The 55665-nt window shown below is 72.3% G+C and carries 57 protein-coding genes and 2 pseudogenes (1 of these 59 only partly in view); 44 read left to right on the top strand and 15 right to left on the bottom strand.

The annotated features are described in order from the left end of the window. Both ACFQ11_RS17300 and ACFQ11_RS17295 read left to right on the top strand, forming a co-directional pair. Positions 1-1921 carry the 3' portion of a protein kinase domain-containing protein gene (locus tag ACFQ11_RS17300; RefSeq protein WP_378299674.1) on the top strand. The gene continues 1598 nt to the left of window position 1, outside the view, so only the last 1921 of its 3519 coding nucleotides appear in the window; the start codon falls outside the window, past its left edge; it ends in the stop codon at positions 1919-1921. Between the two features lie 240 nt (positions 1922-2161). Then, positions 2162-2695, top strand: a complete 534-nt coding sequence (locus ACFQ11_RS17295) for a PadR family transcriptional regulator (RefSeq protein WP_378299672.1) — start codon at positions 2162-2164, stop codon at positions 2693-2695. 242 nt (positions 2696-2937) lie between these two features. Here ACFQ11_RS17295 and ACFQ11_RS17290 read toward each other — a convergent pair whose 3' ends face one another. Beyond that, a complete protein-coding gene (locus ACFQ11_RS17290; RefSeq protein ID WP_378299670.1) occupies positions 2938-3276 on the bottom strand; it encodes a thioredoxin family protein in 339 nt (112 codons plus the stop codon). Further along, entirely contained in the window at positions 3273-3938 is a 666-nt protein-coding gene (locus tag ACFQ11_RS17285; protein WP_378299668.1) for a class I SAM-dependent methyltransferase, read from the bottom strand. The genes ACFQ11_RS17290 and ACFQ11_RS17285 overlap by 4 nt, the downstream gene beginning before the upstream one ends. Positions 3939-3957: 19 nt before the next feature. Here ACFQ11_RS17285 and ACFQ11_RS17280 point away from each other — a divergent pair, with 19 nt between their 5' ends. Genes ACFQ11_RS17280 through ACFQ11_RS17270 form a run of 3 tightly spaced genes read left to right on the top strand, consistent with a single transcriptional unit; the run spans position 3958 to position 5296 of the window. Beyond that, the gene (locus tag ACFQ11_RS17280; protein WP_378299665.1) at positions 3958-4089 is read left to right on the top strand and encodes a hypothetical protein; all 132 of its coding nucleotides are present in this window, start codon (positions 3958-3960) and stop codon (positions 4087-4089) included. Positions 4090-4144: 55 nt separating this feature from the next. Next, positions 4145-4918 (top strand): MerR family transcriptional regulator, encoded by a 774-nt coding sequence (locus ACFQ11_RS17275; protein WP_378299663.1) that lies wholly within the window; start codon positions 4145-4147, stop codon positions 4916-4918. 42 nt (positions 4919-4960) lie between these two features. Continuing rightward, positions 4961-5296, top strand: coding sequence for a YnfA family protein (locus tag ACFQ11_RS17270; protein WP_378299661.1), 336 nt, complete (start codon positions 4961-4963; stop codon positions 5294-5296). A 148-nt stretch (positions 5297-5444) separates the two neighbouring features. Here the strand turns inward: ACFQ11_RS17270 and ACFQ11_RS17265 are convergent, their stop codons facing one another. After that, positions 5445-6143, bottom strand: coding sequence for an ArsR/SmtB family transcription factor (locus tag ACFQ11_RS17265; RefSeq protein WP_378299659.1), 699 nt, complete (start codon positions 6141-6143; stop codon positions 5445-5447). An 80-nt stretch (positions 6144-6223) separates the two neighbouring features. On the opposite strand from ACFQ11_RS17265, the gene ACFQ11_RS17260 reads away from it, so the two are divergent. The 18 genes and pseudogenes from ACFQ11_RS17260 (at position 6224) to ACFQ11_RS17175 (ending at position 22811) form a co-directional block, all read left to right on the top strand. After that, entirely contained in the window at positions 6224-7603 is a 1380-nt protein-coding gene (locus ACFQ11_RS17260; RefSeq protein WP_378299657.1) for an MBL fold metallo-hydrolase, read from the top strand. Next, entirely contained in the window at positions 7600-8862 is a 1263-nt protein-coding gene (locus tag ACFQ11_RS17255) for an MFS transporter (protein WP_378299655.1), read from the top strand. Before ACFQ11_RS17260 ends, ACFQ11_RS17255 begins: the two co-directional genes overlap by 4 nt. A gap of 316 nt (positions 8863-9178) precedes the next feature. Further along, the gene (locus tag ACFQ11_RS17250) at positions 9179-9799 is read left to right on the top strand and encodes a hypothetical protein (RefSeq protein ID WP_378299653.1); all 621 of its coding nucleotides are present in this window, start codon (positions 9179-9181) and stop codon (positions 9797-9799) included. Between the two features lie 463 nt (positions 9800-10262). After that, positions 10263-10763 carry a copper chaperone PCu(A)C gene (locus tag ACFQ11_RS17245; RefSeq protein WP_378299651.1) on the top strand — a complete coding sequence of 167 codons (501 nt, stop codon included), beginning with the start codon at positions 10263-10265 and terminating at the stop codon, positions 10761-10763. A 2-nt stretch (positions 10764-10765) separates the two neighbouring features. Further along, positions 10766-11947, top strand: coding sequence for a Dyp-type peroxidase (locus ACFQ11_RS17240; RefSeq protein ID WP_378299649.1), 1182 nt, complete (start codon positions 10766-10768; stop codon positions 11945-11947). 16 nt (positions 11948-11963) lie between these two features. Next, a pseudogene (locus tag ACFQ11_RS17235) lies at positions 11964-12176 on the top strand (hypothetical protein); the annotation flags it as partial. Between the two features lie 186 nt (positions 12177-12362). Continuing rightward, positions 12363-12971, top strand: a complete 609-nt coding sequence (locus tag ACFQ11_RS17230) for a GNAT family N-acetyltransferase (RefSeq protein ID WP_378299692.1) — start codon at positions 12363-12365, stop codon at positions 12969-12971. Between the two features lie 380 nt (positions 12972-13351). Beyond that, positions 13352-13612: a hypothetical protein gene (locus ACFQ11_RS17225; RefSeq protein ID WP_378299647.1), complete on the top strand. Its 261-nt coding sequence runs from the start codon at positions 13352-13354 to the stop codon at positions 13610-13612. Next, the gene (locus ACFQ11_RS17220; protein ID WP_378299645.1) at positions 13605-14594 is read left to right on the top strand and encodes a polyprenyl synthetase family protein; all 990 of its coding nucleotides are present in this window, start codon (positions 13605-13607) and stop codon (positions 14592-14594) included. Before ACFQ11_RS17225 ends, ACFQ11_RS17220 begins: the two co-directional genes overlap by 8 nt. Further along, positions 14587-15744 (top strand): oxygenase MpaB family protein, encoded by a 1158-nt coding sequence (locus ACFQ11_RS17215; RefSeq protein ID WP_378299643.1) that lies wholly within the window; start codon positions 14587-14589, stop codon positions 15742-15744. Before ACFQ11_RS17220 ends, ACFQ11_RS17215 begins: the two co-directional genes overlap by 8 nt. A gap of 172 nt (positions 15745-15916) precedes the next feature. Beyond that, positions 15917-16447: a hypothetical protein gene (locus ACFQ11_RS17210; protein WP_378299641.1), complete on the top strand. Its 531-nt coding sequence runs from the start codon at positions 15917-15919 to the stop codon at positions 16445-16447. 163 nt (positions 16448-16610) lie between these two features. Beyond that, the gene (locus tag ACFQ11_RS17205; protein ID WP_378299639.1) at positions 16611-16943 is read left to right on the top strand and encodes a DUF3040 domain-containing protein; all 333 of its coding nucleotides are present in this window, start codon (positions 16611-16613) and stop codon (positions 16941-16943) included. Between the two features lie 40 nt (positions 16944-16983). Beyond that, positions 16984-18672: an aa3-type cytochrome oxidase subunit I gene (gene ctaD / locus ACFQ11_RS17200; protein ID WP_378299637.1), complete on the top strand. Its 1689-nt coding sequence runs from the start codon at positions 16984-16986 to the stop codon at positions 18670-18672. A 429-nt stretch (positions 18673-19101) separates the two neighbouring features. Beyond that, positions 19102-19697: pseudogene (locus ACFQ11_RS17195) on the top strand (hemerythrin domain-containing protein). A gap of 121 nt (positions 19698-19818) precedes the next feature. Continuing rightward, entirely contained in the window at positions 19819-20208 is a 390-nt protein-coding gene (locus ACFQ11_RS17190) for a four-helix bundle copper-binding protein (protein ID WP_378299691.1), read from the top strand. A 341-nt stretch (positions 20209-20549) separates the two neighbouring features. Continuing rightward, complete coding sequence (locus ACFQ11_RS17185; protein WP_378299635.1) at positions 20550-21614, top strand: FAD/NAD(P)-binding protein; 1065 nt, start codon at positions 20550-20552, stop codon at positions 21612-21614. Further along, positions 21611-21910 (top strand): hypothetical protein, encoded by a 300-nt coding sequence (locus ACFQ11_RS17180; RefSeq protein ID WP_378299633.1) that lies wholly within the window; start codon positions 21611-21613, stop codon positions 21908-21910. The genes ACFQ11_RS17185 and ACFQ11_RS17180 overlap by 4 nt, the downstream gene beginning before the upstream one ends. Positions 21911-22205: 295 nt before the next feature. Then, positions 22206-22811 carry a pyridoxamine 5'-phosphate oxidase family protein gene (locus ACFQ11_RS17175; RefSeq protein WP_378299631.1) on the top strand — a complete coding sequence of 202 codons (606 nt, stop codon included), beginning with the start codon at positions 22206-22208 and terminating at the stop codon, positions 22809-22811. 156 nt (positions 22812-22967) lie between these two features. Here the strand turns inward: ACFQ11_RS17175 and ACFQ11_RS17170 are convergent, their stop codons facing one another. Next, positions 22968-23534 (bottom strand): NADPH-dependent FMN reductase, encoded by a 567-nt coding sequence (locus tag ACFQ11_RS17170; protein ID WP_378299629.1) that lies wholly within the window; start codon positions 23532-23534, stop codon positions 22968-22970. A gap of 54 nt (positions 23535-23588) precedes the next feature. Next, entirely contained in the window at positions 23589-24026 is a 438-nt protein-coding gene (locus ACFQ11_RS17165) for a carboxymuconolactone decarboxylase family protein (protein ID WP_378299627.1), read from the bottom strand. 635 nt (positions 24027-24661) lie between these two features. Here ACFQ11_RS17165 and ACFQ11_RS17160 point away from each other — a divergent pair. From ACFQ11_RS17160 to ACFQ11_RS17135, 6 genes are all read left to right on the top strand, one after another. After that, positions 24662-24961 (top strand): MDR/zinc-dependent alcohol dehydrogenase-like family protein, encoded by a 300-nt coding sequence (locus ACFQ11_RS17160; protein ID WP_378299625.1) that lies wholly within the window; start codon positions 24662-24664, stop codon positions 24959-24961. A 94-nt stretch (positions 24962-25055) separates the two neighbouring features. Then, on the top strand, positions 25056-25583 hold the full coding sequence (locus tag ACFQ11_RS17155) for a GAF domain-containing protein (protein ID WP_378299689.1): 528 nt from the start codon (positions 25056-25058) through the stop codon (positions 25581-25583). After that, on the top strand, positions 25583-26275 hold the full coding sequence (locus ACFQ11_RS17150) for an ANTAR domain-containing protein (protein WP_378299623.1): 693 nt from the start codon (positions 25583-25585) through the stop codon (positions 26273-26275). The genes ACFQ11_RS17155 and ACFQ11_RS17150 overlap by 1 nt, the downstream gene beginning before the upstream one ends. A gap of 202 nt (positions 26276-26477) precedes the next feature. Next, the gene (locus tag ACFQ11_RS17145; RefSeq protein WP_378299621.1) at positions 26478-26954 is read left to right on the top strand and encodes an STAS domain-containing protein; all 477 of its coding nucleotides are present in this window, start codon (positions 26478-26480) and stop codon (positions 26952-26954) included. Further along, entirely contained in the window at positions 26951-27442 is a 492-nt protein-coding gene (locus ACFQ11_RS17140) for a hypothetical protein (protein WP_378299619.1), read from the top strand. The genes ACFQ11_RS17145 and ACFQ11_RS17140 overlap by 4 nt, the downstream gene beginning before the upstream one ends. Before the next feature lie 283 nt (positions 27443-27725). After that, positions 27726-27920, top strand: coding sequence for a hypothetical protein (locus ACFQ11_RS17135; RefSeq protein WP_378299617.1), 195 nt, complete (start codon positions 27726-27728; stop codon positions 27918-27920). A gap of 131 nt (positions 27921-28051) precedes the next feature. Here ACFQ11_RS17135 and ACFQ11_RS17130 read toward each other — a convergent pair whose 3' ends face one another. From ACFQ11_RS17130 to ACFQ11_RS17115, 4 genes are all read right to left on the bottom strand, one after another. Further along, positions 28052-28519 (bottom strand): hypothetical protein, encoded by a 468-nt coding sequence (locus ACFQ11_RS17130; RefSeq protein ID WP_378299615.1) that lies wholly within the window; start codon positions 28517-28519, stop codon positions 28052-28054. A 334-nt stretch (positions 28520-28853) separates the two neighbouring features. Further along, a complete protein-coding gene (locus ACFQ11_RS17125; protein WP_378299613.1) occupies positions 28854-30878 on the bottom strand; it encodes a CocE/NonD family hydrolase in 2025 nt (674 codons plus the stop codon). A gap of 45 nt (positions 30879-30923) precedes the next feature. Continuing rightward, complete coding sequence (locus ACFQ11_RS17120) at positions 30924-32219, bottom strand: ATP-grasp domain-containing protein (RefSeq protein ID WP_378299611.1); 1296 nt, start codon at positions 32217-32219, stop codon at positions 30924-30926. 159 nt (positions 32220-32378) lie between these two features. Further along, a complete protein-coding gene (locus ACFQ11_RS17115; protein ID WP_378299609.1) occupies positions 32379-33194 on the bottom strand; it encodes a VOC family protein in 816 nt (271 codons plus the stop codon). A 344-nt stretch (positions 33195-33538) separates the two neighbouring features. Between ACFQ11_RS17115 and ACFQ11_RS17110 the strand changes: the two genes are divergently transcribed. Continuing rightward, positions 33539-34147 carry a GNAT family N-acetyltransferase gene (locus ACFQ11_RS17110; protein WP_378299607.1) on the top strand — a complete coding sequence of 203 codons (609 nt, stop codon included), beginning with the start codon at positions 33539-33541 and terminating at the stop codon, positions 34145-34147. An 83-nt stretch (positions 34148-34230) separates the two neighbouring features. Here the strand turns inward: ACFQ11_RS17110 and ACFQ11_RS17105 are convergent, their stop codons facing one another. Then, positions 34231-34545, bottom strand: a complete 315-nt coding sequence (locus ACFQ11_RS17105; protein ID WP_378299605.1) for a helix-hairpin-helix domain-containing protein — start codon at positions 34543-34545, stop codon at positions 34231-34233. A 419-nt stretch (positions 34546-34964) separates the two neighbouring features. Between ACFQ11_RS17105 and ACFQ11_RS17100 the strand changes: the two genes are divergently transcribed. Then, the gene (locus ACFQ11_RS17100) at positions 34965-36275 is read left to right on the top strand and encodes a DUF2254 family protein (protein ID WP_378299603.1); all 1311 of its coding nucleotides are present in this window, start codon (positions 34965-34967) and stop codon (positions 36273-36275) included. Positions 36276-36409: 134 nt separating this feature from the next. On the opposite strand, the gene ACFQ11_RS17095 is transcribed toward ACFQ11_RS17100, so the two are convergent. After that, positions 36410-37009 carry a TetR/AcrR family transcriptional regulator gene (locus ACFQ11_RS17095; protein WP_378299601.1) on the bottom strand — a complete coding sequence of 200 codons (600 nt, stop codon included), beginning with the start codon at positions 37007-37009 and terminating at the stop codon, positions 36410-36412. A 70-nt stretch (positions 37010-37079) separates the two neighbouring features. Here ACFQ11_RS17095 and ACFQ11_RS17090 point away from each other — a divergent pair, with 70 nt between their 5' ends. After that, positions 37080-37973 (top strand): NADP-dependent oxidoreductase, encoded by an 894-nt coding sequence (locus tag ACFQ11_RS17090; RefSeq protein WP_378299599.1) that lies wholly within the window; start codon positions 37080-37082, stop codon positions 37971-37973. 187 nt (positions 37974-38160) lie between these two features. Here ACFQ11_RS17090 and ACFQ11_RS17085 read toward each other — a convergent pair whose 3' ends face one another. Beyond that, positions 38161-39069 carry a phytanoyl-CoA dioxygenase family protein gene (locus ACFQ11_RS17085; protein ID WP_378299597.1) on the bottom strand — a complete coding sequence of 303 codons (909 nt, stop codon included), beginning with the start codon at positions 39067-39069 and terminating at the stop codon, positions 38161-38163. 117 nt (positions 39070-39186) lie between these two features. Between ACFQ11_RS17085 and ACFQ11_RS17080 the strand changes: the two genes are divergently transcribed. The 12 genes from ACFQ11_RS17080 (at position 39187) to ACFQ11_RS17025 (ending at position 51331) form a co-directional block, all read left to right on the top strand. Next, entirely contained in the window at positions 39187-39885 is a 699-nt protein-coding gene (locus tag ACFQ11_RS17080; RefSeq protein WP_378299595.1) for a response regulator transcription factor, read from the top strand. Further along, on the top strand, positions 39872-41599 hold the full coding sequence (locus tag ACFQ11_RS17075) for a sensor histidine kinase (protein ID WP_378299593.1): 1728 nt from the start codon (positions 39872-39874) through the stop codon (positions 41597-41599). Before ACFQ11_RS17080 ends, ACFQ11_RS17075 begins: the two co-directional genes overlap by 14 nt. Positions 41600-41693: 94 nt before the next feature. Beyond that, positions 41694-42419 (top strand): class I SAM-dependent DNA methyltransferase, encoded by a 726-nt coding sequence (locus tag ACFQ11_RS17070; RefSeq protein WP_378299591.1) that lies wholly within the window; start codon positions 41694-41696, stop codon positions 42417-42419. 130 nt (positions 42420-42549) lie between these two features. Further along, on the top strand, positions 42550-43146 hold the full coding sequence (locus ACFQ11_RS17065; RefSeq protein ID WP_378299589.1) for a hypothetical protein: 597 nt from the start codon (positions 42550-42552) through the stop codon (positions 43144-43146). Positions 43147-43356: 210 nt separating this feature from the next. Further along, positions 43357-43890 (top strand): 2,4'-dihydroxyacetophenone dioxygenase family protein, encoded by a 534-nt coding sequence (locus ACFQ11_RS17060; RefSeq protein WP_378299587.1) that lies wholly within the window; start codon positions 43357-43359, stop codon positions 43888-43890. Then, positions 43887-45155, top strand: coding sequence for an MFS transporter (locus ACFQ11_RS17055; RefSeq protein WP_378299585.1), 1269 nt, complete (start codon positions 43887-43889; stop codon positions 45153-45155). Before ACFQ11_RS17060 ends, ACFQ11_RS17055 begins: the two co-directional genes overlap by 4 nt. Then, positions 45152-46180 (top strand): 2,3-butanediol dehydrogenase, encoded by a 1029-nt coding sequence (locus ACFQ11_RS17050; RefSeq protein WP_378299583.1) that lies wholly within the window; start codon positions 45152-45154, stop codon positions 46178-46180. The genes ACFQ11_RS17055 and ACFQ11_RS17050 overlap by 4 nt, the downstream gene beginning before the upstream one ends. 121 nt (positions 46181-46301) lie before the next feature. Next, the gene (locus ACFQ11_RS17045; RefSeq protein ID WP_378299581.1) at positions 46302-47261 is read left to right on the top strand and encodes a helix-turn-helix domain-containing protein; all 960 of its coding nucleotides are present in this window, start codon (positions 46302-46304) and stop codon (positions 47259-47261) included. A gap of 39 nt (positions 47262-47300) precedes the next feature. Then, positions 47301-48569, top strand: a complete 1269-nt coding sequence (locus ACFQ11_RS17040; protein WP_378299579.1) for a cytochrome P450 — start codon at positions 47301-47303, stop codon at positions 48567-48569. 68 nt (positions 48570-48637) lie between these two features. Continuing rightward, positions 48638-49411, top strand: coding sequence for an acetate uptake transporter family protein (locus tag ACFQ11_RS17035; RefSeq protein WP_378299577.1), 774 nt, complete (start codon positions 48638-48640; stop codon positions 49409-49411). Positions 49412-49532: 121 nt separating this feature from the next. Beyond that, positions 49533-49733 (top strand): hypothetical protein, encoded by a 201-nt coding sequence (locus tag ACFQ11_RS17030; protein ID WP_378299575.1) that lies wholly within the window; start codon positions 49533-49535, stop codon positions 49731-49733. 125 nt (positions 49734-49858) lie between these two features. Then, positions 49859-51331, top strand: coding sequence for an arylsulfotransferase family protein (locus ACFQ11_RS17025; protein WP_378299573.1), 1473 nt, complete (start codon positions 49859-49861; stop codon positions 51329-51331). Between the two features lie 61 nt (positions 51332-51392). Here ACFQ11_RS17025 and ACFQ11_RS17020 read toward each other — a convergent pair whose 3' ends face one another. The 3 genes from ACFQ11_RS17020 to ACFQ11_RS17010 all read right to left on the bottom strand — a co-directional run bounded on the left by ACFQ11_RS17020 (position 51393) and on the right by ACFQ11_RS17010 (position 55105). Further along, positions 51393-51818: an RNA-binding S4 domain-containing protein gene (locus ACFQ11_RS17020; protein ID WP_378299571.1), complete on the bottom strand. Its 426-nt coding sequence runs from the start codon at positions 51816-51818 to the stop codon at positions 51393-51395. Positions 51819-51940: 122 nt separating this feature from the next. After that, the gene (locus ACFQ11_RS17015; RefSeq protein ID WP_378299569.1) at positions 51941-53860 is read right to left on the bottom strand and encodes a glycoside hydrolase family 3 protein; all 1920 of its coding nucleotides are present in this window, start codon (positions 53858-53860) and stop codon (positions 51941-51943) included. Positions 53861-54076: 216 nt separating this feature from the next. Then, the gene (locus ACFQ11_RS17010) at positions 54077-55105 is read right to left on the bottom strand and encodes a DUF2382 domain-containing protein (RefSeq protein WP_378299566.1); all 1029 of its coding nucleotides are present in this window, start codon (positions 55103-55105) and stop codon (positions 54077-54079) included. Positions 55106-55665: the final 560 nt, after the last annotated feature.

The raw sequence follows: 55665 nt of genomic DNA, 5'->3' as shown, positions 1-55665 counted from the left end.
GTGGGAACAAGACGTCGTCGACCTCACCGACTTCGATGTGACGGCCGCGGACCTGGACGGTGCCGGCCGGACGCTCGTCGCCGCGGGCGACAACCGCGTGGAGGTGTGGAACGTCGACACTCGGAAGCGGACCGGCGTCTACACCGCCCCCGCCGCCGTCCGGCTCATCGTCGTTTCCGCCGACGGCGGGACCGCCGCGATCAGCACCGCGGACGGACGCACACGCCTGCTCGACACCGCGCGCGCCCGGCTCCGCGACGCACACTCCTACCCCAGCGATCGCGGCGACCACCTCCCGCGCGTGGTCCTCAGCCCACGAGGCACGTACCTGGTGATCGAACGGATGGACCGCGACGAAACACCCACGGCCACAGTCTGGGACACCCGCACGGCACGGAAAATCGCCACGGCGTCCGGTGCCGACTTCCCCGCGTGGTCGACGTCGTTCTCCCCGAACGAACGGATCATGTCGCTGCCCGGGACGGACGGACGTCCGTTCGACTGGTTCGACACCCGGACGAACAAGCGGATCGACGTCCCCGAGTTCGGCTCCGGGGCCAGGGCGCCGGTCGTCTTCAGCCCGGACGGGAAGCACGCCGCCGTGAAGCTCGACGGCGGCAGGTTCAGCATCTTCGACTTCGACGCCGGCTACGCGACCACGTACCGGGGACTCTCAGAGGTCTCGTTCTACGAACTCCACTTTAGCCACGACGGCCGGTACATCGCCGAAGGGCCCAACATCTGGGATATGCCGCTCATGCCCCACGAACCCGTCATGCGTTACTCGGTCACCCTGGGCGAATGCTCCTCCGAGACCTCGTTCCGTTTCACTCCGGACGGTTCCGAACTGCGATGCCTCGGCTCGGACGGCGCCGTCCGCTCCCTGGACGTCGCCCCGTTCACGCAACCGGCCAAGCCGACGAGCGAAGCCGTGTACGTGAGCGCCACGGTGAGCCGCGACCGGTCGACCGTCGCAATCGGCTCGGGGAACGACTTCGAGTTCTGGACCGGCCGGACCAGGCGCTCGGCCGTCCGGGTGTCCGCCTCGGGGACGGAGGCGCTCACGCTCAGCCCCGACGGGCGGCTCTTCGCATTGATCTCCGACAGGTCCCGAATCGACATCTGGGACACCAGCAAAGGGTCCCCCGTGGGAAGCCTGCCCACCGCGTACGACAGGGCGAAGGGCAGCGGCACAGTGCAGCGGTTGGCGTTCTCCCCAGACGGTCGGTCACTGGCCGCCCAGGTAAGAATGCCGGACGGCGTGAACGTCCTCACCTTCTGGGACGTGGCGACCGGACGCCGCCTCCACGAGACCCGCATGAACACCGCCTACGACGCCGAAGACGGCGGCGCGGTCGTCTTCCACCCCGACGGGAGGTCGGTCTACGCAGGTCCAGGCATCGGCCGGGTCGCATTTCCGTCTGGCCGCATCCTCACGAAGGCGCCCGCGACGCTACGGGTGGACGACATCGGCGACGATGGCCGGACGCTCTACAGCTACCCGCACGGGGCTAGGCCGTTCATCAGGATTCTCGACGCCCGCACCCTCGCACCGGCGGGCGAGGAACTGCGCACCGGCCCCGTCTCGGGCGGGACGAACCGGCTCACCGCCGTCTCCCCCGACGGCCGCCTTTTCGCGACCGGACACCGCAGCTCGACCGGGACCCAGATCAAGGTGTGGGATCGCGACGGCCGGAAGCAGCTCGGCCTCCCGCTCACCGGACCGATCGACGACCTCATCGCGCTCTGGTTCACCCCGGACGGGTCGGCGCTGGTCAGCGTGGACAAGCAGGGCCGCTTCCACACTCACGCGGTCGCCCCCGGCCGGCTGGCGCGCGAGCTGTGCGAGGAGTCGGGCCCGCTGACCGAACGCGAATGGAAGGAGCACATCCCCCACGCCCCCTATCGCGAGACCTGCTGACATCGACGGGCCAAGTCCATGCCCCGCAGCCGGGCCGGTGCATATCGTCGAGCAGCCGCTGCTTGACGATGTGGCACCGAGCGAGGAAAGGACGCCCACCCCCGCAGCGGTGGAGTCGGCGACCCTGGCCGCGGCCGGCCAGCGGATCCAGGAGCTGGAGCACGAAGTCCGGTCGGCGGCTTCTGCTTGACGTCCTCGACGGCCAACCGCTATTCGTTGGCTAGCCGTTAGGGGTGGTCCATGCAGGACGCGATGCTGGCGATGCTCGCGAAGGAACCGTCGCACGGGTACCTCCTGCGCGAGCGGCTCCGCAAGGCCCTCGGGCCGCTCGGGGAGTCGATGAACGCGGGGCAGGTCTACGTGACCCTGGCCCGGCTGGAGAAGGCGGGTCTGGTCGCGTCCGAACGCGCCGAAGGGCTGCCGGACCGGCCGGACCGCAAGGTGTACGCGCTGACACCGGCCGGGCAGCGGCGGGTGGCCGCGTGGCTGAGCGAGGTGAGCTGGCCGAAGCCGAACCTGACGGAGTTCCACCTCAAGCTCGCCGCCGCGGCCGCGGGCCGGCTCGCCGATCCGGTGGAGTTGGTGGACGCGCAGCGCCGCGAGCTGCTGCGGCGGCTCGGCGAGGCGCAGCGCGCGCTGCTGGCGGAGCCGGACGGCTCGACCGCCGGCCTGCTGCTGGAGGGCATCGTGCTGCGGCTGCAGGCCGACCTGCGTTGGTTGGAGGCCTGTGAGCGGGTCTGGTCGAAGGCCGCCGACGAATCCGAGGGCACATGAACGAGTTCGGCGCGGTGCCGCAGGCCCGCAGACTGTGCAAGTAGCACGGAAGGGACTGGTCCGGGCGGTCGAAGTTCGCCCGGGTATGTCCCTGTCCGCTCCGCCCCACTGCATCCTCCTGCTGGCTCGGCGGCTCGCCGCGGGGACAAAGCGAGCATTCGTCTGAGCGCCCGGCATGGTGTCGGTATCGAAGCGCCCTTGCGGGGACAGCAGCGCGCGAACGACCAGCATCGCAGTCGCCGCTACATCGCGAGCGGTCCCCGCTGGAGGGAGTTCAGCAGCTCGGCCTTGGTGCTGATCTCGGTGATGCGCTGGGTCGCTCGTCCTTCGGTGAAGAGGATCAGGGTGGGCAGAGCCATGATCTGGTAGCGGTGGGCGAGGTCGGGGGCGTCGTCGAGTCTCACGGTGGCCACACGCAGGCGGCCGGTGTGCTCGGCGGCGATTTCCCCGAGGATCGGCATGAGCGCTTGGCATGGTCGGCAGCCAGTGGCCCAGAACTCGACCAGGAGAGGCTCGGGCGCGGCGGTCAGGTGCCGGTCGAAGTCGGCGGTGCCGAGCGTGGTGAGGACGGCGGAGGTCATGCTTCTCCTTGGAGGGCGGGGCGGTCGGCGGTGCCGAGGATGTGCGGGGCGAACGGGAGGGTCGGCCGCGTTTCGGGCCAGTTGACTTTCCGCGATCGGACGTTGGTGAATCCGGCGCGGTGGACGGCGGCGGCGGTGTCGGTGGCGAGGTGGCAGCCGCCGTTGAGCCGTGGCCAGACGGTGGCGTCCAGGACGCGCTGGGCGCGGCGCAGTCCGGGGTGGTCGGCGCGGACGTGCTCGAAGAAGTGCAGTCGTCCGCCGGGGCGGAGCACGCGGAACATCTCGGCGAGGGCGGTGTCGCGGTCGTGGACCGAGCACAGCATCAGGCAGGCGACCACGGCGTCGGCGTCGCGGTCGGGTGCGGCCAGGTGTTCGGCGACGCCGTCGGTGACGGTGACCGGGACCCGGGCGGCGCGGGCGGCGGTCTCGGCCAGACGTCGCAGGTGCGGTTCGGGTTCGACGGCGATCACTTCGGTGACCTCGGGCGGGTAGTGGGGGAAGTTCGCGCCGGTGCCGGCGCCGACCTCCAGGACCCGTCCGGCGACGCCGGCCAGCAGGGCCCGGCGGTGTTCGGTGACGCCGCCGACGTCCATGGCCGGGGCGACGCGGGCGTAGAAGCGGGCGAATCCGGACGACCGGCGCGCCACGCTCGTCACGCTCACCGACAAGGGCACCGCGACCATGGGCGGCCTGCGCGGCGAGTACGACGAGGGCGCCGCTCGGTTGTTCGACGGGGTCACGGCGTCCGACCTGGAGGGGTTCGTCGCCACGGTCGATCACCTGCTGGTGCGGCTCGGTCAGGAGACATGCTGACCCTGGACGGTGACGGCTTGACTTTCGAGTCGGGTCGAAGGTTTACCGTCGGCCCATGAGCACGATGCGGATTTCCCAGCTCGCCGAACGCACGGGCGTTCCGGCCACGACCCTGCGGTTCTACGAAACCGCCGGTCTGCTGCCCGCCGACCGCTCCCCGGCCGGATACCGGCTCTATGGCGAGGACGCCGTGGAACGCCTGGCGTTCATCGACGCGGCCAAGCACCTCGGGCTGCCGCTGGAAGAGATCACTGAGCTGCTGGCGGTATGGGAGTCGGGCGCATGCGCCGAGGTGAAGGCCGATCTGCGGCCCCGCGTCGCCGCCCGCATCGCCGACGCCGAGGCGCGCGCGGCCGAGCTGGCCGCCTTCACCGCCACCCTGCACCGGGCGCTGCGGCACCTGGACTCCCTGCCCGACCGGCCCGGCCCGTGCGATCCCGAGTGCGGGTTCCTCACCCCCGGCACCAAGGCTCCCCGTCCCGTCGGCATCGCTCTCCTGCCCCATCGGCAAGCCGCCGAGGCCCAGGCCGAACGCTGGCGGAATGCCCCGGTCGCCTGCTCGCTGGACGGCGATGGCCTCGGCGAGCGCGTCGCCCAATGGCGGCGGCTCATCGACGGTGCGGGGCGGCAGGAGATCGAGGACGGGGTCCGGCTCACCCTGCCCGCCGCCCGGGCCGCCGACATCGCGGCGCTGGCCGCCGCCGAGCAGCGATGCTGCCCGTTCTTCGGGTTCCGCCTTCTTCTCGACGGCCCTGAGCTGCATCTGGAAGTACATGCGTCGGAGGACGGCGCCGCCATGCTCGTCGAGCTGTTCGGCCCGGAAACCTGAGTTCCCGCCCCGATATCCGCCCCACTGTCGAAAGATGCCGCCGTGCTCGTCGCCCGTTCCATCGCCTTGTTCGTGGTCGCCGCCCTGTTCGAGATCGGAGGGGCGTGGCTGGTCTGGCAAGGCGTGCGCGAACACCGCGGTTGGCTATGGGTGGGCGCCGGGGTGATCGCGCTCGGCCTGTACGGGTTCGTGGCGACGCTGCAGCCCGACGCCGACTTCGGCCGCATCCTGGCCGCCTACGGTGGCGTGTTCGTCGCCGGTTCCCTGGCCTGGGGCATGGCGGCCGACGGTTTCCGGCCCGACCGCTGGGACGTCATCGGGGCCCTGGTGTGCCTGGCCGGAGTCGCCGTCATCATGTACGTGCCACGCGGCGACTGATGTCCGCCCGCCACTCCAGCCGCGCGGACGCCCCTGAGCCATGTGCCCGCTGTGACCCGACGTTGTGGCCGCTTGAGGGGTTGCCGAACCAGTTCATCGCCTCGGCGACGCGGGGATCGACGGGCGTGGTGGCGTTGCATGGGCGGGGTCACGTCGGCTCGCCGGCGTGGACGGGCAGGTCGGCCAGGCGCCATTCGAGCATGCCGTCGCTGAGCCGGACCGCGCGGCGGCCACCGCCGGTCAGCACCCGCACCGCGTCGTAGGCCAGCACGCAGTACTCACCGCGGCAGTACACGACGATCTCTTCGTGGTCGGGCAGTTCGCTGATCCGCTCGGCCAGTTCCTCCACCGGGATGGAGATCGCGCCGGGGATGTGCCCGGCGAGGTACTCCTCGACGGGCCGCACGTCCAGCACCGTGGTTTCACCGGCCGCGACCCTGGCCTGCAACTCCTCGCGGGTGATCTCCGCCGCGCCGTCCTCGCCGAGGTAGGCGTCGCGGGCCGGCGGGACCGTCGCCTGGTGGGTTTCGGCGACCTTGCGCAGCAGCGCGAGCAACCGGGCGACGTCGTCTCCGGCCAGCCGGTAGTGGATGCGCACGCCCTCGCGGCGCGTGGCGACGAAACCGGCCTGCTTGAGGGTCTGCAGGTGGGCCGACGCGGTCGTCAGGTTCAGCCCGGCCGCCCCGGCCAGCGCCTCGACGGTGCGCTCGCCCTGGGCGAGCAGGTCCAGCAGTTCCAGCCGTTTGCCGCTGGCCAGCGCCTTCCCGCCGGCCGCGAACGCCTCGTACAGCCGCGCCTTCGACTCCTTCGAACCGACCGTGGAACCGGTCGCGGTGTTCTCCGCCATCACATCCTCCATATTTCCATGGAATAGTGTAATTGATGGGTGCGGGACTGCACCCGCCAGCACGATCCTGGAGGGTCATCGTGGGTTTTGCTGAGGACCACCTGATACCGCTGGTCGACGAGGGGCTGGGCAACAGCGCCTACCTGGTCGATCTCGGCGACGGCCGCGCCTTGGCCGTCGACGCCGCGCGGGACCTGCGCGCCCTGCACACCGCCGCCGCTCGCCGCGGGCTGCGGGTGGCGTTCGCCGCGGACACGCACCTGCACGCCGACTTCCTGTCCGGCGCCGTCCAGCTCGCCCACGACCACGGGGCGTCCGTGCTGGCGTCGGCCGCGGGGCGCCGCGCCTTCCCGCACACGCCGCTGGGCGATGCCGACGAGGTCGACCTGGGCGGGCTGATGCTGCGGGCGCTGGCCACTCCAGGGCACACCGACGAGCATCTGTCGTTCCTGCTGCTGGACGGGACGCGGGAGCTGGGGGTGTTCACCGGCGGGTCGCTGATCGTGGACTCCGCCGCGCGCACCGACCTGCTCGGCGCCGACCGCACCGAAGAGCTCGCCCGCGCCCAGTACCGGTCGCTGCGTCACCTGGCGACACTGCCGGACGAGGTCGCGGTGTGGCCCACCCACGGCGCGGGCTCGTTCTGCTCGGCCCCGCCGGGCGCCGAGCGCACCAGCACCATCGGCGCGCAGAAGCGCACCAATCCGCTGCTGGCCGCACCCGACGAGGACGCCTTCGCCCGCGACCTGGTGGCGAGCCTGGGCTCCTACCCGGCCTACTTCGACCGTCTGACCGAGGTCAACCGGCGCGGCCCGGCCGTGCTCGCGGCCGCTCCGCCGCTGCCGGGATTGGACGTCCGGCAGGTGGAGGCGCTGCTGGAGGGCGGCGGTCAGGTGGTCGACGTCCGTCCCGCCGCCGACTACGCCGCCGGGCACGTGCCCGGTGCGGTCTCGATCCCGCTGCGCGACCAGTTCGCCACCTGGCTGGGCTGGCTGCTGCCCGGCGACACACCGCTGGTGTTCGTCACCGCGCAGGGCCAGGACACCGGCGAGATCGTCTGGCCCGCCTACAAGATCGGCTACGAGCGGCTCGCCGGGCACCTGACCGGAGGCATGCCCGCCTGGACCGCGGCCGGACGTCCCGTGGCCACCACCGCGTTCGTCCCCGCCGGCCGGGCGCCCCGAGGCCCCTACATCGACGTCCGCCAGCACGCCGAGTACGCCGCCGGGCACGTGCCCGGCGCCCTCAACCTCGAACTCGGCGACCTGGCCGGCCACGCCGCCGACGCCCCCGCGGGCGCGGTCGTGGCCTGCGGGCACGGCGAACGCGCCATGACCGCCGCCAGCCTCCTGGAACGCGCGGGACGCACCGACGTGACCGTCCTCGCCGGCGGCCCCGCCGGCTACGCCGCCGCCCACAACCTGCGTTTGGACCACGGCCCTGAAGGGGACGCGGCGTGAGCACGGCCCCGCCCGCCGCGCGTCCGGTCCGGCTCGGGCTGGCCGAGAACTGGCCGCAGTTCACCCTGCTGGTCATCGTCAACGTCTGCGTCGGCGCCCTGGTCGGCCTCGAACGGACGACCGTCCCGCTCATCGGCACCGAGGTGTTCGGGCTCACCAGCGACCTGGCGGTGTTCTCCTTCATCATCGCCTTCGGCGTCACCAAGGCGCTGACGAACCTCGCCGCCGGCGCGCTGACCGCCCGGTTCCGACGCAAGCGGCTCCTGGTCGCCGGATGGCTGGTCGGCGTCCCCGTGCCGTTCGTCCTGGCGTGGGCGCCGTCGTGGGGCTGGATCGTGGCCGCCAACGTCCTGCTCGGGATCAACCAGGGCCTGGCCTGGTCGATGACGGTCAATATGAAGATCGACCTCGTCGGCCCCGCCCGCCGCGGCCTGGCCACCGGGCTGAACGAGGCCGCCGGATACGTCGCCGTCGGCGCCACCGCCCTGGCCACCGGCTACCTCGCCACCGCCTACGGCCTGCGGCCCGCGCCCGAACTCATCGGCGTCGTCTTCGTCGCCGCCGGGCTCGCCCTGTCACTGATCGTCCGGGACACCGCCGCGCACGTCGCCCTCGAACTCGCCCGGCACCCCAAGCCCGCACCCGCTGAAGCAGCGCCCGGGCTCGCCGCCGCGTTCGCGCTCACCTCCTGGCGCCACCGGTCCCTGCGCGGCGCCAGCCAGGCCGGACTGGTCAACAACCTCAACGACGGCCTCACCTGGGGCGTGTTCCCCCTGCTGTTCACCGACCATGGCCTCGGCCTGGCCGCCGTCGGCCTCATCAAGGGCCTCTACCCGCTGCTGTGGGGCCTCGGGCAGATCCCCACCGGCCACCTCGCCGACCGCATCGGCCGCAAACCCCTCATCGTCACCGGCATGCTCGTCCAGGCCGCCGGATTCGTCCTCGCCCTCGCCCTCCTGGACCGGCCGCTGCTGGCCGGGGTCCTGTCGGCCGTCGCGCTCGGCATCGGCACCGCCATGGTCTATCCCGCGCTCATCGCCTCGGTCTCCGACCACGCCCACCCCACCTGGCGCGCCAACGCGCTGGGCACCTACCGGTTCTGGCGCGACATCGGCTACGCCGCCGGCGCCCTGGTCGCCGGAATCCTCGCCGACACCCTCGGCCTCAACGCCACCGTCATCGCCGCCGCCGCCCTCACCGCCGCCTCCGGCCTGCTCGCGGCCCGCTGGATCACCGAACACCACACCGCGACACCTTGAGAACGCGGCCCCGGAGCGGGCGAGTTTCGGCAGGACCGGCCGGCTCGCCGGTCAGCACCCCGTGCAGGGCCCAGGCCAGGATCTCCGCCGCGCGTGCGACACGCGCCGGGCCGGTTGTCCAGGTCCTGCGCGGGGTCGATGCCGCTCCTGACGATGTACTACGGGCTGTAGTACATTCGGGTCCGCGAGGGCGCGGTGCATACGGCCGTGGCCGGTGCGGGGTACGGCGCCGTGTTACGAACGCCTCGGTCCGCAACGGGCACAGTCCACCTGTACCGTTCCCGTCCGTCCATGATTGTGGGGGTATCCGAGCGACATGGGTCCGTGGTCGGTCGTCCGCTGGGTGCGCGCGGCGAGCTTCGCGGGCACGTGCGCCGGACTCGCCGCGCTCGGGCACCTCTTCGGCGGCGGCTCTCTGGACCCGGCCGCGACACTGGCCGGCTTCTTGATCATTCTGGTGCCCGCGCTGGCGCTGACCGGCCGTGAGCGCACGCGCGCCTCCATCCTGCCCGCCACCGCCCTGTCGCAGGTCGTGCTGCACTTTCTGCTGACGGCGGCCCACGGCACGCGCGGCGAGGCGCCCGCCGCCCCGGCCGCGCCCATGGGCGGCGCCGGGAGCATGGACGGGATGGACCACGGCGGCGGCGCCCCGGGCCTGACGATGCTGCTGATGCACGCCGTGAGCGTCCTGGTCACATCCGCATGGCTCGAATGGGGCGAGGCGCGGCTGTGCGCCCTGGTCCGGCACCTGGCCGGGTGGGTGCTGCGGCCCCTGGTCTTCCTGATGTACCTGGCGGCCGGACGGTCGCCGGCCGGGCCGCGCCCGGTCGCCCGCTCGCGGGGCGACGAGCGCGCGCCCGTCCAGGCCGTCCTGCGGCATGTCGTGGTGCGGCGCGGTCCCCCTGGGGCGTGGAACGTCCCGGGTACGGCCGCCTGATCGGTGATCCGTTCCTGATCTCTCTCTGGTCTTTCCGATCCGGCGCTCCCGGGGCGAAGCACGCCGCCGGGCCGCCGCGGTACCCGTGACCGCGCCGCCCGGACGTCCTTCACACCTCGTCCGGGAGCCATCGATGACCAGAACTTCCAGACGCGCCATGCTCGGCGCGTACCGCCACCTGCCCGGATCCGCCGTTCTCCGCACGTGAGCGGGGAGCTGCCGGGCGCCCTGGCCCTGCGGCTCCACTCGGTTGCTGCCGGTACGGCCGGTCGCGCGCGGTCGACGACGTCGACCTGCGCGTCGAGCCGGGCGAGCGCGTCGCTCTCGACGCCCTCATCGGCGCCGTGATCCGGCGCCGAAGCCGCACACGGTCGGTGACGTCCCGACTCATCGCTCACCGATGGCGCCGCCATCGCGGCGGCGCCATCGACTCTCACGAAGGGAACCACTCATGAACATGCGCATGTCCGTCTCCGTTCTGGCCGTCCTGGCCCTGCCGTTGTCGGCTTGCGGCGGGGAGGACGAGTCGGCGAGCCCGGCCGCCGCAACCACCGCGTCCCAGGCCCCCAAAGCGGCACTGACCATCACCGACCCCTGGGTCAAGACCGTCGACGAGGGCATGACCGCGGCGTTCGGCACCATCACCAACCCCTCCGGCGCCGACATGACCATCGTGTCGGCCGCGACGCCGGCCTCGTCCGAAGTCGAGCTGCACGAGGTCGTCGGGGCGGGAGCCGAGACGAAGATGCGGGCCAAGCAGGGCGGCCTCGTCGTCCCCGCCGGAGGCGAGCTCGAACTCAAGCCCGGCGGGTACCACATCATGCTGATGGGAGTCACCGAACCCATCGAACCCGGGCAGAAGGTCGCGTTCACTCTCACTCTCGCCGACAAGTCCACGGTCGAGTTCTCCGCGCTCGCCAAGGAGTTCAACGGCGGCAACGAGTCCTACGCGCCGGGGCACTGACGATGGGCCGCGACCTCACCCGGCGCGGCCTGCTCGTCGGAGGCGCGGTGGCGGCGGGCTCCACGCTCGCCGCCACCGGCGGCTACCTCGCCGCCCCGCGCCCGGACGAGCGGCCCGGCGCCCCCGCGGCACCGGCCGCCGAGCCCTTCCACGGCCGCCACCAGGCCGGGATCGCCACCGGCCCGCAGACCCACGCCGTCTTCCTCGGCCTGGACCTGCGGCCCGGCACCGACCGCGAAGCCCTCGGCCGCCTCATGCGCATCCTCACCGACGACGCCCGCCGCCTCACCGAAGGCGAAGCGGGCCTGGCCGACGCTCAGCCCGAACTCGCCGGCGTTCCCGCCCGCCTCACCGTCACCTTCGGATTCGGGCCCGCCCTGTTCACGGCCGCCGGCCTCGAACGACTCCGGCCGCCCATCGAGCTGCCCACGTTCCGCATCGACCGTCTGCAGGACCGCTGGAGCGGCGGCGACCTGCTCGTCCAGCTCTGCTCGGACGACTCCGTCACCCTCGCCCACGCCCTGCGCCTGATCGCCAAGGACGCCCGCGCCTTCGCGACCGTCCGCTGGACGCAGCGCGGCTTCCGCCGCCCGCCCACCTCCCAGCCCGCCGGGCAGACCCAGCGCAACCTCATGGGCCAGCTCGACGGCACCGTCCAGCCCACCGACCTCGACAAGTCCGTCTGGATCGACGACGGGCCCGAATGGCTGCGCGGCGGGACCCTCATGGTCCTGCGCCGCATCCACATGAATCTGGAGAAGTGGGACGAAGCCGATGAGGCCGCCAAGGAGTTCTCCATCGGCCGCCGCCTCGCCGACGGCGCCCCGCTCACCGGCCGCCACGAACACGACGAACCCGACTTCGCGGCCAAAGACCGCATCGGGTTCTCCGTCATCCACGACGCCGCCCACATCCGCCTCGCCCGCAACCACGACCCCGCACAGCGAATGCTCCGCCGCAGCTACAACTACGACGAGAACGTCGGCCCCGACGGCGTCACCGACACCGGGCTGCTGTTCGTCTCCTACCAGGCCGACCTCGCACGCCAGTTCATCCCCGTGCAGCAACGGCTCGCCGACGCCGACCTTCTCAACGCATGGACCACCCCCATCGGCTCCGCCGTCTTCGCCCTCCCGCCCGGCTGCACCCCCAGCACCTGGATCGGGGAGACCCTCCTGGCCTGACCGGCTCGACCGTCACCGAGGCCCCGGCGTCTACGACATCCACTCCGCCCGCGTCCCTCGACCGAGGAGATCGAGCGCAACTGCGGCGCGCCCTCGAAGCCGTCGAGCCCGCCAAGCTGTGGGTCAACCCGACTGCGGCCTGAAGACCCGCACCTACCCCGAGACCGCAGTGTCCCTGCGCAATCTCGTCACCGCCGCCCACCGCGTCCACAAGGACGCCTCTGGCTGACGCCCCTCCCGGCTGCGTCGCGCGCCCGCCGAAGCCCGAGTCATGCTCAGGGCACGCCCTGCCAGGTTCGGCGGGCGCCGCCTCGCTTTCCCTCCTCCCCGACGACTGGGCCTCTGGCCACCACCACCGCACTAATGCACACTTGTTGCAACAGCAGTCTTCTCGCAATAAGGAGCGCCGGTGGACATGTTCAGCCTGAACGGTGACGAGACGCTGGAGTTCGCCAGCGAGATCGCCGGGCTCTACCGAACCTGCTACGCGGATCCCCCCTGGTCGGAGACGCCCGAAGAACTCGCCGCATATCCAGGGAAGCTGGCCGCCTCGGCGAGCCGTCCGGGTTTCCGCGCCTGGATCGCACGGGACCGCGAAGGGGCGGCGGGAGTGTGCTACGGCTGGCCGACACCGGCCGATCTGGCGGGCGGCGACATCTACGCAACGCTCATCCGCACAGTCGGTTTCGAGCATGCGGCCAAGCTCACCCGTGACGCGTTCGAACTCGCCGAACTGTTCGTCCGCCCCGACCACCGGGGCCGCGGCTTGGGAAAGGCACTGCTCACCCAGGCCATCGACGGATGGAACACCGCCTGGCTGATCACGCACCCCGACGCTCCGGCAGCACGTCTGTACCGGCGGCTGGGGTGGCGGCGGAGCGTGACGCTGCCCGACGACTCCCATCCACGCCTGACCCTGGCCGTCTACACGCTCGGCCCCTCCAGTCGACGGCCGGACACCGACGCCGTCCGTCCAAGTCCCCACACTCGTGCGGCGAAGCCTCCGTCGACGAACACAGGGTGACGCCGGGAGCGACGGCGTTGCGCCGGTCGCCGCGCAAACCGAGTTCGGCGGCTCATCGGCGGACGCGGTGGCGATGCAGAGAGCGGCGAACGGACGGGTCGGTCGGGGAGGCGGCGGTTCCGTCCGCGCGAGGGCGGCGGGCGCGGCCGTCCCTGACCGTCGTTTGCGGGCGGTCCGGCGCGGCGCCGGGGGCGGGGCGCGGGCGTCGGCCGCGCCGTCCAACGGCAGCGGGTCGTGCCAGCCGGCCGCGGCGGTCAGGGCCGCGGCGACCAGGCCGGTGGTGTGGAGATCCCGAGGCAGTCGGCAGTCCCGATCGAGCTTTCGAGGACGAACCCCATTCGCTCGTGTTACTACTGTCGGTGTCGCCTACAGAACGGTGAGTGCTGATGCATCGTGATGAAACCCCCAAACCGCGCGATGAGGTGATGTACCTGGCGGCCGGTGCGGCCGACGCAGTGCTGGACGGGGCGCGGAGCGTGCTGCGGCGTCTCCCCGGACTGAACGAGGTTCGTCAGGAGCTGCGCGCCCGGGGCGAGCTGGCGTGGGGCCGGCGCGCGCCGGTGGCCGAGGCTCACATGGAAGTTCTGGCCCGGCAGGTGCGCGATCGCGGCGACCGACGGGTCGACGAATCCGATGAATGACCTTCGGGGCCGGATCGACCGAGCGCTGGAGGAGTTCCTCGACGAAGAGGCCGCCGCATTGCTGGCGCTGGACGCGGCCCTGGCGCCGGTCGCCGATCAGGTGCGCCTGTCGGTGGCCGGCGGCAAACGCGTCCGCCCCGCGTTCTGCTACTGGGGCTGGCGGGCGAGCGGGCAACCCGACGCCGAGTCCATCGTGCGGGCCGCGGCGGCGCTGGAGCTCGTGCACGCGGCGGCGATCGTCCACGACGACATCATCGACCGGAGCCCCCTGCGGCGCGGCCGCGCAACGGCCCACCGGCGGCTCGGAGACGGCCTCGCCATCATGGTCGGCGACCTGCTGCTGAGCTGGGCCGGTCACCTGTTCCACACCTCCGGGCTGCCACGCGCGTTCGTCGCCCGGGCCATGACGCTGTGGACGGCCATGGGCCGGGAACTGATCGCCGGTGAATGCCTCGAGCTGCTGAGCACCGACGGCCCCGCCGACGTGCGGCGGTCGCTGCGGATCGTCCGGTTCAAGACCGGCTCCTACACCGTGGAATGGCCATTGCGGATCGGCGCGGTCCTCGGCGGCGCCGCACCGGCGATGCTGGACGCGCTGGCCGGCTACACGCGCCCGCTGGGTGAGGCGTTCCAGCTCCGCGACGATCTGTGGGGCGTTTTCGGCGACCCCGCCGTCACCGGCAAGTCCGCCCTGGACGACCTGGCGGGCCGCAAGCCCACCGCTCTGCTGGCCCTCACCCTGGAACGCGCCGGCCAACCGGACCGCGATGAATTGCGAGAACTACTGCGCGCCGCGGTCGGCCCCGCCGAAGCCGACCGGATCAGGCAGATCATGCGCCGTTCCGGAGCCGCCGACCAGGTCCGGCAGATGATCGACGAACGCGCCGCCGCCGCGCGGACGGCGCTGGCCCGCGTCCGGCTGGCGCCCGAACCCGCCCACGCCCTGACCGGCCTGATCGACGAGGTGACCGCAGATGCCTGACGCCCCCGCTCGCTATGACGACGCCTTCATGGACGGGTTGCGGCTCCAAGGCGACGAGCCGGCCGACACGACCGTGGAAGCGCTGTTCACCGGCGGCCACGTGGCCCGGTTCAACACGCTGATGCGCTGGTTCACCACCACCGGGCAGCCCCTTCCCGACGGGCTGCCCGAGCCCGCCCGCGACTATCTGAACGCCACCGCGACCGCACCCGACTGGGTCGACTGGACGGTGATGGAGGAGGCCCGGCGGTTCTTCATCGACAACGACGTGCACATCTCCACCGCCCTGTCGTTCGCGTCCATGCCCGCCTGCTACTTGGTCCCTCACGTGGCGAGACTGCTATCGGCGACCCACTCGCTGGACTACCCCTCGCGCCGCATGGCAGAAACCGGGCAGTTCACCGTCTACCTCATGCAACCGGACGCGTTCGAGGCCGGCGGCCGCTTCCTTCCGGCCGCCCAGAAAGTCCGCCTGCTGCACGCCTCCATCCGCCGCCACCTGCGGGAGTCCGGCCGCTGGCCCGAGCCCGTGGCCATCTGCCAGGAGGACATGCTCGGCGGACTGATGATGTTCAGCATCCAGGTCCTGGACGCCCTGCACCGCCTCGGCATTCACATCACCCGGCAAGGCGCCGACGCCTACTACTACGCCTGGCGCGTGGTCGGCGCGATTCTGGGCTGCGACCCCGCCACCATCCCGCCCGACCTCCAAGCCGCCCGCGAGTTCTCCGACCGCTACATGCTGCGCCACATGGGCCCCTCGGACGAGGGCGCGCACCTCACCCGCCAGCTGATCGACCTGTACGAACAGGTCGTTCCGGGCACCTTGCTCGACCCCGTCGTGCCGGCCCTGATCCGCTTCCTGATCGGTGACACCGCCGCCGACTGGCTGCAGGTGCCCCGCTCTCGCTGGGACGACGTCGTCAAGATCGCCCCCGCCCTGCTCGGCGTCATCGAGCGGTTCGAGGACCGCGGCCCATGGGCGGCACAGGCCTCCGACCGGCTCGGGCGCCTGGTCGCCCACCTGGAACTGACGTCCCTCACCCGAGGCCGGGTCATGCACTACGCCATCCCCGAAGAACTCAAGGCCGACCACGGCGTCGCGGCCACCACCCGCTGGACCCCGCCGCCCCCCATCGTCGCCCCCTAGCTTTACCGGCCATCCGCGTCCCGCACTCGTCGTCTTCGCCGACGGGGCCTGTTCGCCACTGCGGCGAAGGAGCGCCTGACGTCCCGACTGGCCGGGCGTGCAGAACCGGACGGCCTGTGGGGTGGCCGGCTCCGGGATGAGTAAGGCGCCGTCTCCGGGTATCTGAGCTCGCATGCTGCATCGGATTCTGGGCGAGGGGCTGGTCGCCGGGACGGCCGGGGTCGCGGTGATGACCGCGGGCGAGCGCGTCGAGCAGTGGTTCACGGGCCGTCCCGACTCGCACGTCCCGGGACGGACGATGCGACGGCTGACGGGCATGCGCGATCCGGCGGGGCGCCGGCCCACGGCGGCGAACCGGGCCATGCACGTCGGGCAGGCGGCCGGGCTGGGCGTGCTGCGCTCGGTCATGGCGCACGCCGGGCTGCGCGGGCCCTGGTCGTCGGCGAAGTTCGCCGTGGTGCGGCTGACCGCCGACCAGATTTTCGAGAACGCCACCGGCGTGGGCGCCCCGCCGCAGACCTGGCCCCGGCGGGAGCTCGCGGTGGACCTGCTGCACAAGGCCGTCTACGCGTACGCGACCGGGCTGGTCGCCGACGCGCTGGCCGCCCGCTCGGGGCCCGGCCCGGGGCGGCGCCATGCCGCCGTGCGTCCGGGGCGCCACGCCGACGTCGGGCCCGTGCCCCAGGGCGGACGGTCCGCGTGACCGGCGGCCCCCGGCGGGGCCCGCCGATGCTCGAAAGTGCGGAGCGGTTCAAGGTCGCGTCATGGCCCGGCCGGACCGGGTGTGGTCGCTGATCAGCGGGGCAGAGCAGCCGGTGAGTGCGGTCGGCGGCACGGGTGTCGCGGGATTCGGTGGGTGGGCGTCCATGAGGTTGTCACGGCGGGAGCAGGTACTGCTGCGGCGCATTGACACCCGTCTGGAGCGGGAGGATCCGCTGCTCGCCCACCGTCTCACCACGTTCACGCCCCCGGGCGATCCGCCGGTGGCCTGGCGGCCTCCCCGTGCGGCGGTCGTCATCGTCGCCGTGGCGGTGGCCGTGGCCGTCTTCCTCATGGCGTGGGTGGTGCTGTCCATCGACCCGCCGTGCCGGGGGGCGGGGGCCCTGCGATCCGGCGCGGCGTCCGCCGTCCCTCCCGATGCCCGCCCGGCAGGGGAGCCGCCGACGCCCGCAGCCTCCGGTTCCTCGCCGACATGCTGACCCGATATCCGCCGATCATGCCCGCGTTTCAGGAGTGACGATGAGCGATGTGCGAACCCCGTCCGGCCCGGCGAGTTCGGTGGCCCCGCCGGCCCGGACGTCGCGCGGCAAGATCCTGGCGGACTGGTTGAGCACCACCGATCACAAAAAGATCGGCTACATGTACCTTGCCGCGTCGTTCACGTTCTTCTCCTTCGCCGGGATCCTGGCGCTGGTGATGCGCGGGGAGCTGGCCGAGCCGGGGCTGCAGGTGGTGAGCAACCACCAGTACAACCAGCTGTTCACCATGCACGGCACGATCATGATGTTCTTCTTCGCGACCCCGCTGTTCGCCGGGTTCGCCAACGTCATCATGCCGTTGCAGATCGGCGCGCCGGACGTGGCGTTCCCGCGGACGAACGCGCTGAGCTTCTGGCTGTTCTTCTTCGGCGCCCTGGTGGCGATCGCCGGGTTCCTGACGTCCGACGGCGCCGCGAGCTTCGGCTGGACCGGCTACCCGCCGCTGTCGAACGAGGTCCGCTCCCCGGGGTACGGCGGGCACATGTGGGCGCTCGGGCTGATCATGTCCGGTGTCGGCACGATCCTGGGCGCGGTCAACTTCCTCACCACGATCATGGGCATGCGCGCCCCCGGGATGACGATGTTCCGGATGCCGATCTTCACCTGGAACGTGCTGTTCACGTCCGTCCTGGTCGTCCTGGCGTTCCCCGTCATCGCCGCGGCCCTCGCCGCCCTGTTCGCGGACCGGGCCTTCGACACCCACATCTACGACCCGTCCCACAACGGCGCCCTCATGTGGCAGCACCTGTTCTGGTTCTTCGGGCATCCCGAGGTCTACATCGTGGCGCTGCCGTTCTTCGGCATCGTCACCGAGGTCATCCCCGTGTTCTCCCGCAAGCCGCTGTTCGGGTACGTCGGCATGGTCTTCGCCAGCATCGTCATCACCGGCCTGTCGATGACCGTGTGGGCGCACCACATGTTCACCACCGGCGCGGTGCTGCTTCCGTTCTTCTCCTTCCTGTCGTTCCTGATCGCGATCCCGACCGGCATCAAGTTCTTCAACTGGGTCGGCACCATGTGGCGCGGCGAGATCGTCATGGCCGCGCCGATGCTGTGGGCCGTCGGATTCCTGGTGACGTTCCTGTTCGGCGGCCTGACCGGCGTCATCCTCGCCTCCCCGCCGCTGGACTTCCACGCGCACGACTCCTACTTCGTCGTCGCGCACTTCCACTACGTCCTGTTCGGCACGGTGGTGTTCGCGATGTTCGCCGGGTTCTCCTTTTGGTGGCCCAAGTTCACCGGAAGGATGCTCGACGACCGGCTGAACAAGATCCACTTCTGGATGCTGTTCATCGGGTTCCACACCACCTTCCTCGTCCAGCACTGGCTCGGCGCCAACGGCATGCCGCGCCGCTACGCCGACTACCCCGACCAGTTCTCCACCCTGAACCTGGTGTCGTCCTGCGGCGCGGCCCTGCTGGGCCTGTCGACGTTCCCGTTCCTGCTCAACATCTGGCGCACCGCCCGCAAGGGCCGCGACGTCGGCACCGACGACCCGTGGGGCTACGGCAACTCGCTCGAATGGGCCACCTCCTGCCCGCCACCACGCCACAACTTCAACGCCATCCCCCAGATCCGCTCCGAGCGCCCCGCCTTCGACCTCCACTACCCGCACCTCGACAGAGAGGCGTCGAGCACGGGTTCCGCTCCGGACCGCGGGCACGGCTGATCCCGCCCGGCGCGCCGCCGACCGTCGTCGGCGCGTCCCCCGAGGGCCGCTCCTCACCGGCAGCACGAGCACATGGGAACGCATCGCGCGAGCACCGTCGTCCCCGCCCGCCGGTGACCCCGCACGGAGCCGGTGACGCCGACCCGGCCTGAAGACGCGGCGGCCGCCGGGTGAGCGCCGTCCGGCGGACGGCACCGGTCGCCGGGTGACCTTGCCGGGGCGCGGCGGGGCGACGCCGATGGGTGCGCCTGTGCCGGAGCGGTCATGTGTACGGACATCGCCTGGGGGTAGCACAGCGCGTGCTGGAAGATCACCCCAGGTCGCGCGTCCTGTCACTTCGTGACGGGGCGCTGGAATCTCCTCGGATCGCCCCAGGTCGATAGAGGCGCTGCGGGGCTTGCAGGGCAGGCGGTGGCCTTCCGGCACGTGATGGCAAGGCGCTCCCCCGAAAGCATGGAGGCGGTCATGGCAGAGGGCCGGCGGGACGTGATCGAGGTTCTGACCCACGATCATCGTGAGGTCGAGGACATGTTCGAGGAACTGACGACCGAGGCCGACCCGGAGCAGCGGCGGCGGATCCTCGACGATGTCACGATCGAGCTGGTGCGGCACGCGGTCGCCGAGGAGATGTACCTGTATCCGGCGGTCCGCCGATTCGTTCCGGCGGGGACCAGATCGCCGAGAAGGAGATCTCCGACCACGCCGAGGTCGAGCGGGTCCTGAAGGAGCTGGAGACCGTCGACACCGCCCAGGCCTCCTTCACCACGTTGGTGCACCGCCTCATCGATGACGTCTCCGCGCACGTCCAGGACGAGGAGGGCACCCTGTTCCCCGCTCTCGCCGAGCATGCGGGTCCTGAGGAGCTGCAGAAGCTGGGAGATCAGGTGCAGTCCGCCAAGAAGATCGCGCCGACCCGCCCGCACCCGGCGGCGCCGGACAAGCCGCCGCTGAACAAGCTGCTGAACCCCGGAGCCGGGCTGGTCGACCGGGCCCGCGATCGCCTCACCGGCCGCGGCGGGCACTGACCCGACGCGGCCGCCACCGTGACCGGCCGGGACACGCAGATCGACGCGCAGCGGCGTTCTGCCGCGGCCGTCCACATCAAGACGAAACGGAAGGAAGATCGTGACCGCACCGGTGAAGCAGATGCTGGAGACCTACCCGGCCGACCTGGGCGGGGTGGACCGCGAGAAACTGGCGCGCTGCATCGAAGAATGCCTGGCCTGCGCACACGCCTGCACGGCATGCGCCGACGCGTGCTTGTCGGAAGACCAGGTCTCGGAACTGAGAAAGTGCATCCGGACGAACCTGGACTGCGCGGACCTCTGCGAGACCACCGGGCGGGTGCTGTCCCGCCACACCGGATACGACGCCAACATCACGCGGGCGCTGCTGGAGGCGTGCGCACAGACGTGCAAGGCCTGCGCGGACGAATGCGGGAGGCACGCCGATCACCACGACCACTGCCGTGTGTGCGCGGACGCGTGTCGGCGCTGCGAGCAAGCCTGCCGGGACCTCATCACGTCGCTGGGCTGAGCCCGAGGAAGCCATGATGTACGGCTCATTCGACGGGCGGACCCGCAGCGACCACGCGGCCGCCCCCGTTCTCGCTGACGCGGGCCACGGTGAGCGAACACCCGGGAAGCCGACCGAAGACCTCCGCCAGACGCCGCACGGTCCGGGCGGCGGGCCCGCAGGGGGCGACGATCTGGCGGAGCACCCGTAACCGCCCCGTGTGACCGACGCCTCCCCCGGCTCCGGCTGGGCGGCGACACGGTCGGCGAGGTGGACCTTGGCTGCCCCGGTGAGACTCGCCCCGGCCGCCGGCCGAGTTCGGACGGCTCTGCGCGGGGTACCGCCGGGGCAGGATGAGGGACTTGAGCATTGCGCTGATCGGTCTCGGCCCGCGGGGCCTGTCCGTCCTGGAGAGGCTGCTGATCAGGCTGCGAAGCACCCCGCCGGACGGGACCGTCACCATCTGGGCGTTCGAGCGCGTCGAGCACGGTGCGGGACGGATCTGGCGCACCGGCCAGCCACCCTGGCCGGCCGCGAACACCTCTGCCTCCGAGGTGGCCATCCACTCGCCCGACAGCTTCCTGACGGTGGGAGACGGCGACCGTCCGCACTCCCTGGTCGACTGGGCCGGGCTCGAACCCGGTCAGTACCCGTCTCGCCGCCTCTACGGCCGTTACCTGGCGGCGGCCTTCGACGATCTGTGCGCGAGGGCCCCGCACGGCGTCCATGTCAGACCCGTCCTGGCGGAGGTCACGAAGCTGGCCCGCGCGGCGACGGGCCGACTGTGGGTCACCGCGGGGAGCCGCGAGGTGCCCGTGGACAAGGCGGTGATCGCCACCGGCCATCCGCGTCTCGAGCCGACCCGCGAGGAAGCGCATCTCGGGGCACACGCCGCCCGGCACCCCGGCACGAGGTACTTCGGCCCCGGCCTCGCCGCCGAGATGGCCTTGGAGGACATCCCACCCGGCGGCCTGGTGGCGGTGCGCGGTCTGGGGCTGACGTTCTACGACCTCGTCAGGTCGATGACGCTGGGGCGGGGCGGGCGGTTCGTGGACGGGCCCGGCGGCGCTCTGCGGTACGTTCCCAGCGGGCTGGAGCCACGACTGGTGGCCGGGTCGAGGACCGGACTGCCGTTCCTGGCGCGCCCGGCGGTTCCCCCGTCGTCGGAGGCGCTGCTGCGTCCCACGATCCTGACCGAGGAGCGCCTCCACCGCGCCCGCGACGCGGCCGTCGCGGAACGGGGCACGCCACAATTGGACTTCGCCGCGGACATAGAGCCGTTGATCGAGCGGGAGGCTTCGGCGCGGTGCCCGGGCCTCGCCGACCCGGCCTCCTCTGTTCTCCGGCAAATTCGGAACGGCCCGCCGACACGCTGGTCGAGGCCCGGACGCCCGGCACCGTCCTGCACCGCGACACGGCGCCGTTGATCAGGCGGCTGCCGGCGGGCGGCATGATCAGCGAGCACGTCACCATCGACCCGACGACCGGCCGCCGCTTCGCCACCGGCGGTCTGGCCACCACATCCGCCCCCTACCACGTGCTGCACGCAGACGGCCGCCCCGACCCCGATGTCCACGCCCTCGGCGTCGTCACGGACGGAGCCCGCTGGTTCACGCAGGTCGGCTCCGGCCGTCCCGGCAAGGACAGCCCATTCCACCGGGACGCGGACGCGATCGCCGCCTCCATTCTCAGCCCTGCCGCAGCGCCACGCCCCCTGCGGTGACCGCGGTTCCGCGCCTGCTCGACGGCCCGCCGTCCGCGGTCCGGCCGCCGCGGACAACGGTCCGGAACCCGTCCCACGTCGTGCTGGACCTGGCGCCGGTCGGGCCGCTGAGGGCCGGGTCAGCGGAACGGGTACGGCAGGCGAGCCGACCGCCGGGATCGTGGCGGGTCTGGACCTGCCGGTGGCGTGTTCGGTCACTGTGCCGCAAGGGACGCGGTTCCTAGATTGAGACCGCCGACCGACCCACCCACGCGACCGAGCGCACGCCCTTCGGCCCGCGAAGAGAGGACCAGCGATGACCAGCCGATTCGCGCAGCTCGCGTTCACCCCGGGCGTCCAGCGCCATCAGCGGGAGCACGGCAGCGCGCGGGCCTACCGGCCGCTGCTCGACGGTCCCGTGGTCGCCGACCGGCTCGGCGAGGCCGAGCGGGAGTTCGTCCACGAGCGCGACAGCTTCTACCTGGCCAGCGTCGGGGAGACCGGATGGCCCTACGTCCAGCACCGCGGCGGGCCGCCCGGGTTCCTGAAGGCCTTGGACGACCGGACGCTCGGCTTCGCCGACTTCCGCGGCAACCGGCAGTACATCACCCTCGGAAACCTCGACCACGAGAACAGGGTCGCGCTCTTCCTCATGGACTACGCCCACCAGGTGCGGATGAAGATCATGGGTCGGGCGCGGGCGACCGGCGACCCCGCGCTGCTCGCCGAGCTGACCGTCCCGCACTATCGCGCCAAGGTGGAACGCGCCGTCCTGATCGAAGTCGAGGCCTTCGACTGGAACTGCCGCCAGCACATTCCCAGGCTCGTCCCCCTCGACGCCGTCGAGCGCACCGTGGCCTCCCTCCAGGAGCGGATCGCCGAGTTGGAACGGCAGAACGCCGAACTGCGCGCGGCCCGCTGAGCCGTCCACGACCGTCCGGAACGGGGCGCGGTCAGAGGGCCCGCCGTCCGCCCGGCGGCCGTGGCCGCACAGAAAGCGGGCGGTCGAGCTCCGGCACCATTCCGAAGCGCCTCCGTGACGCGCTTCGGAATGGTGCCGGTGCTGTGCGGAGACGTCTCAGGAACGGTTGTTGATTTTGGTGGTCAGGGCCTGGAGGAGGCCCTGCAGCAGGTCGATGGTGGTCTCGTCGACCAGGTTGCCGTCGGGGTCGAATCGTTCGTGGGAGCGGAAGGCGATCACTTCGGGCTTGACCACGATGTCGCTCTCGGTCCAGACGAAGACCTGGCGGAGGGCGAGCTGGGCGCGGACCGAGCCGAACTGGGTGGGCGCGGCACCCATGATCGCGACCGGCTTGTGCAGCAGCGGAAGGCCCTCGTTCCCCGTCCAGTCGGTGCTGGCCCAGTCGATGGCGTTCTTGAGCGTGCCGGGGATGGAGTAGTTGAACTCCGGGGTGGCGATCAGCAGGCCGTCCACCGCGGTGATCCGCTCGCGCAGATCGGTGACCGCGGCCGGACGGTCGTGCGGGGTGTCGAGGTCTTGGTCGTAGGCCGGGATGTCGCGCAGACCGTCATAGATCTCGATGTCCAGACCGGTGGTGAACTTCTGCGCTGCGCGCAGCAGGGCGGTGTTGTGCGAGTCGGCGCGGAGACTGCCGGAGATCGCGAGAACCTTGGAACCGCTCATGGTCGCTCCTAGGGAGAAGGGGCCCCGCCCGGACGGCGAGGCCCTCCGTCGTGGTCAGTGCCGGTGGTGTCGGACGACGGGCCAGTCGATGTCGGTGTCGGCGGCCTTGTTCAGGTAGTTGGTGAACACGTTGAGCGCCACTCCGGCGACGACCTCGGTGATCTCGCCGTCGGTCAGGCCGGCCTCGTGGGCGGCCTTGAGGTCGGCGTCGGCGACGCCGCCCCGGGTGCGGAGCAGGGCGGCGGCCAGAGCCAGCACGGCGGCGGCCTTGGGGTCGGCGGACTCGGCGTGCCGGTTCCGCTCGGTCTCGTCCCGGTCGAGCCCGGCGATGTTCGTGCCGATGTAGGTGTGCGCGGACAGGCAGTAGTCGCAGCCGTTCTCCTCGGCGACGAGCAGCGCGATGCGCTCACGGGTCGCCGCGCTGAGCGCGCCGCCCGCCAGCGCTCCCGAGAATTCCAGGTAGCCCTTGAGCACGGCGGGGCTGTTAGCCATTACCTTGGTCATGTTCGGGGTGACCCCCAGCGCCTTTTGCACGGCGGCGAGAAGGTCGGCGGCCTTTCCGGTCGCGTTCTCAGGCTGAATCTGCGGAAGGCGGGACATGTTGACACCTTTTTCGGGGAGTTCGGGTCGATCACCTCGACGTTAGATCCGGTCGGCCACCTCGCCGGCGGGCATTACATGCCCCTATGCGGACAGAACGCGCCATCGGTGGTCGATGGCGTGGACCGTCCCGGGTTCCTCTGCCGCTTCCTGGTTCGACGCCGTGTAGATCAACTTGAGCGCCTTGCGTCCCGGTCCCGGCGGCCGCGTAGCGGAAGGCATTGCGCAGCAGGTGGACGGGACGGGACCTGGACGATCGCCCGAGGCCGGACGGTGGCCCTCAACGGTCACCGCGTTCACCACGTAGAGCTGGTCCGTGGCGTGTGAGCCACCGGCCGTACTGCACGCCGGACGCGATGGGCGCGGCGGTCCGCGTCAGGGCGAACACCGGGTTCTTCCGACGGTGGCCGGGGCCGCTGGAGACAAACCGTTTCCGTGCTGGGCGATGCTTCCGCGAAGTTGATCTCAAGTGTGGTCGAGGTTGCATGCTCGGAGTGCAGGTGGTGCAAGGGAGAGGGGCGGTCGGAATGCGGGTGGTTCGTATGATGCGGTTCGGGGGGCCGGAGGTGCTGGTGCCGGGTGAGGCGCCGGATCCGGTGGCGGGGGCGGGCCAGGTCGTGGTCGATGTGGCGGTCGCGAGGATCACGTTCGTGGAGACCCAGATCCGGCGGGGTGTCGATCGGTGGCATGCCAAACCGTCGCTGCCGCATGTGCCGGGCGACCTGGTGGCAGCACGGGTCGTCCGCCGGGCGATCGGCGAGCCCGGGCCGGCGGCTCCGCGGTCGCCGCGGCGGGCGTACTGGTCGGCGGGGACCTCGCGTTGGTAGGGTCGGTGGCGTGATTCCGCCGTGTGTCCGCGGATCCGTCGACTCGAACTGTCTGAGGTGACGAATCTTGACGGACCCGCGTGACGCCTGCGTCATGTCCTCGCACGGACCCGATCCCGGCACCGAGCGTGTCGGCTCCCCGGCTGCGGGCCGCCTTTTCCGGGCATTGCGCTCGATGGCGGTCATCTCGCGGGTCGACGGGGCGGCGTTGATGCTCAGCGACGAACGAGGACACCTGCGCGCGGTGGGAGGTTCCACCTCCGAGGGGCTGGAACTGGAGTACGTCCAGCAACTCGAGCGAACCGGGCCCGCGCACGAGTCGGTGGCGTCCGACCACCCCATCGCCGTGCCCGACCTGAGCGACCGGGACGCGGGATATGCGCGGCTGGCGGACCGGGCGGCACCGGTGCGGTCGGTGCTGTCGGTTCCGATACGCCTGGACCACCGGCCCATCGGGGCGCTGAACCTCTACCGGTGCACGCCGTGCGAGTGGACCAGCCACCAGATCGCCGTGGGGCAGGACCTCGCCGAGGCGATGGCCGAGTTGCTGACCGTCCTGTCCCGGCGCGGTCATGGACCGGCCGCGGCCGGTCGACGGCAATCCACCGCCGGGGGAACGTGATGCACATCGACACCGAAGCGTTGAACGCGAGCCTCCAGCGGCTCCGCCAGGACCGCCGGGAGCCCGATGTGGCACGCGTGCTGCAGCAGGTGGTCGGGGCGGTGGACCGGCTGTTCGGCCATGACGGCGCCGGGATCATGCTCGTCGACCAGGAAGGCCGGCTGGTGTACGTGGCGGCCTCCGACGAGGCCGGACGGGCGTTGGAGGAGGCCCAGGCGTCCACCGACCAAGGCCCCTGCCATGACACCTACGTCTACGCGCGCCCGGTCACCACCAAGGACGTGCATTCCGACGACCGCTGGCCCCGGCTGGCCGAACTGCTGGACTCTCGGGTGCGGGCGGTGGCCGGGGTACCGCTCCTGCTGAGCGGCAGCCCCGTGGGCACGCTCAACGTCTACCGCTCCGAACCCGCCGAATGGGACGACTCGGACCTGCAGGCCCTGCGCGCCTACGCCGGCCTGATCGAAGAGGTGATGTCGGCTTCGCTGGCGGCCCACGAGCACAGCGTCACGGCGGCTCAGCTCCAGTACGCCCTGGACTACCGGGTCATCATCGAACGCGCCATCGGCTACCTGATGGCGACCCACGACCTGGACGCCGTCACCGCGTTCAACATCCTGCGCAAACAGGCCCGCGACAGCCGGCGCCGAGTCGCCGACCTGGCCGCCGAGATCCTCGGCGACACCACCTGACCCAGCCTCTTTTCACGTCTGCCGCACCGTCCTGCCGTCCTGCCAGAGCCCGGCGCATCCGGCCGCACACGACTGCTCCCGACCGACCTCCGTCCGCCCCGACGCCCCAGGCCCACACGACCGCACGTTCCGCTTCACCACGGTCCGGTCCCTGACCCCGCCCGGCCCCTGGAGTTCTCGCACCGCTCCTTGGAGGCCCCTGATGCCGCGACCCGACCGCCACGACGCCCCGCCGGCCCGCGATCCCGCCCCGCACGGCGACGCACCGGCGCCTCTGCAGGTCGCCGTCCGGCATGACGGCTCGACCACGACGCTGCGGCTGCGCGGCGAACTCGACCTGTCCACCGCCGACCGGCTGCGCGACGACATGGCGGTCCTGCTGGCCGAACACGATCCGCACCGGCTGCTGCTGGAGCTGTCGGACCTGACCCACATCGACTCCAGCGGCCTGGCCGTGCTGGTGTGGGCCCACCGGCTCCTCACCGGCCGCGGCCGCCGGCTCCTCCTGCACCATCCCCGGCGCCGAGTGCAGCGCGTCCTGCACGTCACCGGCCTGCACACCCGCCTGCACATCACCGAGGCCCGACCCGACGGCCAGACGCCGCTACGGCGGCGAACACCGTCACCGCCCGGCGCCCGCCCCGCCGGGGGCCGTCCGGGAGGCGGGCGGCAGGCGTGAGCAATCCCCCGAACCGCCCGCACTCGCTTCCGGGCGTCCCGCTCCTCCCGCCCTCGTCCCGGACGGTCCAGGCCGCGCGCGCCCACCTGACCCGCCGCTACGCGCGCGCGGTCCGCGCCGTCCTGTGGGAGGCCCACCGGCTTCCGCTGCCCGACCTCGACGCCGTCCGCATGGTGCTCGCCAACGCCGGTGCCCGCCGCCCCCCGTCCCCGAAGGCGGCCGTCCCCGCCGACACCGGCCGCAGCGCGATGGACTTGAGCGCGGCGTTGGTGGTACTCCAAGCCGCCCGCATGGACATGGACCGTCTCGAGGTCGAACTGCTCGACACCGCACGGCGGGCCGGGCTGGACTGGGCGGTGATCGCCTCGATCCTGGACCTTCCCGACGCCACGGCGGCCGAGCAGCGCTTCGAGAAGCTGCGGCCGGTCATGGACGCGCCCGTCGACCGAATCCCCCCGCCCGACCTCGGCTCCCGCGACGAACCATGACCGGCCTCGCGGCACCGGAATCCCCCTCCCCCGCCGCCGTCCCGGCCCGCTTCCCGCCTGGCACCGGCCACGGGACGAGCTGATTGCTCTTGGGATCGACGGGTAGTGGACGGATCTGCCGGGCCGAGAGGCCCGCGCCCGTTCAAGGAAACCGCAGGCTCGGGGAGGCGGCCCAGACCGAGAACGGGACTGGACTCCGGCGCCGCCCGGACGGCCGAGGCGGCCGTCACCGAGCTCGGCCGCACGCTCGACCCACGCGAGAACGACAACGAGGAGGACGGCGATGACCACGCCGGAAGAGAACAGCCCCAAGAGTGAGGACACCGACCAGGTCGTGATGAAGCCGGGCGGCAACCCTGACCGGGACCCGGACCAAGAGCCCGCGCGGCGCCCGGACGTCCGTAACGAGCTCGGCGCCGAACTCGAGGACAAGATGGCCGACAAGAACCTCACACGCGACGACTTCACCGAGTCCTGAACACGTTCCAGGGAGACGAACGGGAGGTGAGCGGCCCGCCGATCACCCCCTCGACGCCCGTGTCGCGGCGCGGGAAGACACCGACCGGTGCGCAGTGCTCGGCACATGGCCCGCCCGCCGGTACCGCCGGATTAGGGTGCCCGGCGCGAATACCGCCTCCGCCCTCGAATTCCTCGCCGCGACGGCGTCCGCTCGCGCGTTCGCCGCCCGGCGCTCCCGGCATCGGTGCGGCACCAGGCGACGATCCATGCCGTCTCCATAGCGGCGTCCAGGAGATACGTCCAGCGGAGCGTGCCGCGAGGAACGTAGAAGAGGTCGATGGCCAGGAGGGTCGTCGCCGTGCCCAGGCCGGTGCGGCGGGCGTGTGCGCGCCCGGCGGGGGAGGCCGACGCTCGCGTTTGCGACCACCCGGCGGACACCAGCAGCCCCGCGACGGTTCGTTCCAGCCATTTGTCCTGCTTGGAGCCGAAGACCCACTCGAAGGTCCGCATGCTCACGAGCGGCCAGGCACCGCCGACGATGTTGAAGGCACCGTGGGCTCGTGCCAGTACGTCGGCGCTGCGTCTTGGCGTCGCGGTCGGCCGGGTGCCGAAGGGCATTGCTCTCACCTTCCGGAAAGTCATGGGCATTGGTGGGCCAGGCAGGCGGCGACCAGGCTCATCGTGAGCCCGAAGCAGCCGGGACCCGCCACCCCCGGGTCCCCCTCGGCCGCAGCCGGGGCGGGCCGAGCGGTTCGGCGACCTCGCCCGACCCTCCGCGAGCGTCCGGCCCGTCATGTCAGGACGTCTTGGCGATCTCCTTGCCGACCCCGCTGGGCCGTCGTACCCCCGGTCGGCCCGTCAGGGGAACGATTCCGCCCCTACCCGACGAACGCGGTCTCGCACGGAGATCCGTGTCAGATTCCGCCCAAGGATCCGCTCGCGCGCCCGCCTCCTACACGTGGTCGCGCGGGATGCGGAGGTTCCAGTTGTCCGAGTGGATGCGGCGGTCGTTCTCGTAGCCGTCGAGCTGCGCGTGGACGTGGAAGTCGTCCTCGGTGCAGGTCAGGACCGTGCGGGTGACCGTCCGCGCCTCCCAGTCCCCGCGGTGGAACGTCATGGTCGACACGACTTCGCCGCCGGCGGACGTGAAGTCGTCCGCCACCCAGCTGTACCGCTGGTCGACGCGCCGGCCGACGTCCAGGTCGATGGAGTCGAACCGCTGGACGCCCCCGTCCTTGACGACCTCCAGCGCCGACTCGTAGCCGACCAGGTCTCGCGTGACCCGCCACTGCTGGTCGCCCGGGCTCACCTGCTCGGTGCGCAGCGGCGGCGCGCCTTCCGCCTCGCCGAAGGGCCGCATCGACACCTCGTCGGACTCGGCCACCGGACGCACCGGGAGGATCAGCCGGCTGCCGCCGGTGAACACCGAGAGCCGGGCCTGGCGCGGCGGCGGCCAGGCCAGCGGCCAGTACGAGCTGGACAGCGACAGCCGGATGCGGTGGCCCGGCGGGAACGCCTGGGCGACGCCGTTGAGGCGGACGCGCACCCGGTAGCGGCGGCCGGGCTCCAGGGGCTCGGGGTCGTCGTCGCCGTCCCGGTGCGTGAGGTTGAGCAGCCCGTAGGTGACGCGGGTGGCGCGGCCGTCCGGCGCCACGTCGGAGAGCCGGGCGGCGACCATGGCGACCGGTTCCGAGGCGGCCACGTCGAGTTCCACGACGGGGCCGCCGAGGATCTCGCAGCGTTCGGTCAGCACGTCGGTGTCGAAGACGAGCGAGCCGCCGTCCTCCTCCCGCTGGTCGTAGGGCAGGTCGGGCGGCGCGCTGTAGGAGCACCACTTGCCGGCGAACTGCCCCACCGACAGCGGCGACTGGATCGTCAGCTCCTCCTCGGGCGCCTCCTCCGCCGGACGGACGATCCGGTGCGGGGCCAGCGGCAGCGCGTCGCGCCGGACGTGCGGCGAGGGCCACGACGGCTCCCCGACCCAGCGGCCGGGACGCTCCTCGTAGGAGGTGGACGGCGGCACGCTGTCCTGCATCCAGGTGCGCAGCATCGGCTCGTCCATCACGCCGTTGTCCTCGTCCTTCAGCCACCGGTCCCACCAGCGCACGACCTCCTGCAGGAAGCCGATGGCCGGGCCCGGCTCGCCCAGGTGCGGGTACCGGTGCGACCACGGGCCGATCAGCCCCTTGCGGGGGACGTCGAGGTGCTCCATCAGCCGGAACACCGCGTTCGAGTAGCCGTCGGCCCAGCCGCAGACGGCGAACACCGGGCACTGGACGGCCGAGTAGTCCTCGCAGACCGACGCGCGCCGCCAGTAGCCGTCGCGGCGCTGGTGGCCGAGCCAGTTCTCCAGCCACAGGCCGCTGCCCTCCAGGCGCTCCTTCCACATGTCCCGCCAGCGTTCGCCGACCAGCGCGGGATCGGGCGGGCAGGTGGTGTGGGCGAACATCGTGGACGCCTCGGCCAGGTTGTCCGACAGCAGGCAGCCGCCCATGTAGTGCATGTCGTCGGCGTACCGGTCGTCGGTGAAGGAGGCGATCACGATGGCCCGCAGGCTCGGCGGCCTGCGGGCCGCCACCTGGAGGGAGTTGAACCCGCCCCAGGAGATGCCCATCATCCCGGTGCGCCCGTCGCACCACGGCTGGTCGGCGAGCCAGGCCAGCACCTCCTCGGCGTCGCGGTGCTCCAGGTCGAGGTACTCATCGGTGAGCACCCCCTCCGACTCCCCGGTGCCGCGGATGTCGACGCGGATGCAGGCGTAGCCGTGCCCCGCCATGTAGGGGTGATGGATCGAGTCCCGCACCGCCGTGAGGTCGCGCTTGCGGTACGGGATGTACTCCAGGACCGCCGGCATCGGCTCGTCGTCGGACGCGACGGGGCGCCAGAGCCGGGCCGCCAGGCGGGTCCCGTCCGACATCGGGATCCACAGGTGCTCCTCTTCCTTGACCGCCCACGGCAGTGCGGTGACCTCACGCATCGCTCGTCCCCCAGGTCGATTCGTTCCCTCGGTCGCGCCGTCGCCTCATCGCCCGTTCGGCCCGCTGCCGTCGTCGAAGACGAACCCCAGCGCCTTGACGCACCGGTCGTACTTGTCCTGGAGCTCCTCCTCGCCGGACGCCGCCACGGCGATGTGCGCCAGTTCGTGGCTGTAGCTGTCCTCCGCCTGCGGCGTGTCCGACAGCCGCTGCCCCACGTCCACCAGGGGATGGATGCTCACACCCCCGATCTCCCGCTCGGCCCGCGCGATCTCCTCCGCGCCGGCCCGGTCGCGGACCACACCGTCGGAGAAGCGCCGCAGGTACCACTTGGCGGCCAGCGCGTACGGGCCCTTCCGGTCCGGCAGGCTCGGATCCCTTCCCAGCGCGAGGCCCAGCATGCAGTGGTGGTTGGGCATGCCGTCGACCTCCTCGAAGAGCCGGGCGTGCGACTGCGAGTGGCGCGGGTTGATCTCCAGCAGGCCGACCTCGCCCGTCTCCGGGTCGCAGAAGTACTCGATGCTGAACGTCGAGTCGTCCAGCCCGACCTGCGCGATCACCCGCGTGGAGACGTCCTCCAGCCTGCGCCGCATCTCGGCCGGCAGCCGGGACGGGTACTGGTGGCGCAGGAAGCTGGACCTGCCGGGATACGGGACGGAGTCGAGCAGGCCGTAGACGTGGATCTCACCGTCGCGGACGTACCCCTCGACGGCGGCGCGGGCGCCCGACATCGCCTCCTCCGCCAGGCACGCCTCCCCGCCGACCTCAGCGATCTCCGGCGGCAGGTCGAGCAGCCGCAGCACGTGGTCGAAGGGCTTGCCGAGCCGGCCGATGCCGTCGCGGATCCGCGCGACCGCGTCCCGGAACTGGGCGTCGTCCTCCACATGGAACGCCAGCTCCGAGGACACCGACTTCACCGGCTTCAGCCACATCGGGTAGCGCAGGCCCTCCGGCGGCCGCTCGGCGTTCTCGAGGTCCAGCAGCGCGAAGCGCGGGTACGCGTCGGTCACCTTCTGCTGCTCGAGCCGGCTCCAGTACTTGTGCTCGCACTTGACCACCGCTTCCAGGTCGGGCCCGCGCAGCCCGAACCGGCTGGTCAGGATCGGCACCATGGCGCTGACCGGGAAGTCCCAGTAGCCCACGATCGCGTCGACCGTCCCGTCGAACTCCTCCAGTCGCCGCTGCGCCTTGTCGAGCAGGGCGGCGATGTCGATCTCGCCGTGCAGCAGTTCCTCCGGGTCGAGCAGCGGGTGGAACCGGCACTGGTCGGCGTGCGGGACGTCCAGCAGGGTGTCGAAGTTGTCCTCTTCCAAACCGAGGACGAACACATTGACGGCTTCCATCCAGGGACCTCCTCGCTTCGTCAAGGCGAAGTTGCCTCCTGGCAAAGACCCAAACGTGCGCAATGCCACCACCATCGCCTGGGCCCGGCGGACGAAGTGGTCGCCCGCTCCGGCGGCGTGGTCCGCACGGGAGCGGTGTGGCGGTCGCCGGGCACCCGGTCAGGGACGCCGCTTGCGTTCGGCCATGCTTCCGGGGGCCGGGGTGATGACGTCGATGCGTGCGCCCGTCGGGTCGCTCAGTACCGCGAACCGTCCGGGCGGGATGGTGGTGGGCGGGAGGAGGACGCGGGCGCCCAGTTCGGCGGCCCTGGCCGTGGCGGCGTCGCAGTCGGTGACCCAGATGTACGGGATCCAGTGGGCGGGCGGGTCCCGGTAGCCGGCGCTCCGCAGTTCCTTCAGGGCGACGAGGCCGCCGACGGACCAGTCGCCGACCTTGAAGTTGACGTAGTCGGTGTAGTAGGCGCGGTGGACGGCCCGCCAGCCGAACACCTCGCCGTAGAAGCGGACCGCCTCCTCGGGGTCCTCGCAGGCCAGCTCCGTCCAGCACATCGCGCGGGGCTCGTCGACGACGCCCGCGCCCTCGAGCCGTCCGGGCGTCCAGAGCGCGAAGTCGGCGCCCTGGGAGTCCGCGCAGTGCGCCATCCGCCAGAGGTCGGACACGTCCGTCGGCGGCACCAGTTCCTGCCCGCCCTCGGCGCGGACGGTGTCGAGGGTGCTCGCGAGGTCGTCGGTGTGGAAGTAGCAGGTCCAGGACGGGGGCTCGGTGTCGTCGGCGAGGGCGCGCATGCCCGCGACCTCCGGGCCGCCCACGTCACCGAGCGTGAACACGTGGTAGTCGCCCTGCCCGGGGACGGTCAGCGTGTAGGCGTACCAGCCGAACAGCTCGCAGTAGAAGTGCCGGGACGCCGCGGCGTCCGGGCTGCTCAGCTCCACCCAGGACGGACGGCCGAGGGCGCGTCGGGTCAGCGCGGGCATCGCCCGTCCTCGAAATCGCGCATGTACGCACATTACGTACCTGCGGTCAATCACCATCAACACTGCGTGCGCGGGGCATGCCAAGGCCGTCCAAGCTTTCGCCAATCCTGCGGGCCGGCCGGGGCACCCGGCATGGAGGAGGGCCGACCCGGATGTGGCCGGGGTCACGCCCCCGCGACCTCGTTTACGCTACCTTCAGTATCGAAACCTCGGGTAGCGTAACTGTGCGAGGCCCTGGACCGGCGACCACGAACGGGGCGTGCGGCCGGAACACCGGCGCGGCTCACCGCGGCCCGTCGAGGACGTCCGGCCACATCCGCGGATTCGACCGAAGAAGGGGCACCATGGGGACGGCGGTGCGGACGGCCACCGAGGACGACATCGCGAAGCTGGCCGTGATGCTGGGACGGGCGTTCCAGGACGACCCGGTCGCCCGGTTCATCGAGCCGGACGACGACCGGCGCCGCCGCGTCCTGCCGCGGATCTACGCGATGCAGTTGCGGGGCTTCTTCATCGGCCAGGGGGCGACGGAGGTGATCGTCCTGGACGGGACGGTCAAGGCGGGCGCCCTGTGGAATCCGCCCGGGCGATGGCGGACCCCGGCGCCGACGCAGATCCGCCAGTTCCCCACGGTGCTGCGACTGGCCGGGCGGAACATCGGCCGGCTCGTCTCCGTCTTCGGCGCCGTCGAGAAAGCGCACCCGGCCGAGCCGCACTGGTATCTCGCCGAGCTGGGCACCGCTCCCGACTCACAGAGGACCGGGCTGGGACGCCTGCTGCTGAACTCCCGGCTGGCGCGGTGCGACGTCGCCGGGGAGCCCGCCTATCTGGAGACCCCGGAAGTCAACGTTCCCTACTACGAGCGCTTCGGCTTCCAGGTCAAGGGCGAGATCTCCATCCCTCGTGGTGGCCCAACGGTGTACCCGATGTGGCGGCCCGCAGGAGGGGCATGATCACCCAAGGCAGAAGGAGCACCGCCCCGGCACCCGCCGGCCCGCGCCGCCGCTGACACCCTCGCGGCCGAACAGCCGAATCTCTAGGGGCCTTCGCTACCGGCGGGACGGGGCGCGGCCAGCAGCCGTTTGCGTTCTGGCGTGTAGTGCCACCACGGCCGGGCGGGACGCCCCTCGGCCTGGTCCACCGCGGACATGACGGTGTCGAGCAGGCACGGGTCCAGGGCCTCACCGGATGCCGCTGACATCTGCTCGAACAGCTCGATCGGGTCCCTGCCCGCCAGTTGCGCGCTGCGGGTGATGCCGACGCGTTCGAAGTGACGGGCCACCGCCCGGCCGACGTTGACCAGTTCGGTGAGGTCGGAAGCGTCGCGGTCCGCCCGGTCATGCGCGTTCACGGTGTCGTCTCCTTCGTTGGCAGGCGGTCCTGGTCTGCGAGTTCACCCCAACACCGTGCATCCGACCGGTGTTGACGAGCACGGCGCCGTCCGCCGCCACCGACGGGCCGCGGCCGCTCGCCAGTACCCCACGGCCGGCCCTGCGCCGCCGCCGGACGGGACTCCACAGCGCGGTCGAGCCCCCATCCGCTCGTCGCCACCCCCAGGGTCACCAGGCCGGATGACCTGCGTTGGAGAGACGTCCATGCAGGTCAACGTAGCTACCGCACCGGGTGGCGGTCTTGTAGCAATCGGACACGGCCCGCCCGGCGCGCACCCGTGCCCACGGGTGCGCGCGAAGCCGGGCGTCGCGAGCGGCCCCGGCCGCCTCCCGGTCGCATTCCGTGCCGTGACCAGGCGCGTTGCTAGGCTCGGCTGTCATGCTCGGGACGGTGGGCGGCTGGCTTCGGCGCGGGGGCGAGGTCGTGATCAGCCATATGCGGAGCCGGCTCTGGCCCGTCCCCGTGGCCGTCGCCGCCGTGCTGATCGTCGCGGCGGAGCTTCTGTCGCGGGTCCGCTCGCGGCCGCACGGCGCACTCGCCCGGGGACTGTGGCCGAGCGACATCTCCACGGCCGAGTCCATGTTGAGCCTGCTCGCCAGTTCCTCCCTCACCGTCATCAGCCTGACGATGTCGATGACCCTGGTGGTGCTGCAGCTCGCGTCGAACAACTCGCCGCGGCTCCTGCGCGAGTTCACCAGCGACTTCTCGACCCAGCTCCTGCTCGGCGGCTTCTTCGGCCTCTTCGGCTATTCGCTGGTCGTGCTGCGCAACCTTCCGCCGGAACCGTCCGCGCGGATACCCGCGCTCGCCGTGGGCGTCGCGCTCCTGCTGGCGCTGGCCGTCGTCGCGGGGCTCATCGCGTTCATCGCGTACCTGGTCAGGCTGCTGCGGATCGACCTCGTCATGTCCGAGGTCCGCAACGCGGGGGTGCGGGCGCTGCGGGTCGTGTACGGCCCCACGGGGGCTCCGTTGACGCGCGGGGACGCGCCTCGGGATCCCGGAGTTCCGCTACGGGCCCGGAGGGCCGGGTACGTCCAGTTCATCGACATGGACGAGCTGTTCCGGCACGCGCGGCGAGCCGACTACAGCATCGCGATCGACGTGCGACCGGGCGACCGGGTGCGGCCGGGGCACGTCGTCGGACGCGTGTGGAACGGGCACGGGGACGTGCCGGAAGACCTGCGAACCAAGCTCGCGGACTCGCTCGTCATCGGGGACGAGCGCACCATGGACCAGGACGTCGCGTACGCCTACCGCCAGCTCGCCGACGTGGCCGTCAAAGCCTTGTCGCCGAGCGTCAACGACCCCACGACGGCCACCCACGCGCTCGGCCTGCTGGGCGACCTGCTCGGCGAACGGGCTCGCTACCCCGACGGGTACGGCCGGTTCGCACGGGACGACGGACCCGCCCTCTATCTGCGCGGCTACGACCTGGACGAACTGCTGCTCCTGTCCACCGACCAGATCCTGCGATACGGCGGCGCCGAGCCGGCCGTCGTCTCGGCGATCCTTTCCGTTGTGCGCGACCTCGCCGACTACACCATGACGGACGAACGACGCCGCGACGCCGTGGAACAACTGGTCGCCAGGACGTCGTGGAGCATCGGACGGCACATCGCCGACCCCGTCGTCGCCGACCGGGTCCGCCGCGAGGTCGACGGCACCCGGGCCACGCTGCGAACCGCATAGCGGTCTGGGTCAGGGCAGACCGCTACCGCGCCCCCTCAGCCTGTGTCAGGCGGGAAGACGCGGCCCGTCTCCACGGCCGGGCGGCGATCGCACCGGCCGCGGACGGCTCCCGACGAACCGAGTTCCCGCCCTCCCTACAGTGCGGGGGTGCGGGCGGAGTCCGTGATCGCGGCCTCCCAGGCCGCCTCGATCATGCGGAAGATCTCGTCCACCGCGGCCTCCGGGTCGGGCGCCTCCCGGGCCAGCGAGTAGGCGTCGACCACGAACCTCGCGATCGTCCGGCAGGCCGTCGCGGTCGGCGGCGCGTCGGGGCCGGCCGCGATGGCCGCCGCCAGCGCCTCCGCGTGGCGCAGCCTCATCGACTCCTCGTACTCCCGCAGGGCGGGCGTTTCGTCGATCAGGCGCCAGATCGGGGCGGCGCCCTCAGCCGTGCAATGCCGCACCAAGGCGTGGATCTCGCCGCGCAGCGCGGGGATGAGCGGCTCGTGCGGCGCCCGGCCGGTGGCCGCCCGCGCGAGGCGCTGCTCGAAGTCTTCGTCCCGCTCGAACACGAGGGCCTCTTTCGCGGCGAAGTGGGAGAAGAGCGTGGTGACGGCCACGTCGGCCTCCGCGGCGACGTCACGGACGCCCACCGCGTCGTACCCGCGCTCCAGGAAGAGCCGCAGCGCGGCGTCGGCGATCTTCTGGCGGGTCGCGGCCTTCTTGCGCTCACGGCGTCCGGGCGGCACGGTCATCCCTCAAAGCTACCAGGTACGAAACTGCAACGGTTCCGAAACCGTATCCGCTAGTGTTACGGTCCGTGGCATGAAGAAAGTGAGCTTCGCCGAGTTCGGCGGACCGGACGTTCTGCGGCTCGTGGACGCCGAGGAGCCCCATGCGGGCCCCGGCCAGGTGCGCATCGCCGTGCGGGCGGCGGGCGTGAACGCCGTCGACTGGAGGATCCGTGAAGGCCAGTTCCAGAAGGTGCGTCCGATCGAGCTGCCCGCCGGGGTCGGACTGGACGCCTCCGGGGTGGTGGACGAGATAGGCGTGGGCGTCGAAGGGGTCGAGATCGGCGACCGCGTGTTCGGCGAAGGGGCGAGCACCTATGCCGAGTTCGCCGTGCTGTCGGCGTGGGCCGCGATGCCCGACGGGCTGCCGTTCGAAGAGGCGGCCGGATACCCCTCCGTGGTGGAGACCGCGCTGCGCGTCATCCGCCAGGTCGGCGTGCGGCCCGGGCAGACGCTCCTGGTCAGCGGCGCCTCGGGGGGAGTCGGGTCGGCGGTGCTGCAGATCGCCCGCGACCGCGGCATCAAGGTGATCGGCACCGCCGGGGCCGCGAACCAGGACTACCTGCGCGGCCTGGGCGCCATCGCCACCTCCTACGGCGAGGGCTGGGCCGAGCGGGTGCGGCGGCTCGGCCGCGTCGACGCGGCTCTCGATATCGCCGGCTCGGGGGTGCTCCGCGAGCTCGTCGAGCTGACCGGGGACCCGCAGAGGGTGATCACCATCGCCGATCTCGGCGCGCCCGAGTTCGGCGTCCGCTTCTCCGGCGAGGCCGGAAGCGTGCCGGAAGCGCTCGCCGAGGCCGTCGACCTCATCGCGCGGGGCGCGCTCCACATCCCGGTCGAGAAGTCGTACACGCTCGCCGACGCCGCGGCGGCGCACATCGACAGCCGGGCCGGTCACACGCGCGGGCGCCGCGTCGTCGTCGTCTGAACCCGGCTGCGCGCCGTCCTCCGGCAGAACCCGAGGACGGCGCGCGGGTGGGCGCGCACGATGCCGGAGCCCGCAGGCCCGAACGGGGCCCGGGAAGACCAGCGCGTCGGCCGGCGGGCACGGCATCCTCGGGATGCGGGAGCGTGCGGCGGCGGCGGGCGGCAGCTTGGACGCCTTCGGGACGTGGTCAGCGGAGGTAGTGCTGGGAGTGGTCGAGGAGGCCGCGGGATTTGAGGGCGGCGCGGAGGGGGATCGCGTCGTCCCAGACGCCGGACTCGAGGGTGAAGCCGAAGTGGCTGGCGGCTTCGTCGCCGTCGCCGAGTAGCTGCCGGCGCAGCGGGGTGAGGCCGTTCCACCAGGGGGTGTGGCGGTTGATCGTGACGTCGTCGCGCCAGCGGATCCAGCGGTAGGTGTAGCAGAGGAAGACCATCTTGCGGGTGATGGCCGACAGGTTCGGCGAGCGGGAGTGCCAGAGGCGGCGGTCGAAGAGGAAGGCGTCGCCGGGACGGGCGGAGATCTCGACGGTGCCCGGCGGGCGGGGGTAGTGGCCGTCCGGGCCGGGCTCGGTGCGTTCGAGGGTGTTGCTGTACTGGCTGCCCGGGAGGACGAGCGTGCCGCCGCGGCCCGGCTCGGAGAGGTCGCTGAGCACGTAGGCGACCTTGATGGAGAACATCGGCCGCGGCTCCATGGCGAGGTCGGCGTTCTGGCGGTAGCCGTCCTGGTGCCAGCGCCAGGCGGGCGGTTCGTCGTCGGGGACCGGCGGGTTGACGTCGATGTGGCTGTGGTGGACGTAGATGTTCCAGCCGAGGTGTCCCCACAGGTGGGGGAACGTGGCGGGGAGGTCCAGGAGTTCGGTGAACGCCTCGTCGCGGAACACGGCGCCGAGGGTGTGCATCGCGCCGTGCGGGGACAGGCGGCCGGCGCGCTCCTCGGCGGCGTAGACGCGGTCGACCGCGTTCTCGATCTCGGCCCTCAGGGGTTCGTCGAGCGCGCCGCGGATCAGGAGATAGCCCTGTTCGGCGAAGGCGCGGCGGTCGGCGTCGGTGATGGGCGCGTACCGGTCGACGTACGGACGGGGCGGGGCATCGGTGTGCATCTCGTGCTCCTTCGCGGTGGGGGAACCGGTCGAACACTGAAGCGGGTGACGGTGAAGAACCGTTGAAGATCCCTTGGAGGAGTGATCATCATGCGGAGTGGTTGCTACGGTCCTCCCATGCGCGGCTCCCGGATCCTCGTGGCCGAGGACGATCCGAAGCAGGCCCGGCTCGTCCGGGTGTACCTGGAGCAGGCCGGGCACAGCGTGATCGTCGTCGGTGACGGCCGGGAGGCGCTGGAGCAGACCCGCGCCCGGTCCCCGGATCTGCTGGTGCTCGACGTGATGATGCCCGGGGTGGACGGCCTGGACGTGTGCCGGATCCTGCGCGCGGAGTCGCCCGTCCCGATCCTGCTGCTGACGGCCCGGTCGCGGGAGGAGGATCTGCTGCTCGGCCTCGATCTGGGTGCGGACGACTACGTCACCAAGCCCTACAGCCCGCGGGAGCTGACCGCGCGGGTGCGGGCCCTGCTGCGCCGGGCGGGGGCGTCGGCCGCGGAGGAGGGGCGGGTGCTGCGGGTCGGGGATCTGGAGATCGACCCGGAGCGGTTCGAGGTGCGGGTGGCCGGGCGCCGGGTGGAGCTGACCGCGAAGGAGTTCGGGATCGTGCAGGCTCTGGCGGCCGAACCGGCCCGGGTGTTCACGCGGGCGCAGATCCTCACGCTGGCCTTCGGGTTCGACCACCATGTGCTGGAACGGACCGTGGACGCGCATGTGATGAACCTGCGGCGAAAGATCGAGCCCGATCCGGCCAATCCCGTTTATGTGCAGACGGTGTACGGGCGCGGATATCGGATGGGCCGTGGTGCGGAACGGTAGGCGCCGGTCGCCGCTGCGCCGCTTCCGGGCGCGGGTGTTCGCGCTGATCGTGCTGGTCGCGCTGGTGTCGACCGGGGCGACGGCGTGGCTGACGGCGTACACGACCGGCGAACGCCTCACCGAGTCCGCGGCGGTGGAGCAGGACACCGTGGACACCGTCCACCGCGAGCTGGTCGAGTACGGCACCCTGCACGGGACGTGGGAGGGGGTGGACCGGACGGTCGGGGAACTGAGCGCGCGCACCGGGGAGCGGATCCGCCTCAGCACGCTCGACGGGGTGGTGATCGCCGACACCGACACCCTGGCCGGGCGGACGGCCCGGCCGCCGTCGGCCCGGCCGGCGACCTTCCTGGACGCCCGCCCGCGGCTGGCGGACGAGCCGCCGGCCTGGCGGGACGGCGTCGTCGCGCTGATCGACCACCGGCGGCGGGTGCTGCGCCTGGCGACGTGCCTGACCCGCGACAGCGTCCCGATCGGCCGGGCGGACCTGGGCGACGGCCGCTGGACGGTCGTCGCGAGCGGGCCGGGCGGGGCGTCGGAGTCGATGAAGCGCTGCCTGGCGCGGGGCGGCAGCAGCGCGGACGAGCGGCGCGCGGACGAGCGGGAGCTGAGCGCCTGCCTGGCCTCGCCGCCGCGCGCCGAGGAAACGCCGGTGCGGGACCCGTGGTCCGGCGACGGGGGCCCGTCGCCGCGCTGCGCGGAGCGGGTCTACGCCGACCGGCTGCGGCCGCTGGCGCCGGTCACGCTGAAGCTGGAGCTCGGTTTCCGCGACGAGCGGGTGCGCCCGGTCGCCATCGAGCCGGAGCGGGCGCTGCCCGCGGCGGGGGCGGTGGCGGCGCTGGTGATCGTCTGCACCGTGCTGCTGAGCCGGCGGATGCTGTCGTCGATCGCGGCGGTCGGGCAGGCGGCGCTGCGGCTGGGCTCCGGCGACCTGTCCGGGCGGGTGCGGGTCCGCGGCGACGACGAGATCGCCGACCTGGCCGTCGCGTTCAACCTGATGGCCGACTCCCTGCAGCGCAGCGAGGAGCGGCAGCGGCAGATGATCAGCGACATCGCGCACGAGCTGCGCACGCCGCTCGCCAACATCCGCGGGTACCTGGAGGCGCTGCACGACGGGGTGCTGGCCCCGGACCGCGGGCTGTTCGCGTCCCTGCACGAGGAGGCGGTGCTGCAGCAGCGGCTGATCGACGACCTGCAGGAGCTGGCGCTGGCGGAGTCGGGACGGCTGGTGCTGCACCGCGCGCCGGTGGACGCGGCCGAGCTGCTGGAGACCGTGCGCACCGCGCACCGCGCGATCGCCGAGACGGCCGGGGTGACGCTGGCGGTCCGGGCGCCGGGGGACGGTCCGCCGCCGATCGACGCCGACCCCGACCGGCTGCGGCAGGCGATCGGCAACCTGGTGACGAACGCGGTGCGGGCCACGCCGCCCGGTGGGGCGGTGACGCTCGGCGTGGACGTTCCGGACGATCCGCGGGCGGGCGGCGTCGTCGTCACGGTGGCCGACACGGGCTGCGGCATCGGGCCCGAGGATCTGCCGAGGGTGTTCGACCGGTTCTGGCGGGCGGACGCGGCGCGCGGCCGCGACACCGGCGGCCGCGGGCTCGGCCTGGCGATCGCGCGCGAGATCGTCCTCGCGCACGGCGGCTCGCTCACGGCGGAGAGCACGCTGGGGGCGGGCTCGACCTTCACCATCCGCCTCCCCGCCGCCCGCTGAGCACCGCGCACACCGATCCCCGCGCACACCGATCCCCGCTCCGGTCCTCCCGCACGACCGGCCGTGCGGGTCCGGGCGGAAGTACGCTTGGCGAGTGTTCTCCCCTCAGGGCCCGTCGCTGCGCGAGCTGGCGGTGCAGGCGCTCTCCTCGGTCGAGCGCGGTTACGACCTGCTCGCCCCGAAGTTCGACCACACGCCGTTCCGCACCCCCGACCGCGTCCTCGACGCGACCGCCGAGGCGTTGCGCCCGCTCGGCCCGTTCGGTGACGGACTGGACGTGTGCTGCGGCACCGGCGCGGGCGTCCGGGCCCTGGCGCCCCTGTGCCGGGGGACGATCACGGGCGTCGATTTCAGCGCCGGCATGCTCGCGCAGGCGCGGCGGGCGCGTCCGGACGCCGCGTGGGTGCGGGCGGACGTGCGGGAGCTGCCCTTCGGCGCGGCGTTCGACCTCGCGGTGACCTTCGGGGCGCTCGGGCACCTGCTGCCCGCCGAACGTCCCGCGCTCTTCGCCGGGGTGCACCGCGCCCTGCGGCCCGGCGGGCTCTTCGCGTTCCCCCTCGGCGCACCGCCGCCGCCCACGTCGGTCCTGTACTGGGCCCTGCTCGGTTTCGACGCGGCCATGCGGATCCGGAACGCCGTGTGGCGTCCCCCGTTCGTCATGTACTACCGCACCTGCCCGCTGGGCGCCGTCCGCGACGATCTGGCGGCCGCGGGCTTCACCGTGACGACCGTCCCGCTGGCGTCCCTCGGACGGCGCGGGGACGGCGCCCCGCGGGGCCGCCTCGTCCTCGCCCGCAAACCGCGCACGACCGGGGCCTGAGGCGGAACCGGGACCGCCCGGCGGGCCGGGTGAATCGTTTCTTTGCCGGGCGAGGCCGGTTTGGACCGGGCTGGCCGGGTACGGATTTGCCTGAAATATTGGCATATCACCTGGTCAGGGAGGGGTTCTCATGACTGGGAAGATGCGGGCTCCCCGCAGCCGGGGCATGCTCAGCGGGCTTCTGCTGGTGCTCCTGGCGCTGTGGGGCGGACTCATTCCGTTCATCGGGCCGTACTTCGACTTCGGCTTCGGGTCGAGCGATCCGTGGGTCTACTCCAACGACTGGCTGGTGCTCTCGATCCTTCCGGCGATCGCCGTGGGGCTGGGCGGGCTGATCCTCATGTTCGCCGCGAACCGGCCCGCCGCCATGTTCGGCGGCTGGCTGGCGGCCCTCGGCGGGCTGTGGTTCGTCGTGGGCACCACGATCGCCGGGCTCTGGAACATGGGCGTGGGGGCGCCGCTCGGCGGCGAGGCGCGCCGGATCACCGAGCAGCTGACCTTCTTCGACGGTCTCGGCGCGGTGATGATCCTGCTGGCGGCGCTGGCACTGGGCCGGTTCCTGGTGGTCGGCGTGAAGGAGGCACGGCGGGAGGAGGCCGAGCGGCGTCCGGTGGACGACCGCGGGGGTCCCGAGTACACCGCCGTCCCGGCGCAGCACAAGCGGCACTTCCACATCGGCAGGCAGAAGGCGGGCTCCGGCGCGGGCAAGGCCTCGCGCAGGGAGTGACGCCGGGCGGCCCTCGGACCGGACGAGTGCGCGCCGCGGCCCGCGACGCCGCCCGGCGGCAGGTCCCGCCGGGCGGCGTTCGCGTGCGGACGGCCGCATGGATGTCCGAAATGTGCAAGATGTGACGTCCGCCACGGGAAAGACGGGGGCGGGGCGACCGGGGTTCACTCGCGGGCAACGCAGGGACCCCGATCCGTAAGGAGACGTCACATGCCCGAGGCCCCGAAGTCGGAGTTCTGGAAGGACCTCAAGCCGATCGAGAACTCCCAGAAGCCGGACGCGCTGCCCGAGGTCTACCTCTCGAAGGTCGCCACCGACGACGACCGGTACTACGTGCCGTTCACCGAGACGGTCGGGTCGCGGCCGCTGTGGATCAACGTGAAGGACAACTCCTGGTCGGACGTCCTGCGCGCCAAGGAGGCCGGCCTGGTGAACCGGCACTACCACCCGCACGAGGTGTTCGCGTACACGATCTCCGGCAAGTGGGGGTACCTGGAACGCCCCTGGACGGCGACCGCGGGCGACTTCGTCTACGAGGCGCCCGGCGAGGGCCACACGCTGGTCGCGTACGAGAGCGACGAGCCGATGAAGACGCTGTTCATCGTCAAGGGCCCGCTGATCTGGCTGGACGAGAACGGCGACCCGGACGGCTTCTTCGACGTGCACGACTACATCGACATGTGCCGGGCGCACTACGAGAAGGTCGGGCTCGGCGCCGATTACGTGAACTCCCTGTTCCGATGAGGGCCGGGGCCGCCCCGAGCGCGGACAGGTACGAGAACCGGCTGCTGCTCATCCTGTTCCTGGCGTTCGGTTTCGTGTTCTTCGACCGGCAGGCGCTGGCGTTCCTCGCCCCGTACATGGACGAGGACTTCGGCCTGTCGAACTCCGAGCTGGGCGTCCTGTCGGGCGTGCTGGCGCTGACGTGGGCACTGGCCGGGATGTTCGCCGGGAACCTGTCGGACCGGCTGGGCCGCCGCAAGCCGATCCTGATCGGCGCGGTGCTGCTGTTCTCGCTGTTCTCATCGGCGTCCGGGCTGATGACCGGGTTCGCGGGACTGCTGCTGGCGCGCGCGCTGATGGGCGCCGCCGAGGGCGCGGTCCTGCCGATGGCGCAGTCGCTGATGGTGGACGCGTCGCGGGAGTCGCGGCGCGGGCTCAACATGGGCGTCCTGCAGGGCTCGTCGGCGGGCCTGCTCGGCGGGATCGTCGCTCCGGTCGCGGTGGTGTGGCTGGCCGAGACGTTCGGGTGGCGGACGGCGTTCTTCGTGACGATCGTCCCCGGCATCGTGATCGCGGGGTTGATCGCGAAGTTCGTCCTGGAACGTTCGCCCCGGTCGGTGGCGGCCGAGCAGGCGGCCGGCGCGCCCGCGAAGCGGCCCAAGGTCCCGATCCGGGACGTCCTGCGCATGCGGAACGTCGTGATCTGCATGCTGATCGCACCCTGCTACCTGACCTGGTTCGTCACGCTCATCACGTTCACCCCGAAGTACCTGACGGACGAGAAGCACTGGAGCCCGGGGACGATGAGCGCGGTCATGACCTGCCTCGGCGTCGCCTGGGTGCTGTGGGGGTTCGCGACCCCGGCGATCTCCGACCGGATCGGCCGCCGGCCGGCACTGATCGGGTTCACGGCGCTGGCGGTGTGCTGCCCGCTCGCGGTGGTGCACGTGGAGAGCCCGGTACTGCTGGGCGCCCTGCTGATCCTGACCTACACCGGTCTGGGGTGCTTCACGCTGTTCATGGCGACGATTCCGGCGGAGACGGTGCCGAAGGCGGCGCTCGCGACCGCGCTCGGCGTGATCATGGGCGTGGGCGAGCTGGCCGGCGGGTTCCTCGGCCCGCTGGTGGCGGGCCGGGCATCGGACGCCTGGGGCCTGCAGGCCGCGATGTTCATCGCCGCCGGGGGCGCCGCGCTCGTGGTGGCGCTGTCGTTCGCGCTGCGGGAGACCGCACCGGCGGTGCTGCGGCGGCGGGCGGGCGCGGAGACGGCGGAGGCGGTCGCGTGAGGGCGGCGGTCTGGCACGGGGCGCGGGACGTGCGGGTCGAGGACGTCCCGGTGCCCTCGCCCGGCCCGGGCGAGGTCGCGATCGACGTCGCGTACTGCGGCATCTGCGGCAGCGACCTGCACGAATACCTCGACGGCCCGCACGCCCTGCCCGTCCGGGCACCGCATCCGGAGTCGGGGCGGACGGCGCCGCTGACGCTGGGGCACGAGTTCTGCGGGACGGTCGCGGATGTCGGCCCGGACGTCGCCGGGATCGGCCGGGGCGACCGGGTGGCCGTCGAGCCGCACTACCGCTGCGGGGCGTGCGCCCGCTGCCGCGCGGGCGAGTACAACCTGTGCCGGCACTTCGGGTTCGCCGGGCTGATGGGCGACGGGGGGCTCGCGGAGCGCGCGGTCGTCCCGGCGTACATGGCGCACGTGCTGCCGGACGGCGTGTCGCTGGAGCAGGCGGCGGTGTTCGAGCCGGCGGCGGTGGCGCTGCACGGGGTGCGCCGGTCCGGGCTGCGGGACGGCGAGACGGTCGCGGTGGCCGGGCTCGGCCCGATCGGGCTGCTGGTGGTGCGGCTGGCCGCCCGGTACGGGGCGGGACGGGTCGTCGCGTGCGACCCGTCCCCGGCCAGGCGGGCGCTCGCGCTGCGGTTCGGCGCGGCCGAGGCGGTGGACGCCGGGGCGCTCCCGCCGGGCGCGGCGGACGTCGCGTTCGAGGCCGTCGGGCTGGAGGCGACGCTGCGGGACTGCCTCGCCGCCACCCGGCGGGGCGGACGGACCGTGCTGCTCGGCCTCGGCGGAACGCTCACGATCGACGGGTTCGCGCTGGTCAACGAGCAGAAGTCGATCGTCCCGTCGGTCGGGTACGCGGGCTGCCATCCGGAGCTGATCCGGCTGGTGGCCGAGGAGGGGATGGACTTCACGCCCATCGTGACCTCGACGATCCCCCTCGGGGACGTCGTGTCCGCCGGTTTCGAGGCGCTCACCGCGGCGGACGCGCACACGAAGGACGAGATCAAGGTGCTGGTGCGGCCATGACCGGGCGCGACGGGAGAAACGAGGCGTCCGCACCCGGTCCGTTCGCGGGACGGCGGGTTTATGCTCCACACCACGACCTGCTCCCGCGCCCCGCCGGACCGAGCCAGGGAGGAGCGATCCCATGCCGGCCTCCGCCGTACCGATCTCGCAGACGACCACCGAGAACGTCGACCCGCGCGAACGGATCGAGTTCTGGGAGGAGTACAACCGCAGGGAGCTCGTGGGGCTGTCCTGCACGTCGTACTCCGAGCAGGGGCTGCTGGCGCGGCAGTCCAACTTCCAGCTGGACGGGGTCCGGCTCGCGCACATCAGCGGGAACGCGCACGCGATCGAGCGCAGCCCGCAGATGGCGCGGTCCGCGCCCAAGGACTCGGTGTTCGCGACGCTGCTGGTCAAGGGCGAGGCGGTGTTCCTGCACGAGCACGGGGCGCTGGCCGCGAGCGCGGGCGACCTCGTCGTCTACGACACGCGCCGCCCGTACCTGTTCGGGTTCTCGTCGTCGATGCGGCAGTTCCTGCTGGACGTGCCGCGCGCGCTGTTCGTCGAGACCTGCATGGCGGGCGGCGTCCCGGCCCCGATGCTGTTCGGGCGGGGGTCGGCGCGCGAGGGCGAACTGGTCGTGGCGTTGCGGTCGGTCCTGGACGAGCCCGCGGCGGACGCGCCGGACGGCACGCGCGACGCCGCGCTCGACCTGATCCGGCTGCTCGCCGCCGAACGTTCCGGGGACCGTCCGGCGCCCGCCGCGTACCAGACGCAGCTGATCCTCGCGCAGGACCACATCGAGCGGAACCTGCACGATCCGGGCCTCACGCCCGGGCGGGTCGCGGCGGTGCTGGGCGTGTCGGCGCGGCACCTCGGGCGGATCTTCGAGTCGGCGGGCACCACGCCGTCCCGGCACATCCTGGAGCGGCGCCTCCAGCGCGCCCACGGCGAGCTGACGGGGCCGGGCGCCGCCGGACGCACCATCGCGGACGTCGCGTACCGGTGGGGCTTCTCCAGCCAGGCCCATTTCGCACGCGCGTTCCGCGCGCGTTTCGGCCGTACCCCCAGCGAGACGAGGGCGTTTGCGAACCCGTGGTGAGGGGATGCGGCGCCCATGCGCCGACCTCACCGTCTGATCTTGGACAACACCTTCCTCCTGCTGGCCGAGGGGTACGCGTGGCTGCCCGGCCTGTTCCGGGGCACCGACCGGCCGGCCGTCCGCACCCGGCTGCTGGGCAAGCCCGCGGTGGCGCTGCGCGGACCGGAGGCCGTGCGGTTCTTCTACGACGACGACCACGTGAAGCGGCGCACGGCCCTGCCGGAACCCGTGCTCAGCACGCTGTTCGGGCACGGGGGCGTGCAGACGCTCGACGGGCACGCGCACCGTGTCCGGAAAGAGATGTTCGTGACCCTGCTTGAGGACCCGGAAGGCGTCGAGGGGCTCGTCGCGCACGTCCGGGCGGCATGGGACGAGCTGGTGCGGTCGTGGGAGGAGCGTTCCCGCACCGTGGTGTTCGACGAGGCGAGCCGGGTGCTCGCGCGGGGCGTGTGCCGGTGGGCGGGCCTGCCGCTGAACGACGCGGCCGCCGACCATCTCGCCCGCGACGTCACCGCCATGGTCGACGGGTTCGCCACGCCCGGCCCCCGGCACTGGCGGGCGCGGGCGGCGCGGCGGCGGCAGGAGGCGTGGGTCGCGGGCCTGGTCAGCGAGGCGCGGGCGCGGTCGTACGCGGAGGGCGGCGGGCCGCCCGCGCGGTCCGCGATCGCCGTGGTCGCCCGGCACCGGGACGCGGACGGGCGGCCCCTCGACCCCCGCACGGCCGCGATCGAGCTGCTGAACATCGTCCGTCCGACGGTGGCGGTCGCCTGGTTCGTCACGTTCGCGGCGCACGCGCTGCACCGGTGGCCGGAGCATCGCGAGCGGCTCGCGTCGGGGGACGACGCGTTCGCGACGGCCTTCGCGCACGAAGTGCGGCGGTTCTACCCGTTCGCCCCGTTCGTCGGGGGTGCGGCGGTCCGCGGCATGCGGTGGCGCGGGGAGAAGATCCGCGGCGGGTCGCTCGTCCTGCTCGACCTGTTCGGGCAGAACCACGACCCGGGCCTGTGGGACGAGCCGTACCGGTTCGACCCCGGCCGGTTCGCCGGCGTCGACCCGGACCCGGACGTCCTCGTCCCGCAGGGCGGCGGCGACCCCCGCACCGGTCACCGCTGTCCCGGCGAGACGATCACCGTCGAGGTGCTGAAGTGCCTCGCCGTCCGGCTGGCGCGCCTGCACTACCACGTGCCCCCGCAGGACCTCGCCGTCCCGCTGCGGCGCGTCCCGACCCGGCCCCGCAGCGGGTTCGTCATCGCGGGCGTGCACACGGCCCCGGCCCCGCGCGGCACGGGTGCTCACCGTGCGTCATGAGCACCTGTTTGACCTGCGAAATCTAGGTTAGAAGGGGTGAAAGCTCTCCAATTCCGAAGGGGGAAGTCATGGCGGAACGGAGAGAGACCTCGGCGCACGCGGCTCCGGGGGGCCGCGACGTCGAACAGGACGAGTTCCACGTCTGGGAGGACCGGACGCGGGTGTTCCTGCAGCCGGTCGCCGCGCCGTCCATCCTCGGGCTGTTCGGGTTCGCGGGCGCGACCATGATGGTCGGCGCCTGGCAGGCGGACTGGTACGGGAATCCGACCACACCGCTGGTGCTGTTCCCGTTCGTCCTCATGTTCGGGGGGCTGGCGCAGTTCCTGGCGGGCATGTGGTCGTACCGGGCCCAGGACGGCCTGGCCACGGCCATGCACGGCATGTGGGGCGCCTTCTGGCTGGCATGGGGGCTGATGTGGCTCATGGTGTCCGCGGGCGTGTTCCCCGTCGAACTCGTCCCCGCCTTCGGTGAGTCGAACGCGGCGTTCGCGTTCTGGTTCGTCCCGCTGGCCGTCATCACCGGCTTCGGCGCGTTCGCCGCGCTCGGCCGGAACATGATGCTGACGCTGCTGCTGGCGGCGCTGGCCGTGGGAGCGGGGTTCACCGCGGCGGGGTTCTTCGCCGGATCGACCTGGCCGCTGCGCATCGGCGGCTGGCTGTTCGTGGTGTCCGCGGGGATCGCGGTCTACACGGCGGCGGCGATGATGATGGAGAACACCGTCGGGCGTACCGTCATGCCGCTCTTCAAGACCCGCCGGGGCAAGTACGTCCCGGAGGGGCCCGGCCCCAGCAAGCCGCTGGAGTACCGGTACGGCCAGCCGGGCGTCAAGATCGGCCAGTGACCCGTCCCGGCCCCCATGCCGCTCCCTCCGGGGTGCGGCATGGGGTCCCCTTTGTCCGCTTTACCGTCCCGCTCCCCTATCCTGGGCCGCACACGACCCACGAGGCCCAGGGGGAGCGGGAATGCCGATCAAGGTCCGGCGGACGGCACGGCGTGCGTGGCGGCGGGTCGCCCGGGCCTACCTGCAGGCCTGCGCCCGGGACGACGCGGCCGGCCGCGGCGTCCAGGTGCCGAGCGGGGTGTGGGTCTGCGACCGCTGCGAGCACGCGGTGCTCGAACTCGCGGCGTTCCGCGAGCACCTGCGCGTCGTCCACGCCCTCTGACCCGCACCGGGCGATGATCGTCAGACCGCCCCTCCCACCGGGACGGCGGTCTGTGGCAGGATCTGATCACGATTTCATGGTCATTTCTCATCATTTATTGAGACTCATCGCATAGAACCGGATACATGCGCTTCACACGTCGAAGGTTCCTGGTCCTGGGCGGCGCCGTCGGGCTCACCGGCGGGGCGGCACTGGTCAGCGGCACGGGCTCCCTGCGCGGGGCCGAGGCACCGGCCGCGGCGGCGACCGGCCCCTACGTGACCATGCCCGAGCTGCGGCCCCCGCGGATGACCGCGCGCCGCGGCGGCGTCCCCGAGCAGGGCCTGCTCTTCCTCGGCCCGTTCCGCGGGACGGCGCACGCCGACGGGCTGATCGTCGACGACGAGGGCGAGCCCGTCTGGATCCAGCCGTCCCAGCAGACGATCACGGACCTGCGCGTCCAGACCTTCCAAGGACGGCCCGTCCTCACCTACTGGGAGGGCGAGCGCCGCACCGGCGGCTACGGCTGGGGCAAGGGCGTCATCCTCGACGACTCCTACCGGAAGATCGCCGAGGTGCGCGCGGGCGGCGGCGCGGACGTCCACGTCGACCTGCACGAGTTCCAGCTCACCGACCGCGGCACCGCGCTGATCGTCGCGTACCCGCTGGTCCGCGCCGACATGCGCGCCATCGGCGGACCACCGGACGGGCACGTGTTCGACAACCGCGTCCAGGAGATCGACGTCCGGACGGGCCGGGTCCTGTTCGACTGGAGCGCCCTAGAGCACATCGACATCGCCGAGACCGTCACCCCCCTCGCCGACAACGCCGACGGGACGGACGGCAAGCCGTTCGACCCCGTGCACGTCAACTCGGTCGAGGCCGACGGCGACGCCCTCCTGCTCTCCGCCCGCAACACCAGCGCCCTCTACCGGATCGACCGCAGGACCGGGAAGGTCCTGTGGCGGCTCGGCGGCACCCACGGCGACTTCGACCTCGGCGAGGGCGTCGAGTTCAAGTGGCAGCACGACGCCCGCCGCCGCCCCGACGGGACGATCACGCTGTTCGACAACGCGATCACCGAGGCCGAGACCGGCTCGTCCCGCGGCATCATCATCAGGGTCGACGAGCGCGCCAAGCGCGCCGAACTCGTGTGGGAGTACACCGACGGCGCCACGTTCGCCCACTACATGGCGAACATGCAGATCCTCCCCGGCGGCAACGTGCTCCTCGGCTACGGCTCGACCGCCTCCGTCATCGAGTACACCCCGTCCGGCGAGGTCGTCCTCGAACTCAAGACGGGCCAGTCGTCCTACCGCGCGTACCGCCACGAGTGGACCGCCCGGCCCGGCACGCCGCCGCTCCTCGCGGCCCGCTCCACGGCGAGCGGCATGCGCCTGTACGCGAGCTGGAACGGCGCCACCGAGGTCGCGGCGTGGCGGTTCCTCACCGGCCCCGAGTCGTCCCGGCTGACCACCGCGGCGACCGTCCGCCGCGCGGGCTTCGAGACGTCCGCGCACGTCAAGCGGGCCGCGACCGCCGTCGCCGTCGCGCTCGACGCGAACGGCGCCGAACTCGCCCGCTCCGCCCCCCTCAACAGGGGCAGCAAGGTCGCCTGACCGGCGCGCCCGCCCGGCGGCCGGGTCACGCCCGGCGGCCGGGTCACGCCCGGCGGCCGGGTCACGGGCGGCGCTCGCGCCGGGCGGCCCGGGCGCTGCTCGCCAGCGCGCCGTCGCCGAGCGCGCGGAGCCGGTCGAGCTCGCGGCGGTCGCGCTTGGTGGGACGTCCCGCACCGCGCTCCCGCCGGGCCACCGGCATGAGCGCCTCGCGCGGCGGCGGAGGCGGGCTCTTGTCGATCAGGCATTCGGCCGCGACCGGCGCCCCGACCCGCTTGCGGATGACCTTCTGCACCACCACGATGCGCTCGCGCCCATCGAGCCGGAGCCGGATCTCGTCGCCCGCCCGCACCGTCGTGGCCGCTTTCGCGCGCTCGTCGTTGACCCGGACGTGCCCCGCCTTGCACGCCGCCGTCGCCTGCGACCGCGTCTTGATCAGCCGCACCGACCACAGCCAGAGGTCGATCCGCACCGACCCGTCTTCTGCCATGGTGACGACTGTAGCCAAGCACCCGCCCCGCCGGTCACCCCGTTTTCCCCGTCCCGCGCGGCGTGGACGCCGCGCGGCGGGCGGGGCCGGCCGTCCGGGAGACGGCCGGCCCCCGGGTCAGGTCAGCGGGTCCGGGTGCGGAGGCCGTGGCCGTAGGGGAACAGGGGGTCGTAGCCGCGGTCGCCGATGTTGATCGGTTCCTGGGCTTCGGTGCGCGGCCAGGAGACGGGGAGCCTGCCGGTGAAGGGGCGGCGGCCGAACAGGACGTCGGCCACCCCGGCGCCCTCGCTGCCGGGCAGCCAGGACATGACGAACGCGTCCATCTTCGGCAGGAGGTCGGTGACGATCTGCGGGCGTCCCGCGACGTCCAGGACGACGCAGGTCTCGATGGCGGCGCAGACCTTCTCGACGTTCGCGCGGTCGGCGGCCGAGAGGTTCAGCGTGTGGCCGTTGCCGACGTCGCCGACGCCCTCGGCGTACGGGGTCTCGCCGACCACGACGACGCCCACGTCGGCGCCGTCCATGGGGGCGGACGCGTCGGCGCTGTAGGTGACGTCGCCGGCGTACCGCTCGATGCCCTCGAGGATCGTGGTGCCGGGGATGATGTCGCCGGACTCCCCCTGCCAGGTGACGGTCCAGCCGCCCGCCTGGTTGCCGATGTCGTCGGCGTTCGTCCCGGCGACGTAGAGGGCGTCGCGGCGGTCCAGCGGGAGGGCCCGGTCGTCGTTCTTCAGCAGCACCTGCGACTTCGCGACGGCCTCGCGGGCGACGGCACGGTGCTCGCGGGAGCCGATCTCGGACGCGTTGGAACGGTCGGTGTAGGGGCGCTCGAAGAGCCCCAGCTCGAACTTGGCGGTGAGGATGCGGCCCACGGCGTCGTCGATGCGCGACATCGGGACGCGGCCCGCCTCGACCTCGGCGATCAGCGTCGCCACGAACCGCGGGGCGCTGTAGGGCTCCATGAACATGTCGACGCCCGCGTTGACGGCCGTGCGGACCTGCGTCGGGAAGTCGCCCGGGATCTGGTGGATCGCCTCCCAGTCGCTGATCAGGAAGCCCTCGAAGTCCATTCCCTTCTTGAGGACGTCGGTGAGGAGCTCCTTGTGCGCGTGCATCTTCACCGGGTCGCCGACGCCGTCCTCGGTCCAGTCGACGCTGGAGAAGGACGGCATGATGCTGCCGACGTCGTACTTCTTGATCGCCCGGACGTACGGGACGAGGTTCGTCTTCCAGAAGGAGCGGCGGTCGGTGACCGTGACGCCCTGGTCGATCGTGTACGTGCCGGTGGTGGACGAGCCGAACCTCGTGTCGCCGTCGCCCGCGTAGTGCTTCACGGTGGCGAGGACGCGCTCGGGGTCGTCGAGGTCACGGGACGGGCGGCGGCCCTGGTAGCCCTCGACGGCGGTGGTCATGCGGGTGACGAGGGCGGGGTCCTCGCCGAAGCTCTCGTAGGTGCGTCCCCAGCGGACGTCCCGGGTCACGCAGACGCACGGGGCGAACGTCCACTGCGGGCCGGTCGCGCGGGTCTCCGCGGCGGTGATCTCGGCGGCCCGCCGGACGAGGCCGGGGTCGCGGGCGGCGCCGAGGCCGATGTTGTGCGGGAAGACGGTGGCGCCGACGAGGTTGTTGTGGCCGTGGACCGAGTCGACCCCGTACAGCAGCGGGATCTTCAGGCGGGTGCCGAGGGCGCGGGACTGGAAGCCGTCGACCATGTCGGCCCAGCCCTCGGGGGTGTTGGCGGCGGGCGTGGAGCCGCCGCCCGACAGGACGGAGCCGAGCCCGAGGCGGGTGATCATCGCCGGGTCGCCGGCGACGGCGCCGCGTTCGGCCTGGGTCATCTGGCCGGCCTTCTCGGCGAGGGTCATCCGGCCGAGCAGGTCGTCGACGCGCTTCTCAACGGGCAGGCGGGGGTTCAGGTAGGGGGCGGTCCGCTCCTGGGCCACCGCGGGCTGGGCCGCGATGGCGGACGGCACGGCGGCGGTGACCGCCAGTGCGATCACGGTCCGCCCGATCCGGGTGGCGGTTCCGAGGGGGTGTCGCAAGTCGTCCCTCCGTGGGTCGCTTCCGCGACGCCGCGCGGCCCGGCGGGCCGCGCGGCCGGCGACCGGGGGGCACGGCTCGCCCGGACGGCCGTGCGCCCCGCACCGGCTCCGCGTCACCGCGAAGGTCCCCCGAGGGAGATCATCTGTCAAGAAGGGAGGCGCGTGCGGAGCACGGGACGGCGTGGCCGGAGTCGGCCGCCGCCGTCCCGGACCGGGTCAGCCCTTCCGGCCGCGCCCGGACGCGTCGGACGTGCCGGTGTCGCCCTCGCGGGTCACCTCGACGCGCTCCTTGCGCAGCTCGCTGCGGACGGTCTGCTCGTCCTGCACCTGCTCGGTGCGGACCCGCACCCGCTCGACCGGCACCGCCTGCTTGGTCACGACCGGCCGCTCCTCGTAGAGGACGATCTCCTTGTCGTCCTCGGTGATCGTCACGCGGGTGCCCGGCTGCACGTCGGTGATCGCCTCGCGGTCGATCTTGACCTCGTCGTGCGAGCACGGCACCGTCCGCTCGACCGTCTCCGTCTCGATCCACTTGCGCACCCGGACCCGTCCGGCCTCGTGCCGCTCGGTGCCGATGTGGATCTGCTCCTCGCAGCGGACGATCTCGGTCAGCGGGCTCTCGGCGGACGTGTCGGCCTCCGTGCGGGCGCGCTGCTCGGGCATCGTGCGCCCGGCGGTCGTGCCGGGGGCCGTGCGTCCGGCCTGCTCGCCGCGCTTCGTCCGGTCGGGGCGGACGGCCATGCCCGCGGCGCCCGCGGTCCCGCCGGTGCCCTCGACGCCCGCGGTGCCGGTCGTCCCGGACGGCCCGGCAGGCGCCGACCGTCCTTCCGTGCGGCCCTCGGCGGGCGCCTCGGCGCGGCCGGTGGCGGCGCGGCCGGTGTCGGGCGTGCGGCCCTGCTCGCCGGTCTCGCCGCCGGTGCGGCCGCCGGACGGGGGACGCACGCCGTAGTGCCGGTACAGGTCGACGATCTGCGCGTGCGACAGGTGCTCGTCGGCGTCGACGTTCGGGGCGCCCTTGATGGTCTCCTTGTCGTAGGGGACCTGGAGCATGTCCCCCTCCTTGTGCGCGCCCGTCAGCGGGACGAAGCTCTCCCGCATCCCGAACCAGCCGGTGTGCACGGTGATCCACTCCGGGTCCCCGGAGTCGTCGTTCAGGTAGACCTGCTTGATCGTGCCGACCTTGGTCCCGTTGGTGTCGGAGACGCTCGTTCCCATGAGCTCCCGCACCTGTGTCTGCGTCTGCACGTTGAACACCTCCGCTTCCGCGACCGCGTCCGGACGGCGGGGCGGCACGCCCCTGCCGGTGCGGCGGTGCGCCCGGCGAGCGTCACTCGGCCGCGGCGATTGCGAAATCGGGCGCCGGCGCCGGGCCCCGGTGCCCTTCGTTGTGGTTGATACCGAGTTGCCGGATTCCATGAGGGGGTAACCGCACGGGACGCCGGTAAACCTGTTTACGTGACTCTCAGTGACTATCTACCAGATTCTTACCCGTCGCTCCCCTGCGCGAACGCCCGCAAGTTCGACGGAACGTCACCGTGAATGAAAACCACAAAGGCGACGAACCGCCATTTATGGATCGCGATAAAAGCCCGGATGGAGATCATTTTATGAAGCGGCAGTTTCCCTTTTCCCGTGTCACGCAACACTCTCGACGGGAGCGCCCGGTGATCGGAGCGCGCGGACGCCTGCGACACATCGGAGATCTGGTATGGACGACTTCTCACCCGCGACCCGCACCGGCGGCGGGCGCGGGCACCCGCGCGGGCGCGTCCCGGCCGCCCGACGCACGCGCGCCGCACGGGCCG

The organism is Actinomadura sediminis (assembly GCF_042675525.1).
Lineage (GTDB): Bacteria > Actinomycetota > Actinomycetes > Streptosporangiales > Streptosporangiaceae > Spirillospora > Spirillospora sediminis.
The sequence above is the reverse complement of the archived record's forward strand: the minus strand, read 5'-3'. Positions and strand labels throughout refer to the sequence as shown.

Bases quoted from the DNA above. Each gene is read 5' to 3' on its own strand.
- ACFQ11_RS17295 (WP_378299672.1), top strand. From the start codon at position 2,162: ATGCAGGACGCGATGCTGGCGATGCTCGCGAAGGAACCGTCGCACGGG.
- ACFQ11_RS17290 (WP_378299670.1), bottom strand. From the start codon at position 3,276: ATGACCTCCGCCGTCCTCACCACGCTCGGCACCGCCGACTTCGACCGG.
- ACFQ11_RS17280 (WP_378299665.1), top strand. From the start codon at position 3,958: ATGGGCGGCCTGCGCGGCGAGTACGACGAGGGCGCCGCTCGGTTGTTC.
- ACFQ11_RS17275 (WP_378299663.1), top strand. From the start codon at position 4,145: ATGAGCACGATGCGGATTTCCCAGCTCGCCGAACGCACGGGCGTTCCG.
- ACFQ11_RS17265 (WP_378299659.1), bottom strand. From the start codon at position 6,143: ATGGCGGAGAACACCGCGACCGGTTCCACGGTCGGTTCGAAGGAGTCG.
- ACFQ11_RS17250 (WP_378299653.1), top strand. From the start codon at position 9,179: ATGGGTCCGTGGTCGGTCGTCCGCTGGGTGCGCGCGGCGAGCTTCGCG.
- ACFQ11_RS17245 (WP_378299651.1), top strand. From the start codon at position 10,263: ATGTCCGTCTCCGTTCTGGCCGTCCTGGCCCTGCCGTTGTCGGCTTGC.
- ACFQ11_RS17240 (WP_378299649.1), top strand. From the start codon at position 10,766: ATGGGCCGCGACCTCACCCGGCGCGGCCTGCTCGTCGGAGGCGCGGTG.
- ACFQ11_RS17230 (WP_378299692.1), top strand. From the start codon at position 12,363: ATGTTCAGCCTGAACGGTGACGAGACGCTGGAGTTCGCCAGCGAGATC.
- ACFQ11_RS17220 (WP_378299645.1), top strand. From the start codon at position 13,605: ATGAATGACCTTCGGGGCCGGATCGACCGAGCGCTGGAGGAGTTCCTC.
- ACFQ11_RS17215 (WP_378299643.1), top strand. From the start codon at position 14,587: ATGCCTGACGCCCCCGCTCGCTATGACGACGCCTTCATGGACGGGTTG.
- ACFQ11_RS17210 (WP_378299641.1), top strand. From the start codon at position 15,917: ATGCTGCATCGGATTCTGGGCGAGGGGCTGGTCGCCGGGACGGCCGGG.
- ACFQ11_RS17205 (WP_378299639.1), top strand. From the start codon at position 16,611: ATGAGGTTGTCACGGCGGGAGCAGGTACTGCTGCGGCGCATTGACACC.
- ctaD (WP_378299637.1), top strand. From the start codon at position 16,984: ATGAGCGATGTGCGAACCCCGTCCGGCCCGGCGAGTTCGGTGGCCCCG.
- ACFQ11_RS17190 (WP_378299691.1), top strand. From the start codon at position 19,819: ATGCTGGAGACCTACCCGGCCGACCTGGGCGGGGTGGACCGCGAGAAA.
- ACFQ11_RS17175 (WP_378299631.1), top strand. From the start codon at position 22,206: ATGACCAGCCGATTCGCGCAGCTCGCGTTCACCCCGGGCGTCCAGCGC.
- ACFQ11_RS17170 (WP_378299629.1), bottom strand. From the start codon at position 23,534: ATGAGCGGTTCCAAGGTTCTCGCGATCTCCGGCAGTCTCCGCGCCGAC.
- ACFQ11_RS17165 (WP_378299627.1), bottom strand. From the start codon at position 24,026: ATGGCTAACAGCCCCGCCGTGCTCAAGGGCTACCTGGAATTCTCGGGA.
- ACFQ11_RS17160 (WP_378299625.1), top strand. From the start codon at position 24,662: ATGCGGGTGGTTCGTATGATGCGGTTCGGGGGGCCGGAGGTGCTGGTG.
- ACFQ11_RS17155 (WP_378299689.1), top strand. From the start codon at position 25,056: ATGTCCTCGCACGGACCCGATCCCGGCACCGAGCGTGTCGGCTCCCCG.
- ACFQ11_RS17150 (WP_378299623.1), top strand. From the start codon at position 25,583: ATGCACATCGACACCGAAGCGTTGAACGCGAGCCTCCAGCGGCTCCGC.
- ACFQ11_RS17145 (WP_378299621.1), top strand. From the start codon at position 26,478: ATGCCGCGACCCGACCGCCACGACGCCCCGCCGGCCCGCGATCCCGCC.
- ACFQ11_RS17135 (WP_378299617.1), top strand. From the start codon at position 27,726: ATGACCACGCCGGAAGAGAACAGCCCCAAGAGTGAGGACACCGACCAG.
- ACFQ11_RS17130 (WP_378299615.1), bottom strand. From the start codon at position 28,519: ATGCCCTTCGGCACCCGGCCGACCGCGACGCCAAGACGCAGCGCCGAC.
- ACFQ11_RS17125 (WP_378299613.1), bottom strand. From the start codon at position 30,878: ATGCGTGAGGTCACCGCACTGCCGTGGGCGGTCAAGGAAGAGGAGCAC.
- ACFQ11_RS17120 (WP_378299611.1), bottom strand. From the start codon at position 32,219: ATGGAAGCCGTCAATGTGTTCGTCCTCGGTTTGGAAGAGGACAACTTC.
- ACFQ11_RS17115 (WP_378299609.1), bottom strand. From the start codon at position 33,194: ATGCCCGCGCTGACCCGACGCGCCCTCGGCCGTCCGTCCTGGGTGGAG.
- ACFQ11_RS17110 (WP_378299607.1), top strand. From the start codon at position 33,539: ATGGGGACGGCGGTGCGGACGGCCACCGAGGACGACATCGCGAAGCTG.
- ACFQ11_RS17100 (WP_378299603.1), top strand. From the start codon at position 34,965: ATGCTCGGGACGGTGGGCGGCTGGCTTCGGCGCGGGGGCGAGGTCGTG.
- ACFQ11_RS17095 (WP_378299601.1), bottom strand. From the start codon at position 37,009: ATGACCGTGCCGCCCGGACGCCGTGAGCGCAAGAAGGCCGCGACCCGC.
- ACFQ11_RS17090 (WP_378299599.1), top strand. From the start codon at position 37,080: ATGAAGAAAGTGAGCTTCGCCGAGTTCGGCGGACCGGACGTTCTGCGG.
- ACFQ11_RS17085 (WP_378299597.1), bottom strand. From the start codon at position 39,069: ATGCACACCGATGCCCCGCCCCGTCCGTACGTCGACCGGTACGCGCCC.
- ACFQ11_RS17080 (WP_378299595.1), top strand. From the start codon at position 39,187: ATGCGCGGCTCCCGGATCCTCGTGGCCGAGGACGATCCGAAGCAGGCC.
- ACFQ11_RS17065 (WP_378299589.1), top strand. From the start codon at position 42,550: ATGACTGGGAAGATGCGGGCTCCCCGCAGCCGGGGCATGCTCAGCGGG.
- ACFQ11_RS17060 (WP_378299587.1), top strand. From the start codon at position 43,357: ATGCCCGAGGCCCCGAAGTCGGAGTTCTGGAAGGACCTCAAGCCGATC.
- ACFQ11_RS17055 (WP_378299585.1), top strand. From the start codon at position 43,887: ATGAGGGCCGGGGCCGCCCCGAGCGCGGACAGGTACGAGAACCGGCTG.
- ACFQ11_RS17045 (WP_378299581.1), top strand. From the start codon at position 46,302: ATGCCGGCCTCCGCCGTACCGATCTCGCAGACGACCACCGAGAACGTC.
- ACFQ11_RS17035 (WP_378299577.1), top strand. From the start codon at position 48,638: ATGGCGGAACGGAGAGAGACCTCGGCGCACGCGGCTCCGGGGGGCCGC.
- ACFQ11_RS17030 (WP_378299575.1), top strand. From the start codon at position 49,533: ATGCCGATCAAGGTCCGGCGGACGGCACGGCGTGCGTGGCGGCGGGTC.
- ACFQ11_RS17025 (WP_378299573.1), top strand. From the start codon at position 49,859: ATGCGCTTCACACGTCGAAGGTTCCTGGTCCTGGGCGGCGCCGTCGGG.
- ACFQ11_RS17020 (WP_378299571.1), bottom strand. From the start codon at position 51,818: ATGGCAGAAGACGGGTCGGTGCGGATCGACCTCTGGCTGTGGTCGGTG.